Source organism: Levilactobacillus fujinensis (genome assembly GCF_003946335.1).
Taxonomy (GTDB): domain Bacteria; phylum Bacillota; class Bacilli; order Lactobacillales; family Lactobacillaceae; genus Levilactobacillus; species Levilactobacillus fujinensis.
The window spans coordinates 57,672-115,342 of the sequence record NZ_RHNX01000001.1; the positions used below are offsets into that span (position 1 = coordinate 57,672).

Annotated in this window: 50 protein-coding genes (2 of these 50 cut by a window edge); 20 read left to right on the forward strand and 30 right to left on the reverse strand. The window is 47.4% G+C overall.

Annotated features, from left to right (window positions below):
* Positions 1-299 carry the 3' portion of a tyrosine-protein phosphatase gene (locus EKM89_RS00250; protein ID WP_125685152.1) on the forward strand. It extends 496 nt beyond the left edge of the window, so only the last 299 of its 795 coding nucleotides appear in the window; its start codon lies beyond the left edge, outside the window; it ends in the stop codon at positions 297-299.
* A 69-nt stretch (positions 300-368) separates the two neighbouring features.
* Positions 369-1,301 (forward strand): alpha/beta hydrolase, encoded by a 933-nt coding sequence (locus tag EKM89_RS00255; protein WP_125685153.1) that lies wholly within the window; start codon positions 369-371, stop codon positions 1,299-1,301.
* A gap of 1,015 nt (positions 1,302-2,316) precedes the next feature.
* Here the strand turns inward: EKM89_RS00255 and EKM89_RS00260 are convergent.
* The gene (locus EKM89_RS00260) at positions 2,317-3,726 is read right to left on the reverse strand and encodes a hypothetical protein (RefSeq protein ID WP_125685154.1); all 1,410 of its coding nucleotides are present in this window, start codon (positions 3,724-3,726) and stop codon (positions 2,317-2,319) included.
* Positions 3,727-4,098: 372 nt separating this feature from the next.
* The gene (purB, locus tag EKM89_RS00265; protein ID WP_125685155.1) at positions 4,099-5,394 is read right to left on the reverse strand and encodes an adenylosuccinate lyase; all 1,296 of its coding nucleotides are present in this window, start codon (positions 5,392-5,394) and stop codon (positions 4,099-4,101) included.
* A gap of 273 nt (positions 5,395-5,667) precedes the next feature.
* On the opposite strand from purB, the gene EKM89_RS00270 reads away from it, so the two are divergent.
* Positions 5,668-6,954, forward strand: a complete 1,287-nt coding sequence (locus EKM89_RS00270) for an adenylosuccinate synthase (protein WP_125685156.1) — start codon at positions 5,668-5,670, stop codon at positions 6,952-6,954.
* A gap of 22 nt (positions 6,955-6,976) precedes the next feature.
* Positions 6,977-7,963: a GMP reductase gene (locus EKM89_RS00275; protein WP_125685157.1), complete on the forward strand. Its 987-nt coding sequence runs from the start codon at positions 6,977-6,979 to the stop codon at positions 7,961-7,963.
* A gap of 500 nt (positions 7,964-8,463) precedes the next feature.
* On the opposite strand, the gene EKM89_RS00280 is transcribed toward EKM89_RS00275, so the two are convergent.
* The 5 genes from EKM89_RS00280 to EKM89_RS00300 all read right to left on the reverse strand — a co-directional run bounded on the left by EKM89_RS00280 (position 8,464) and on the right by EKM89_RS00300 (position 13,656).
* Positions 8,464-9,231 carry a CPBP family intramembrane glutamic endopeptidase gene (locus EKM89_RS00280; RefSeq protein ID WP_125685158.1) on the reverse strand — a complete coding sequence of 256 codons (768 nt, stop codon included), beginning with the start codon at positions 9,229-9,231 and terminating at the stop codon, positions 8,464-8,466.
* A 219-nt stretch (positions 9,232-9,450) separates the two neighbouring features.
* Positions 9,451-9,885 (reverse strand): universal stress protein, encoded by a 435-nt coding sequence (locus tag EKM89_RS00285; RefSeq protein ID WP_125685159.1) that lies wholly within the window; start codon positions 9,883-9,885, stop codon positions 9,451-9,453.
* A gap of 1 nt (position 9,886) precedes the next feature.
* Positions 9,887-11,470 carry an Nramp family divalent metal transporter gene (locus EKM89_RS00290; RefSeq protein ID WP_125685160.1) on the reverse strand — a complete coding sequence of 528 codons (1,584 nt, stop codon included), beginning with the start codon at positions 11,468-11,470 and terminating at the stop codon, positions 9,887-9,889.
* 167 nt (positions 11,471-11,637) lie between these two features.
* On the reverse strand, positions 11,638-12,069 hold the full coding sequence (locus tag EKM89_RS00295; protein ID WP_125685161.1) for a universal stress protein: 432 nt from the start codon (positions 12,067-12,069) through the stop codon (positions 11,638-11,640).
* Between the two features lie 3 nt (positions 12,070-12,072).
* The gene (locus tag EKM89_RS00300) at positions 12,073-13,656 is read right to left on the reverse strand and encodes an Nramp family divalent metal transporter (RefSeq protein WP_125685162.1); all 1,584 of its coding nucleotides are present in this window, start codon (positions 13,654-13,656) and stop codon (positions 12,073-12,075) included.
* A 404-nt stretch (positions 13,657-14,060) separates the two neighbouring features.
* Between EKM89_RS00300 and EKM89_RS00305 the strand changes: the two genes are divergently transcribed.
* On the forward strand, positions 14,061-14,759 hold the full coding sequence (locus tag EKM89_RS00305) for a metal-dependent transcriptional regulator (protein ID WP_125685163.1): 699 nt from the start codon (positions 14,061-14,063) through the stop codon (positions 14,757-14,759).
* A gap of 455 nt (positions 14,760-15,214) precedes the next feature.
* On the opposite strand, the gene nhaC is transcribed toward EKM89_RS00305, so the two are convergent.
* Both nhaC and EKM89_RS00315 read right to left on the reverse strand, forming a co-directional pair.
* Complete coding sequence (gene nhaC / locus EKM89_RS00310) at positions 15,215-16,654, reverse strand: Na+/H+ antiporter NhaC (protein ID WP_125685164.1); 1,440 nt, start codon at positions 16,652-16,654, stop codon at positions 15,215-15,217.
* Between the two features lie 446 nt (positions 16,655-17,100).
* Positions 17,101-17,637, reverse strand: coding sequence for a GNAT family N-acetyltransferase (locus tag EKM89_RS00315; RefSeq protein WP_125685165.1), 537 nt, complete (start codon positions 17,635-17,637; stop codon positions 17,101-17,103).
* 525 nt (positions 17,638-18,162) lie between these two features.
* On the opposite strand from EKM89_RS00315, the gene EKM89_RS00320 reads away from it, so the two are divergent.
* On the forward strand, positions 18,163-18,552 hold the full coding sequence (locus tag EKM89_RS00320; RefSeq protein ID WP_125685166.1) for a hypothetical protein: 390 nt from the start codon (positions 18,163-18,165) through the stop codon (positions 18,550-18,552).
* Between the two features lies 1 nt (position 18,553).
* Here EKM89_RS00320 and EKM89_RS00325 read toward each other — a convergent pair whose 3' ends face one another.
* Positions 18,554-19,420 (reverse strand): aldo/keto reductase, encoded by an 867-nt coding sequence (locus tag EKM89_RS00325; RefSeq protein WP_125685167.1) that lies wholly within the window; start codon positions 19,418-19,420, stop codon positions 18,554-18,556.
* Positions 19,421-19,627: 207 nt separating this feature from the next.
* Here EKM89_RS00325 and EKM89_RS00330 point away from each other — a divergent pair, with 207 nt between their 5' ends.
* Positions 19,628-20,239 carry a hypothetical protein gene (locus EKM89_RS00330; RefSeq protein ID WP_125685168.1) on the forward strand — a complete coding sequence of 204 codons (612 nt, stop codon included), beginning with the start codon at positions 19,628-19,630 and terminating at the stop codon, positions 20,237-20,239.
* Positions 20,240-20,486: 247 nt separating this feature from the next.
* Here EKM89_RS00330 and EKM89_RS00335 read toward each other — a convergent pair whose 3' ends face one another.
* Positions 20,487-21,254: a potassium channel family protein gene (locus EKM89_RS00335; RefSeq protein ID WP_125685169.1), complete on the reverse strand. Its 768-nt coding sequence runs from the start codon at positions 21,252-21,254 to the stop codon at positions 20,487-20,489.
* 925 nt (positions 21,255-22,179) lie between these two features.
* Positions 22,180-23,334, reverse strand: coding sequence for an ArgE/DapE family deacylase (locus EKM89_RS00340; RefSeq protein ID WP_125685256.1), 1,155 nt, complete (start codon positions 23,332-23,334; stop codon positions 22,180-22,182).
* 247 nt (positions 23,335-23,581) lie between these two features.
* Here EKM89_RS00340 and EKM89_RS00345 point away from each other — a divergent pair, with 247 nt between their 5' ends.
* The 3 genes from EKM89_RS00345 (at position 23,582) to EKM89_RS00355 (ending at position 25,927) form a co-directional block, all read left to right on the forward strand.
* A complete protein-coding gene (locus EKM89_RS00345; protein ID WP_125685170.1) occupies positions 23,582-24,091 on the forward strand; it encodes a YbhB/YbcL family Raf kinase inhibitor-like protein in 510 nt (169 codons plus the stop codon).
* Between the two features lie 26 nt (positions 24,092-24,117).
* Complete coding sequence (locus EKM89_RS00350; RefSeq protein WP_164510457.1) at positions 24,118-24,636, forward strand: universal stress protein; 519 nt, start codon at positions 24,118-24,120, stop codon at positions 24,634-24,636.
* Between the two features lie 469 nt (positions 24,637-25,105).
* Entirely contained in the window at positions 25,106-25,927 is an 822-nt protein-coding gene (locus tag EKM89_RS00355; RefSeq protein WP_125685172.1) for a DUF2785 domain-containing protein, read from the forward strand.
* Positions 25,928-25,984: 57 nt separating this feature from the next.
* Here the strand turns inward: EKM89_RS00355 and EKM89_RS00360 are convergent, their stop codons facing one another.
* The 3 genes from EKM89_RS00360 to EKM89_RS00370 all read right to left on the reverse strand — a co-directional run bounded on the left by EKM89_RS00360 (position 25,985) and on the right by EKM89_RS00370 (position 28,733).
* Complete coding sequence (locus EKM89_RS00360) at positions 25,985-26,359, reverse strand: iron chaperone (RefSeq protein WP_318530987.1); 375 nt, start codon at positions 26,357-26,359, stop codon at positions 25,985-25,987.
* Positions 26,360-26,634: 275 nt separating this feature from the next.
* A complete protein-coding gene (locus tag EKM89_RS00365; protein WP_125685173.1) occupies positions 26,635-27,570 on the reverse strand; it encodes a hypothetical protein in 936 nt (311 codons plus the stop codon).
* Between the two features lie 383 nt (positions 27,571-27,953).
* The gene (locus tag EKM89_RS00370) at positions 27,954-28,733 is read right to left on the reverse strand and encodes a (S)-acetoin forming diacetyl reductase (protein WP_125685174.1); all 780 of its coding nucleotides are present in this window, start codon (positions 28,731-28,733) and stop codon (positions 27,954-27,956) included.
* 257 nt (positions 28,734-28,990) lie between these two features.
* On the opposite strand from EKM89_RS00370, the gene EKM89_RS00375 reads away from it, so the two are divergent.
* Positions 28,991-29,797, forward strand: a complete 807-nt coding sequence (locus EKM89_RS00375) for an aldo/keto reductase (RefSeq protein ID WP_125685175.1) — start codon at positions 28,991-28,993, stop codon at positions 29,795-29,797.
* Between the two features lie 332 nt (positions 29,798-30,129).
* On the opposite strand, the gene EKM89_RS00380 is transcribed toward EKM89_RS00375, so the two are convergent.
* From EKM89_RS00380 to arsC, 8 genes are all read right to left on the reverse strand, one after another.
* A complete protein-coding gene (locus EKM89_RS00380; protein WP_125685176.1) occupies positions 30,130-31,509 on the reverse strand; it encodes a sugar porter family MFS transporter in 1,380 nt (459 codons plus the stop codon).
* Positions 31,510-31,946: 437 nt separating this feature from the next.
* Positions 31,947-33,746: an oleate hydratase gene (locus tag EKM89_RS00385; RefSeq protein WP_125685177.1), complete on the reverse strand. Its 1,800-nt coding sequence runs from the start codon at positions 33,744-33,746 to the stop codon at positions 31,947-31,949.
* Positions 33,747-33,941: 195 nt separating this feature from the next.
* The gene (locus EKM89_RS00390) at positions 33,942-34,496 is read right to left on the reverse strand and encodes a TetR/AcrR family transcriptional regulator (RefSeq protein ID WP_125685178.1); all 555 of its coding nucleotides are present in this window, start codon (positions 34,494-34,496) and stop codon (positions 33,942-33,944) included.
* Between the two features lie 116 nt (positions 34,497-34,612).
* Positions 34,613-34,888: a hypothetical protein gene (locus tag EKM89_RS00395; RefSeq protein WP_125685179.1), complete on the reverse strand. Its 276-nt coding sequence runs from the start codon at positions 34,886-34,888 to the stop codon at positions 34,613-34,615.
* 538 nt (positions 34,889-35,426) lie between these two features.
* Positions 35,427-36,935, reverse strand: coding sequence for a xylulokinase (gene xylB / locus EKM89_RS00400; RefSeq protein ID WP_125685180.1), 1,509 nt, complete (start codon positions 36,933-36,935; stop codon positions 35,427-35,429).
* 99 nt (positions 36,936-37,034) lie between these two features.
* The gene (xylA, locus tag EKM89_RS00405) at positions 37,035-38,384 is read right to left on the reverse strand and encodes a xylose isomerase (protein WP_125685181.1); all 1,350 of its coding nucleotides are present in this window, start codon (positions 38,382-38,384) and stop codon (positions 37,035-37,037) included.
* A 245-nt stretch (positions 38,385-38,629) separates the two neighbouring features.
* On the reverse strand, positions 38,630-39,820 hold the full coding sequence (locus tag EKM89_RS00410; RefSeq protein WP_125685182.1) for an ROK family protein: 1,191 nt from the start codon (positions 39,818-39,820) through the stop codon (positions 38,630-38,632).
* 318 nt (positions 39,821-40,138) lie between these two features.
* Positions 40,139-40,561 (reverse strand): arsenate reductase (thioredoxin), encoded by a 423-nt coding sequence (arsC, locus tag EKM89_RS00415; protein ID WP_125685183.1) that lies wholly within the window; start codon positions 40,559-40,561, stop codon positions 40,139-40,141.
* A 307-nt stretch (positions 40,562-40,868) separates the two neighbouring features.
* Between arsC and EKM89_RS00420 the strand changes: the two genes are divergently transcribed.
* Entirely contained in the window at positions 40,869-41,420 is a 552-nt protein-coding gene (locus tag EKM89_RS00420; RefSeq protein ID WP_164510458.1) for a DUF805 domain-containing protein, read from the forward strand.
* Here EKM89_RS00420 and brnQ read toward each other — a convergent pair.
* The 4 genes from brnQ to EKM89_RS00440 form a co-directional block, all read right to left on the reverse strand.
* Complete coding sequence (gene brnQ / locus EKM89_RS00425) at positions 41,417-42,805, reverse strand: branched-chain amino acid transport system II carrier protein (protein ID WP_125685185.1); 1,389 nt, start codon at positions 42,803-42,805, stop codon at positions 41,417-41,419. The genes EKM89_RS00420 and brnQ overlap by 4 nt on opposite strands.
* 579 nt (positions 42,806-43,384) lie before the next feature.
* On the reverse strand, positions 43,385-44,707 hold the full coding sequence (locus EKM89_RS00430; protein WP_125685258.1) for a replication-associated recombination protein A: 1,323 nt from the start codon (positions 44,705-44,707) through the stop codon (positions 43,385-43,387).
* A gap of 82 nt (positions 44,708-44,789) precedes the next feature.
* Positions 44,790-46,511 carry a DUF2075 domain-containing protein gene (locus EKM89_RS00435; RefSeq protein WP_125685186.1) on the reverse strand — a complete coding sequence of 574 codons (1,722 nt, stop codon included), beginning with the start codon at positions 46,509-46,511 and terminating at the stop codon, positions 44,790-44,792.
* A gap of 12 nt (positions 46,512-46,523) precedes the next feature.
* Complete coding sequence (locus EKM89_RS00440) at positions 46,524-46,844, reverse strand: nucleotide pyrophosphohydrolase (protein WP_125685187.1); 321 nt, start codon at positions 46,842-46,844, stop codon at positions 46,524-46,526.
* Positions 46,845-47,091: 247 nt separating this feature from the next.
* Between EKM89_RS00440 and EKM89_RS00445 the strand changes: the two genes are divergently transcribed.
* The 3 genes from EKM89_RS00445 (at position 47,092) to EKM89_RS00455 (ending at position 49,727) form a co-directional block, all read left to right on the forward strand.
* Positions 47,092-47,487, forward strand: a complete 396-nt coding sequence (locus tag EKM89_RS00445; protein ID WP_125685188.1) for a type II toxin-antitoxin system HicB family antitoxin — start codon at positions 47,092-47,094, stop codon at positions 47,485-47,487.
* A 34-nt stretch (positions 47,488-47,521) separates the two neighbouring features.
* On the forward strand, positions 47,522-48,607 hold the full coding sequence (locus EKM89_RS00450; RefSeq protein WP_225421774.1) for a family 20 glycosylhydrolase: 1,086 nt from the start codon (positions 47,522-47,524) through the stop codon (positions 48,605-48,607).
* A gap of 316 nt (positions 48,608-48,923) precedes the next feature.
* On the forward strand, positions 48,924-49,727 hold the full coding sequence (locus EKM89_RS00455) for a hypothetical protein (RefSeq protein WP_125685189.1): 804 nt from the start codon (positions 48,924-48,926) through the stop codon (positions 49,725-49,727).
* Positions 49,728-49,797: 70 nt separating this feature from the next.
* Here the strand turns inward: EKM89_RS00455 and EKM89_RS00460 are convergent, their stop codons facing one another.
* Both EKM89_RS00460 and EKM89_RS00465 read right to left on the reverse strand, forming a co-directional pair.
* Positions 49,798-50,106, reverse strand: coding sequence for an AtuA-related protein (locus tag EKM89_RS00460; RefSeq protein ID WP_125685190.1), 309 nt, complete (start codon positions 50,104-50,106; stop codon positions 49,798-49,800).
* Positions 50,107-50,108: 2 nt separating this feature from the next.
* A complete protein-coding gene (locus tag EKM89_RS00465) occupies positions 50,109-51,455 on the reverse strand; it encodes an acyclic terpene utilization AtuA family protein (RefSeq protein ID WP_125685191.1) in 1,347 nt (448 codons plus the stop codon).
* Between the two features lie 205 nt (positions 51,456-51,660).
* On the opposite strand from EKM89_RS00465, the gene EKM89_RS00470 reads away from it, so the two are divergent.
* The 3 genes from EKM89_RS00470 to EKM89_RS00480 all read left to right on the forward strand — a co-directional run bounded on the left by EKM89_RS00470 (position 51,661) and on the right by EKM89_RS00480 (position 54,988).
* Positions 51,661-52,542, forward strand: a complete 882-nt coding sequence (locus EKM89_RS00470; RefSeq protein ID WP_125685192.1) for a LysR family transcriptional regulator — start codon at positions 51,661-51,663, stop codon at positions 52,540-52,542.
* 218 nt (positions 52,543-52,760) lie between these two features.
* Positions 52,761-54,008: an MFS transporter gene (locus tag EKM89_RS00475; RefSeq protein ID WP_125685193.1), complete on the forward strand. Its 1,248-nt coding sequence runs from the start codon at positions 52,761-52,763 to the stop codon at positions 54,006-54,008.
* 29 nt (positions 54,009-54,037) lie between these two features.
* The gene (locus EKM89_RS00480; protein WP_125685194.1) at positions 54,038-54,988 is read left to right on the forward strand and encodes a 3-hydroxyacyl-CoA dehydrogenase family protein; all 951 of its coding nucleotides are present in this window, start codon (positions 54,038-54,040) and stop codon (positions 54,986-54,988) included.
* Positions 54,989-55,092: 104 nt separating this feature from the next.
* Here the strand turns inward: EKM89_RS00480 and EKM89_RS00485 are convergent, their stop codons facing one another.
* A complete protein-coding gene (locus tag EKM89_RS00485) occupies positions 55,093-55,980 on the reverse strand; it encodes a LysR family transcriptional regulator (RefSeq protein ID WP_125685195.1) in 888 nt (295 codons plus the stop codon).
* A gap of 156 nt (positions 55,981-56,136) precedes the next feature.
* Between EKM89_RS00485 and EKM89_RS00490 the strand changes: the two genes are divergently transcribed.
* Both EKM89_RS00490 and EKM89_RS00495 read left to right on the forward strand, forming a co-directional pair.
* The gene (locus EKM89_RS00490) at positions 56,137-56,619 is read left to right on the forward strand and encodes a GNAT family N-acetyltransferase (protein ID WP_125685196.1); all 483 of its coding nucleotides are present in this window, start codon (positions 56,137-56,139) and stop codon (positions 56,617-56,619) included.
* Between the two features lie 401 nt (positions 56,620-57,020).
* Positions 57,021-57,671: the 5' portion of an N-acyl homoserine lactonase family protein gene (locus EKM89_RS00495; protein ID WP_125685197.1), read on the forward strand. Its footprint extends 171 nt past the window's final position; the window shows 651 of its 822 coding nt (coding positions 1-651); its start codon is at positions 57,021-57,023; its stop codon lies beyond the right edge, outside the window.

Sequence of the window (57,671 nt, forward strand, 5' to 3'; positions counted from 1 at the left end):
CCTTCTTTGCGCTGAGTGCACTGGATGTTGACCCCCAAGTCATTCGCAAGGACTACTTGTTAACCAACGAGACGACAGCCGATCACGTTAACCAGATCAGCGAGGCTGCTCGTCAACAAGGTCACGGCGAAGCCTTCGTCACTAATTTACGGGCATTGTACTCCGTGAGTGACGACTACTTTAATGCTGCTACCAAATTGATCAACACACAGTTTGGTGGCGCGCAAGATTATTTGCACGATGTTTTGGGCTTATCGCATAGCGACTTAAATAACTTTAGACAGCTCTATTTAGACTAACACCCCTTGCCAGGATAACCGTTTTAGCGGGTAGCCTGGTTTTTCTAACCCACGAAAGGACCTGATGAGATGAAAAAGAAAACTCTGACTTGGACGCTACCCCTACTAGGAATTGCCGCAACGTCGTTAGTCGCCAGCGAGCACCTGTTCAATTTTGCCTTTAAACGGGTCAACTACGTTCCGGAAACTTCCGCGGATAAACAAAAATACGCCGACGCCTATTACGCCTACGTCGACTGGTATCAAAAAATTAGTAAGGAAAAATGGTATTTACACGAACACGACCCCAAAAATCGCATGGTTGCGGAGTACATCCCTGCTGAGACGCCGAGCAAGAAAACCGTCATTATTTCTCACGGCTATAAGGGCAACGGCGAGACGATGGCGAACTTTGCCCAAATGTATCACCGACTAGGATTCAACGTCCTGCTACCCGACGACCGCGGTCACGGCGAAAGTGCCGGCAAGTATATCAGCTTTGGCTGGCTCGACCGTCTAGACTACCTCCAGTGGATTCAACAGGTCATTGACCGCTCTGGTGCCGACATTAAAATTTTGATGTTTGGTGTCAGCATGGGCGGCGCCACCATGGAGATGCTCTCCGGTGAAAGCCTGCCCTCACAGGTGAAGGCGATTATTGCCGACTGTGGCTACTCCAGCATTGAAGCCGAACTGACCTATCTGTTAAAACGTCAATTTCATTTGCCAAAATATCCAATCGAACCGCTGGTCAGCACCATTTCTAAACGGCGACTCGGCTACTACCTCGGCGATGTGACCGCCACGGAACAACTCAAGAAAAACAAGCGGCCGATTCTCTTCATTCACGGGGAAAAGGACGTGTACGTTCCGGTTGGCATGGCTTACGAAAACTATGCGGCAACCCACGCACCGAAACAACTCTGGATCGTAAAGAATGCCTCTCACGCCGAGAGCTTCTGGATGAATCCAGCACGGTATCAGGCGCATGTGACGGAGTTTTTGCAGACCTACTTTGATTAGACCGTTTTTTACTTGAAGCCTAATTTCTATGCGCTAAAGGCCCGGTTTTTGCCGGGCCTTTTGGCTGTACTGTACTTACCATCCTAATCAGTCTGCATCATGTGGTTGTCATGAATCCCCGTACAGCAAGGCTTTTCCATTATTTACACCTGTGTACGCACAACCTTAATTTAGCCTGAAATCCCACGAATCTTCACACATTTAGATTTCCTTTAATAATTTATCGCAAAGTCATCACAACTTTAGCCCTTTTCTGGTCACAATATCCGGGTATAGTAATAATCATAGTAATTAGCCAATAACTGTTACTAATCAAATTCTATATCCAATCCCTTTTAGATTCTCTCCCCCTAAGAGAATCATTCCTAGTTAGGTTCCCTCAAGCCTAACTACTCCTCTAACAATGAATTCACACCCCCTATGTGAATCCACTCCTCATGATAAAAATCGCGCCGCTCTCCTCCCCGAGAGTCGCGCGATTTTTTTGTTCGCTGTTAATGTACATTCTTTAACCTAATTTGATCGCGCACGCGCCCCAAGGCTCGGCGTTGGAAAATTATACGTTCCTAGTAACGCAACCCCCGCGACGCAGAAAAGCGTGAGCTAGCCTGCATCTGAACTTGGCGGCCTTCAGGCGAGCCGGAAGCCCGTTCTTTGGCTGGAGGCGTTCCCCGCAGCAAGCGGAATTACTGGCAGCCGGAGTGCGACTGTTTCAACTCGTTTAGCGGTGACAACTCCTACTGTTGTAAGAGCAACATGAACATTTTAACTTTCAGCCTTCAGCTTTTAACCTTACTCATCAGTTCTAAGCGGAACCGGTTGCCTTTTGGTGCATTGTTCGACCATATAAAATTGAATACCAAAAAAGCCTGGGGGTGTCCCAGACTTTTCACATCTACGAATTACGCTGAAAAATGTTCCAGCAGGTAATCTGTTCAGTGTAACGGTGTTAACTAGCTAAACACTTACTGCTACATGCTTTAACACATATTCTGCTTCGGTCACGTGCACCAACCTATTTTGCAATCAGTTTACCGCCACCACTCAAGGTATAAGTCTTGCCATTGAGCCACTTGTTCGCGCTACTACTCTTATCATAGTACACATTGTGGCCATTAGATTTAATATTCGTTAAGCCACTCTTGGTGCTGATCAGTGACGTCACGTACGAATTTTTAGTCACGTGCCACGTGTTGTTGCCCTTAAGGGTGACCGTGGTTTTTCCAGCCGTATCAGCACTGTTAATGGCCCCGGTAAAGACGCTACCAGAAGTCAAATTAAGCTTTAGCGTGCTTCCTTTGGCAATGAGAATGTTCCCTTTCATCGTTTGATTTTTTGCAGTGAACGTCAGCTTGCCGCCATTACTGCCACTGGTTCCCCAACGGTCACTGGCTAGCCGAATCAAGGTCGTCGAGGCATTACTTAACTTCACGTTGTTCAGATTGATCTTCGCTGTCGTATTGGTGACATAGAAAAGCGCTCCCGTATGGTTAGTTGTGCCCTTAGAACCGCTCTTCACCGTCGATGTCAGGCTCCCATTCGTCATGGAGAAGACCGAGGTCCCAACTTCAGAATCACCAGACATACTCTGATAGAGCATGACCCCGTTATTCTTTTTCCCGGTTAGCTGACTATTCTTGATCGTGATACTGTTCGACCCTTCAATATCGGCCGCCTCCGCACCAGTAGCGGTTCCCGTCACATTCTGTACGGCAATTGCGCCCGTTGAGTAGATGACCGGCGAGCCATCCCCCGCTGTCTTCAGTGTCCCCTTGTTCAGACTAACCGTGCCACCACCCCGATCCGTAGCTAGTGCTGCGGAGTGGCTGCCCTTGGTCGTGATGTTGGTATTTGTGGCCATGATTTTGCCTTTATAAGTCGCATCAAGTCCACGTGACGAGCTCTTGGTCGTATTGATTTGACTGTTCTTAATCGTCACCTTGGCATTCTTCCCAGTTGCAAAGATACCGTTGGCACCAGTGGCCGCCGTCTGTTCGGTCAGGTTGGCAATTGTCGCCTGCCCACCCTTAGTTACTAGTAAACCGGCATTTTGACCGAAGAAATTACTGTTATCGGTGCTAGTCGTATTGCCAGTCTTGGTCACCTGACTGCCGGTGAGTGTGAGCTTACCACCATTTTTAACGTAGACAGCTGAGCGATTAGCCGTGCTAGCCTTAATCGTTTTGGTACTTAATTTTTGGGTGCTAGAAATCGTCTTTTGTCCTGACAACTTAGCACTACTACTGCTTGTCTGGCCGGGGGCACTGGTGCCGCTGGGTTTGGCACCACTCGGCTTCGTTTTGGCCATCGCCTGAGTCGGTGGTGTCGATTGACTGGCATTCAGTAGTTGTGGTGCCGCAATCAGGCCGCCCACAACGGCGGTTCCTGCTAACGCGATGGTGATGGTTCGTTTGGTTTTTGTCATTAGAAAGTCCTCCCTTACTTAATCAACAAGCTGTTGCTTACTCTGGTTATACCCCGTGAACCTTAAGCTGCAGTTTAGATTGGAAAAAGCTTAACAAACTTTCAAAAATCGTTAGTTTTGCTGGGTAATACCTCTAGCTCGGAGTGAGGCGCGGTAGAAAGGGCGATTAGCTGGCGAGCCTTAAGCGTGATAGCCAAATGGTTCTGAACTTCAATTGTTGCGTTATCAATTTTAAATGGCGTCAGCTGTTCTTATCGTCTGTTTTAGCAATATAAGTTTGGAGATACAAAAAGGCGTCTGGTTTTTATTACCCCAGACACCTCCGAACTCACTTGTCGAAATCTTCGACACATTCGCTTTTTATGGCCTATTTTAAATCAATCCCAGGCGTTTAAAGATAAAGTCTACTCGTCGCAAATGATAATGATAGTCGAATGCATCCGCAATCTGGTCTGGCGTGAGTCGACTGGTGATTTCAGGATTAGCTTCCACCAGTGGTCTGAATTGCGTCTGTTGATCCCAAGCTTGGGCCGTCAATGGTTGGACCAAGTCGTAGGCATCTTCACGACTCAGGCCCGCTTCAATCAGCTTCAACAGGAGCCGTTGGCTATAGATCAACCCATAAGTCCGGTTCATGTTGGTCTTCATCGTCTCTGGGAATACGTCAAGATTCGTCAAGATCCGATTGATGCGGTGCAGCATGTAATCCAACAACGTCGTATCCTCCGGCAAAATCATCCGTTCGGCCGACGAATGGGAAATGTCACGTTCATGCCACAAGCTGACGTCTTCGTATGCCGTCACCATGGTTCCTCGCAACACGCGGGCTAAACCAGTCACGTTTTCCGAACCAATCGGATTACGCTTGTGTGGCATTGCCGATGAGCCCTTTTGCCCAGGATTGAAATGTTCCTCGACTTCATGAATCTCAGAACGCTGCAATCCGCGAATCTCGGTAGCAATATTTTCGACACTAGTTGCAACTAGGGCCAACGTCGCAATGTAGTCGGCGTGTAGATCTCGTGGCAACACTTGTGTGGCGATTGGTTGCGCGCTAATCTCCAATTGGTCACAGACGAAGGCTTCGACCTCAGGTGGCACGTTAGCAAACGTGCCCACGGCCCCACTAATTTTTCCCGTTTCCACTTCGGCAGCGGCCCGGTCAAAGCGGACGAGATTCCGTTGCATTTCCGCATAGAAGCGCGCAATTTTCAGCCCAAAAGTCGTTGGCTCGGCTTGAACGCCATGCGTCCGACCAATCATAACCGTGTCCTTATATTGGCGGGCCATCTTCTTTAACGTCGCAATCAAGGTTTCCAAATCGGCCCGTAAAACCGCATTAGCCTGCTTCAACCGGTAGCCCTGTGCCGTATCCACAACATCAGTACTGGTAACGCCAAAGTGAATCCATTTTCGTTCAGCACCTAACGATTCGGAAACGTTCCGCGTGAAGGCAACCATATCATGGTGGGTAACGGCTTCAATTTCGGCGATACGGTCCACATCAAAGGTAGCATTGGCACGAATCTTGGCAGCATCTTCGGCGGGAACCTCTCCTAGTTTGGCCCAAGCCTCATCAATAGCGATTTCCACAGCTAACCAGGATTGATATTGATTCTCTAATGACCAAATCTGGCCCATTTCCGGTCGGGTATAGCGTTCTAACATGGCGATTTCCTCCTTGAAAGTCAGTAAAACACGAACATTATTTTAATATTTCGGTATTGCTTCGGTATTTATCATAACATAGATTATCCTATTTTTACTAGAGATTTCCGCGACATCACGGGATTTATTCGTTGTGGGGCGACATTAAAAAGAACAATAATTAAGACAATTTAAAAAATAGTTCGCTTTTTAGTTGATTTCTATTCACGAACTTGATACAATTATTCTTGCTGGGTGTTCGGCCTAGTAAAAAATAACGATGAGGTGTTTGCGATGTCATCAACAGTAGTAGTTGGTAGTCAATGGGGCGATGAAGGTAAAGGAAAGATCACGGATTTTCTAAGTGAGAAGGCTGATGTCATTGCCCGCTACCAAGGTGGTGACAACGCTGGCCACACCATTGTCTTCAATGGTCAAACGTTTAAATTGCGGCTGATTCCGTCCGGTATTTTTTACGCCGACAAGCTGAGTGTGATTGGTAACGGGGTCGTTGTGAACCCTAAGTCCTTAATTGAAGAGCTGACTTACCTCCACGACAACGGCGTTTCCACGGATAACTTACGGATTTCCGACCGGGCCCACGTGATTCTGCCCTACCACATTCTGTTAGACCAGGCCCAAGAAAAGGCCAAGGAAAACAAGATTGGCACCACGAACAAGGGTATCGGACCCGCCTACATGGATAAAGCCGAGCGGATCGGGATTCGAATCGCTGATTTGCTTGACCACGACATTTTTGCCGATAAGCTCCGTCAAAACTTAATCGAAAAGAACAACGTTTTAACTAAACTGTATAATGTAGAACCACTCGATTTCGACACCATTTTTAATGAATACTACGCGTTAGGTCAACAGATCAAAGGTCACGTCACAGATACCTCCGTTGTGATCAACGATGCTATTGATGCCGGTAAAAACGTCCTGTTCGAAGGTGCGCAAGGGGTTATGCTCGATATCGACCACGGAACTTACCCGTTTGTAACGTCTTCTAACCCCGTTGCCGGTGGCGTCACCATCGGTGCTGGCGTTGGGCCAACCAAGATCGACCACGTCGTTGGTGTCTGCAAGGCTTACACATCACGTGTTGGCGATGGTCCATTTCCAACTGAACTCTTTGACGAAATCGGTGACACGATTCGCGAAACCGGCCATGAATACGGCACGGTAACCAAGCGTCCCCGCCGGATCGGTTGGTTCGACAGCGTCGTTCTCCGTCATGCTAAACGCGTTTCTGGCCTGACAAGCCTATCACTGAATTGTTTAGACGTGCTCACTGGTCTAAAGACCGTTAAAATTTGCAAGGCTTACGAACTAAACGGTGCGACCATCTATCACTACCCTGCTAGTTTGGTGGACTTAGATGCTTGCCAACCCGTTTACGAAGAACTGCCAGGTTGGACGGAAGACATTACACATTGTCATTCCGTTGAAGAATTACCCGTTAATGCTCAGAACTATGTGAAACGTTTAGCCGAACTGGTTGGTGTGGAAATCGCCACACTTTCCGTCGGCCCCGACCGCGAACAGACGAACATTTTACACGACGTCTGGAACGCCTAACCTTAATAAGGAGTGACTGCCCATGCATCCTGCCGAAGTATTTGACTACGAAGATATTCAACTGGTTCCTAACAAATGTGTGATTGAAAGCCGGAGCGAAGCCGATACCAGTGTGCAATTCGGTCCTCACCGCTTCAAAATTCCCGTGGTTCCCGCCAATATGGAAACCGTCATCAACGAACCGTTAGCCATTTGGCTCGCAAAACGCGACTACTTTTATGTGATGCACCGTTTCCAGCCCGAAGAACGCCGGGGATTCATCGAACGGATGCACGAGAAGTCACTCTTTGCTTCCATTAGTGTTGGCGTTAAGGCTGACGAACACGCCTTCATCGACGAACTTGCTGCCGCCAACCTGGTTCCCGAATACATCACTATCGATATTGCCCACGGCCATAGCGAAGCCGTCATTCGTATGATTCAACAGATCAAGGAAAAATTGCCGGCTAGCTTCGTCATTGCTGGTAACGTTGGCACGCCCGAGGCCGTTCGCGAACTGGAAAATGCCGGTGCGGACGCCACCAAGGTCGGCATCGGCCCGGGTAAAGCCTGTATCACCAAGCTCAAGACTGGTTTCGGGACCGGCGGCTGGCAACTCGCTGCCGTTCGGCTCTGTGCCAAGGCGGCCCGGAAACCGATCATCGCTGACGGTGGGATTCGCTACAATGGCGACATTGCCAAGTCAATCCGCTTCGGCGCAACCATGGTCATGATCGGCTCCATGTTAGCTGGCCACGAACAGTCCCCTGGTAGTCTGTTGACCATCGACGGGCGGACCTTCAAGCAGTACTGGGGTTCTGCATCCGAAAAGCAGAAAGGCGCCTATCGTAACGTTGAGGGCAAGCAGATGCTGGTCCCTTACCGCGGTGACATTGCCAATACGCTGAACGCCATGGAAGAAGACTTACAGTCCTCCATTTCGTACGCGGGCGGCCGCAATCTCATGGATATTCGCACGGTGGATTACGTCATCGTGAAGAGTTCCATTATGAACGGCGATAGCTATTAGAAATTAAAAATCACGCAACGACTTTCCGATTGGAGAGTCATTGCGTGATTTTTAATTCAGCCTCTGAAGGTTGAAAGTCCCAAAACACACATTATGATTGTTGTCACAACGATACTGGATCTAAAATTAGGCAACGTTGTCAAACCATCGCCTTACCGGCCGGCAGATATGGGCTGAATCGGTGCGAACACGCGCCTGAGCCCATATCTGCCGACCTCTCGGCTGACGTAGTTGGTCTGAGGCAACATGGATCATGCGGCTAGGAACGCTGCTGAATTATGCTTAAACTTTAGCAGCCAATTGGGATTCAGTGATTGGAATTGACACGCAGAATCAAAGCCGGAGGCAGCCAGGGATGTAGCTAGCCGTGTCGACGATGTTAGTCGGCGTCTTTTCCAGCCTACATCGTGGGACGACCTGGAAGCCCGTTCTTTGGCTGGAGGCGTTCCCCCACAGCAAGCGGAATCCCTGGCGGCCGGAGTGCGGCTGTTTTCACTAATCTAATTTTTAAACCGCGCCACAACTTCAGCACGCTTCGATTGCCGCAACAAAATTAGCGCCACCGTGCCATAAATAACCAACGGAATCAGTCCACTCCAAGCTGGTATATTTTGCTTGGGCATGAGCCCACCCCGTACTAACGCCTGGGTATCTAACACGAAATGAAACAAAATCGGCCAAATCAGACTTCCTGAACGCAAATAAGTGGCGCTCTGCAAGAGGCCCAAGCCGAATGTCATCAAAACCTGGGCAATGGTCATGGAAACCGACTGATGCGATAAATTAATTAAATGGCTTGCCGCAAACAATGCGCTACTAAGTAAAACGGCTAACCACACGGCATTCCCCCTACCGACTCGCTGGAGAAACCCGACCAAAATCACACCGCGAAAGAGAGATTCCTCAAAAATAGCCACCAACAGTGCCATCGCAGTCATCACGGCCACGTGATTCACACTTTTCCCATGTGCCAGCTGTGTTTCCAAAATTGACAAGAAAAAGACCACCAAAAATAGCGAAAATCCATTGACTCTGACTTGCGCGCCAAACGACTGGTTCGTTCGTAACTGAATGCGTACCTTCAGCCAATAATGGTTTAATAACCAAAGCACCAACAGCACCGTAATCTCTTCTAAGAGCACTGATACGTTGATTGACAATCCAAATTTTTCAAATAGCATCCCCGCGCCATTCATCACAGCCAAGACTACAAGCCATACGACCACCAAGTAATAAGCTGGCTGTTGCTTTCCCCTACTAAAATCCACTAAAACTCCCCCTTCGTGTGTTCGACATGAATTTAGTATACCGCTAAATTACCCGTCGCCGCGCTAGTTTACGGGTCAAAGGTTCTTTGCGGCTCACAATAACCAACAAAAAACGAAAAAGCCGGCCAATCACTCAGCCGACTTTTCCGTTTTTTTCACATGACATACAGGTCACTCTATATAGTAACAAACTTTTCGACTTCTGGCTTCTTTTCAGCCTCACCGAACGACTAGTACTGAGATGGGGGCGTACTTGGCCATGTAGGCGGCTTGGCTGCCAAAGTGACGACTGACACCCTTTTTCGCGAGCGACCCCACTACCAACAGATCTGGATGAACCTCTGGAATGACATCCTTCACGATGGTTTCCCCGGGTTCACCCTCGGTCACGATTGTCCGCACGTGTTCGACACCTGCTGCTTGCGCCTTTTCCTGATACGTTTGGACGTGGGCAGCCAAATCATCGTATTCGCCGTGCACAAAATCCGTGTTCATCACCTGATAGACGTTCATCACCGCATTTTCCAAAACGGAAACAATGATTAGCTCGGCATCATCGCGCTTGGCTTGGGCAATTGCGTAGTCAAACGCCAGCAATGCATCCGTCGAATCATCAACGCCGACCAGAATTCGTTTAAATGTCGTGGCCGTCATTTTAGCGACCCCCTTCCGTTGTATCCGCTGCCTTGGCCTCGGCTGCCCGAGCAATTGCCAATCGCTTGTTGCCACGATGTAACTCAACAATCGTCCACGTCAGCAAGGCTAAGACTGCAAAAATCAAGAAGTAAGCAATATCGTTGGCTAAAGCTAATTTTGCTCCGGTCACATTGCTTCCGAAGAAATCTTGAACCTGGCCTGGCATCCCCTCAAGGTTCAAACCAGTCAACGCAATCACGGAGAACCAGCCTAATATCTTGAGCCACCAGGAGTTCTTGAACCGTTCGCCCATTTCCAGCTTGCTGTCGGTCATCATCAACAGCGGCAGCATCGAGAATGGTAGGGCAAACGCCAGAAAGACTTGCGAGTTATTCATCAAATCATTCAAGGCCACGTGTTCGTCAATGGCACTCTTGCCGCTGGTCAACATGACGCAGACCAGAACGGGAATGACGGACAGTACCCGGGTAACTAAACGTCGTAACCACAATGGCATCCGCAGGTGAACGAAACCTTCCATGACGACCTGCCCGGACAACGTCCCGGTGATCGTGGAATTCTGGCCTGAAGCCAATAAAGCGACGGCGAACAAAGTAGATAAGACACCCGTTCGCGCCACACTGCTCAACAGACCATTGCTCATCGTCGACGTATCAGATAAGGCTTGGAACAGCCCAAAGAACGATGGATCCTTGACGGCGCCAGTCTTGAAGACGGCAACCCCCATAATCAGCAGCAAGGCATTGACGAAGAAGGCAAACGTCAATTGGATGTTGGAGTCCAGGCCCGCAAACTTAACTGTCCGGGCCACGTCTTCCTCATCGTTGTGGTCAATTGACCGTGTCTGTGCGATTGCCGAGTGAAGATACAGGTTATGTGGCATCACGGTCGCCCCAATGATTCCCAGCGCACCATTTAACGGTGTCATCCCCGCAACGCTAGTCCCCGTCGAGAAGGTCTTGCCCGTAGGAATCAAGCCCCTGAACACGCCACCCCAATCGGGATTGGACAGTGCGACTTGGTAAACGAAGACGAACAGAATCACCATGATGAGGCAAACGACAATCGCTTCAATCTTCCGGAACCCAACTTTGGTGAGTAATAAGAGCAGTAACACATCAAAAACCGTGATGAACACCGCAATAACTAACGGAATGTGGAATAGAAGATACAGCGCAATTGCCGCCCCAATGACTTCGGCAATATCGGTTGCCATGATGGCCAGTTCGGTCAACAGCCAGAGCACAATTCCCAATGACTTACTGGTCCGCGCACGAATCGCTTGGGCTAGATCCATCTGACTCACGATGCCAAGTTTAGCTGCCATGTATTGCAATAACATCGCAATCAAACTTGACATCAAGATGACAGACATCAACAGGTACTGGAAGTTTTGACCACCGGTGATTGACGTTGACCAGTTGCCGGGATCCATATACCCCACTGCGACCAACGCACCAGGCCCTGAGTATGCGAATAACGTCCGCCAGAATCCAATATTCTTGGGAACCTTCACTGTCCCGTTGATTTCTTCCAACGACCGACCGTTGGCATATTCAATCAACTTATGCTTCTTTACCATGTTGCTCCCCTCCCTTTAGGACTAGGCCAAGTGTACGGCAAAATCAGCGTTAGTGGCACTTTTTTTAATCATCCCTAAAAATAAATATGTAAGCGTTAACTTAAACCCAGCAAAAAAGCCGGCCGTGTCGCGTTAACGACACTTCCGGCTTGGGAAAGTTTACTTGACTATCTGACGACCATGACGGAAATTGGTGCGTACTTCGCCATGTAGGCCGCTTGACTCCCGAAGTAGCGACTGACGCCCTTCTTAGCAATCGATCCAATCACTAACAAATCCGGCTGCACGTGAGGAATCACACTCTTAACAATGGTCTCCCCCGGTTCGCCTTCTGCAATGACCATCCGGACACTGGCAACGCCAGCATCTTCAGCCTGTTGCTGATAACGTTGGACGTGTTCCTTTAGCTCATCACGTTCCCCGTGGACGTAATCGCTATCCAACGCCTGATAGACGTTCATGTCATCGTGTTCCAACACGGAAACAATGATCAATTCCGCCGTATCCCGTTTGGCTTGATGAATGGCATAGTCAAATGCCAACAATGCATCGGCCGAGTCATCGACCCCCACTAGAATTCGTTTGAAAGTTTTAGCCATGGTCTACGCCTCCTTGGCAGGTTCGTCTTTACCGGCTGCTAATGCTGCGGCAACGCGTTTACTCCCGCGCCGCAACTCGAGAATCGTCCAAGCCAACAGGGCTAGGATGGCAGCATCTAGGATGTAGGCAATCACGTTTGCAGTTGCCGTTTGGCTAGCCGTAATCGCACTACCATAGAACCCTTGAATGGAAGCGGGCATGTTGATCAGGTTTAGATAAGTCAAGGCTAAAACGGAAAACCAGCCCAATACCTTGATCCACAAACTGTTCTTAAACCGTTTCCCCATTTCTAGCTTACTATCCGTCATCATCAACAACGGCAGCATTGAAAATGGCAAAGCAAACGCTAGAAAGACTTGTGAGTTGTTCATCAAATCATTCAAAGCCTCATGCTCATCCAACGCACTCTTACCACTGGTCAACATGACACAGATCAATACTGGAATCACAGAGATCAATCGGGTGACTAACCGCCGTAACCAGAGTGGCATCCGCATGTGGACAAATCCTTCCATGATAACTTGACCCGTTAAGGTCCCGGTAATCGTCGAATTTTGCCCAGAAGCTAACAGGGCGACCGCGAACAGTGTTGAGAGTACCCCGGTTCGAGCCACACCGGCCAGCACACCATTGCTCATGGTGCTGGTATCGGATAAGGCTTGGAACAACCCAAAGAACGATGGGTCTTTGACGGAACCACTCTTGAAGACGGCAACCCCCATGATCAACAGCAAAGCATTCACGAAGAATGCTAAGGTCAGTTGAATGTTGGAGTCCCAGCTGGTGAATCTTACTGTTCGCGCCACATCTTCTTCATCGTTGTGGTCAATTTCCCGCGTCTGCGAAATTGCTGAATGCAGGTACAGGTTATGGGGCATGACCGTCGCCCCAATGATTCCTAAGGCCCCACTAATTGGCGTTTGACCACCGATTTTTGGTGTGGAAGCCACTGTCTTCATGTTGGGGACTAACCCGCCGAAGACACCGCCCCAATCGGGATTGGACAAGGCCACTTCGTAAGCAAAGACCACCAAGATGACCAGAATCAGACAAACCACGATGGCTTCGATCTTCCGGAAACCAATCTTGGTCAGCAACAAGAGTAGCAGGACATCAAGCACCGTAATGAATACGGCAATGATTAATGGAATATGGAACAATAAGTACAGCGCAATTGCCGCCCCAATAACTTCGGCAATATCCGTCGCCATAATAGCAAATTCGGTTAAGATCCATAATACGATGCCTAGTGACTTGCTGGTTCGGGCACGAATTGCCTGAGCTAAGTCCATTTGGCTCACGATACCAAGTTTAGCTGCCATGTATTGCAGTAACATCGCAATCAAACTTGAAATCAAGATAATCGACATCAATAAGTATTGGAAATTTTGACCACCAGTAATCGACGTTGACCAGTTACCTGGATCCATGTATCCCACTGCGACTAATGCACCAGGCCCGGAATACATGAACAATGTTTTCCAGAACCCTTTCCCCTTCGGTACTTTAACGGTACCGTTAATCTCTTCGAGCGAACGCCCATTGGCATATTCAATGAGTTTATGTTTCTTCGGTGTATCACTCAAAATCAAGACCCCCTTCTGTTTCCTACAAACCCAATTGTACCCCAAAATTTGATTAGTTCAATATCTTTTTTAGGGTAGCTTAACTTTATAATCTAAATTAGTTAATTAATTATTACTTGCTGTATGCGGTTTCATTACCAGCAAATCAAGCTATACTTTTATTGTTATCGGCGTGATCAACCGGCTGAAATTTATTTTATTATTTTAAAAAAACGCCTATAATCAGGCGTTCTCCCCCTAATTTAACCGCTATTTTCAAATACTAGCTGATAAAAGTTTGCAACCTTTCCCATAGTCAGTTAGAATTTTAGTCGTTGAATATTATTTTTAGGGGACCATAAATTTTAACGACTTTTCTAGCTACTTCATCACCAGTGGCTAGATTCATCTGGGGAGTGAGTCACATGTTAAATCATCAGAATTCTTATCTTAAAATCATTGCCGAGTGTAGCTTTGCTCGGCCCCGCGTCAGCAATAAACAAATTATTCATTTCGCCAACGTTTCACCAGCCACCGTCACCGAAACGACCCGCATCTTGCAGAAAAAGGGACTCGTGGATCGCCACCGTTATACCGGCGTGACCCTCACCGCATTAGGGGAACGCCTCGCATGCCAACTCCTCTACAACTACCGGCTCTGTGAAGTCTTCATGGCCGAGCACCTACGACTCCCTTTAAACGCAGTTCCTGCTCAGGCCTGGGCCGTCGCCGCAAGCCTAACATCCGAAACAGCAATTGCCTTAAACGACTATCTAGATCATCCGCAGCAAAGCCCATTTGGTGGTACCCTCGATACCACACAAATGATGGCTGACACTGACGTCACACGACTAAGCGACGTTACTGAACCTGCCACCATCACATTGACCAGCTATCTGGAAACGCCGGGCCTTATCGACTATCTTCAACACCTCCAGTTACCCCTCGGAGTCACCCTAAGCGTCCGCAAACGCGATTCGGCCCTGAACCTCATCTACCTAGAAACGGCCCAGCAGCGTGAAATTACGGTCAATTTAAACGCCGCCGACTATATCTACACGGCGCCGGCAGAAACGCCTATCACCGAGTCCCTGATTACCAACCAAACCATCGGTGAAAACTAAGCTTGTGGAGATGGTATTTTCAGGGCTTCAAATTGAAGATTGCACCGTTTCCCAGCCCCTATCCGTCGGCTGGTAAGGTAAAAATCTTAGCTCTCAGCATCGTTGTTACAACCGTCATAAGTGGCGTTTGGCAATTTTCACCCTGCCTTTGAGAGCGCACAAAAAGCGTCAATGAACGTTCGTACCTGCCTAGCCCACACTAGTCGGCTGGCACAACGTTCATTGACGCTTTTACTTCTGTTCAATTCAGAAATTACGGCTAAGAATTTTAATCGTTAGCCACACTCAGTTCCGACAATGCCAGACCATACCAGTAGGATTATTGAACAGATACTACCAGAAAGTTGGTGACTTGGCCTCAACCCCAGTTAGCGGCGGAAGTCGCAGATGCACCAGCCGCGATACTGCCATTAGGCGGCACTCAAGCACGGCCACCTTGACAAATATATCTATCATTAACGACCGTTAGCCGCCATAGTAGCGGAAGTGGCACTGTCATCATTCGTGGATGGCAACCGCTTCAAGCCAACACCCGTGAACCCACTGAGAATGGAGAAGACTGGTGAGAAGAGGCTAAAGAAACAGAATGGCAGGTAAGCCAGCGTGGAAACGCCCAGCGTGTTGGCGGCGAAGACCGCAGCAACACCCCAAGGAACCAAGTAGTTGATGACGGTCCCACCATCTTCAAGGACCCGACTTAAGGCCAAGTTGTCAAGACCCTTGTCGTTAAAGGTTTGTTTGAAGGCTTTCCCAGGCAGGATAACGGAGAGGTATTGTTCCCCGACAAAGATGTTGACGCCGATTCCGGAAAGAATGGCTGCGGTGACCAGGGACCCACTCCCTTTAAGCCGCTTAGCCAACGGCACCATGGCTGTTTGGATAATGTTAAATTTCATCAACAGGCCACCCAACGTTAACGTCAGGATGATCAGAGAAACCGTGGCCATCATGGCACTGATGCCACCCCGACTCAGTAAGGCATCAACACTGCCGTTACCGGTCTTAGAAACGAACCCAGATTCAATCATCGTTGCCACACTGCTTAATGACGTTGAAGGCTTTTCGATGAAGAGCATGACAATTCCTAAACCAACGTTTAACAGCAACGTTTCAATGGCTGGAATCTTCCGCCAAGCACAGACGAACATCACGATAATTGGTAAGGCGGCCCACCAGGTAATGGAGAAGTTAGCATTTAACGTCGCAACCGTCGTGTTGATTTTCCCCATGGCATTGGCATCGGAAGACCCCGTACCAAGGATGAAGTAAAGGACAAGTGAGACCACGAAGGCTGGAATCGTCGACCACATTAAGTTTTTAATATGCGCAAATAATTCAGATTCAGCAATGGCAGAAGCCAGGTTAGTCGAGTCGGACAGTGGTGATGTCTTGTCCCCGAAAATGGCGCCGGAGATGATGGCCCCCGCAACTAAGGCTGGGTTAAAGCCCATCGTGGTTCCCATCCCGAACAAGGCGATCCCAATCGTGGAAATGATGGTAAACGCACTCCCGATGGAGGTTCCGACAATGGCACAGACCAGGAAGACGGATGGCACGAACCATTGGGCTGAGATTAAATGAAAACCAAAGACCATCATGGACGGGATGATCCCAGCGGCGATCCAAACACTGATCAACGCCCCAATTAGCAGGAAGATAAAGATGGGAATGATCCCCGTCTTGATGCCGTCGATAATCCCGTCATGAATTGTATCCCAATCGGCCCCACGAACCTTGGCCCACAGGATGACCAATGCAATGACCAACAGAACTGGTGTAGTCGGGGATAACCCGAACTTGATGACCCCAGTTCCCATGATGACTAACATTAACAGTAAGACAATAATTGCTTCGCCAAATTTAACTGGCTTGACCGCTTTCTCTTCATTTTTCATTTGAATCGCTCCTCTTTTATGCCAAAATTTATGTAGAAAAAAATCGTCCCCGTTGCATGTTCTGCAACAGGGACGATTTGATTTTAAACCGTGGTACCACCCAGCTTGAGCCACTGGTTCTAGACCCAGTCACTCCACTCACTAGAAGGTAACGGCTCTAGTTATTCTCCGCCTGGCGTACCAGGACGTTCCACTGTATTTCGACGTAATCACCCTGATCGGTTCGCAGCAACCACCGACTTTCTGACACACAGATGACACGCTACTTGGTAATGGAATTTAGCGTTCGTTATTCGATTGACATTGATAATAGCACGATGAGAAAACACCGTCAACCTCTAATTTAATTTTTATTATTGAGCCGTTCTGCCAGCATTTCCGTAAAATCACCGGCGTACCGGCTTTGACAGCCACTGTCGACCAGATATGATTAACAATCAAAAAAATTAATTGGCATGAAACGCGCTGGGATATTCAATCATCCCACCAACGTTGGCTAAGGCCCCAGGCGTCAACGGTTTGATCAGGCTACTGCCCATTGGAATCGGCAAGCTGTTATGAATGGCAAAATCCTCGGCCATGACGTATCCCCGCGCGCCGTAAAAGTTCATGTCGCCAACGACACTGATAGCAGAAAAGCCAGCTAACCGTGCGCGCGTCTCTAACTCACTCAGCAGTTCACTCCCCACACCTTTGCCTTGCCAGTCTGGTGCAACGGCCAAGGGTGCTAAGGCTAAAATCGTACTCGTGTGGCGATTGCCACGAATCGTGACCGGCGATAATAGCCCATAACCCACGACTTCAGCCTCCGTGTGTTTCGTAACAACTTCCAAACTAGGTTGATAATCGTAAGTTTTACGAAGCTCATGAATCAAGGGGACCTCGTCGCCACGACTCTCTTCGACGGGCGCAAAGGCTGCCGTTATTAGCGTGTCAACTTGGTAATAATCTGGTCGTTGAACCGTTTCAAAACTTAAACTCACTTCATTACCTCTCATTTCTCAAAAACGTTAACCGTCTTGACCTTCATGGACCGTCGGAACGGTCGCTGCTACTGGCACATGATTCGCTGGTTGTCTACTTAGACGACCAGCTATTAGCCGTCATTTAAATGATGATAGCTAACCATTTGACGAACAATCTTTATACTATCGATATTCACAACCGTTAAGGCTGACTTTGATCCTGACATAACACTGATATCAGTGTTATGTCAGGCCTAGTCGCTCACTGGTAACTGTAATAATAGCAACCACAACTATCAGCAAGCCGCAGGTGTGAGACCGTTTTAATGGTTGTTATGGTCGCGCACTAATCAGATCCGGATTGCGGCCAGCCCACACTAATTTAACAGTGTTGACTCTTTTCTATACTGAATACTGTGTTATTATACACGACTGAAATAAGATTGCGAGAAATTACTAGACCATTTTAAGAAATCGCTTGAAATTACCCCACCCGACCCCGTACACTAGTAACAACCTTACTACAGAATCGAGGGACTTCATTTGACGCATAAACAGCGTTGGGCCGCTATTTCAATTGCGATTTACGCGGCCTTTGTCATCGCCGCCGTTTGGATTGGCTTCTTAGATCCCGGTCAGATTGGACTAGAGTGGACCATCTTCTGGTACTTTGCTATGGCGGGACTGTGCTACTACTTTTACTTTAAGAACGTGAGCTACCGTGAAGTGGTCTATTACGCAAAACAACTAGACCTTCATAAGGAAGACCTAGTTGCTTTAATACCACATTTAAAGGAGACCCAGGATGTTCCTGACCCGGATCGACCAATTTTTTTAAGTCCCTTTGCAAAAGTGCCGATTTCAGTGGTCAATCAGCTGACTGACCAACTGGAACCCCGCGCGAAGGCACAACATATTGCGCCTTACCGCTAGCCTACTTCTTACGGCTAGTGTAACTCTGAGATTGCTTTAACCAGGCTTCATCGTCTGGGTTAGGACCCACACGTTTGCCGGCGTCGAGGGCTGCAATGGCCTTCATTTCGTCTTCGTCCAGGCCAAAGGCAAAGATGTCGCGGTTTTGTTGAACCCGTGCTTCGTGAATCGACTTAGGAATCACGATCTCTGCGCGTTGAACGTGCCACCGTAAGATAATTTGGGCGGCACTAACGTCATGTGCCGCTGCTAATTCACTGATGACGGGGTCGCTGATGGCATTGTTATTCCCACCACCAAGTGGACTCCAAGCTTCATGCAGGATACCTTTGCTTTCCAAGTAGGCGTGCATCTCGTCTTGCTGCAGATACGGGTGCGTTTCGATTTGGTCCACAACGGGCTTAACCGTGCCGTGTGCCAAGACATCGTCCATCTGCTTTTGGTTGAAGTTGGAGACACCGATGTTCTTGATCTTACCTTCCTTGTACAGGTCTTCCATCGCCCGCCAGCTTTCTAGATAACCAGGTGCTGGCCAGTGGATCAGGTACATGTCGAGGTAGTCAAAACCGAGCTTGTCTAAAGTTTCTTGGAAGGCTGCCTTGGTTTCGTCATAGCCCCGCACAGCGTTCCAAAGCTTGGAGGTCACGAAGATGTCCTCACGCTTAACGTTGCTTTCGCGGATGGCCTCACCGACCCATTGTTCATTGCCATAATATGCAGCAGTGTCAATGTGGCGGTAACCCGCAGCTAACGCCCATTTAATAGAATTCTTTGTGTCTTCAGCGTTATCGACTTGAAACACACCGAGACCTAACTGGGGAATCCGGTTGCCATTGTTTAATGGTAAATCGGGAATATCATTGTGCACTATAAAAACCACCTTTCAAACTTTGTTTCACTCTCTATCATACAATATCCAAATGAATTTCGCGGTGCAAATGATTGAAAAATGGTCGAAATCAGTGTTAAAATTTTCTTCTACTAGCGTTTTGCGGTACTATGAAGAGTGTGGTAGTTTGTCGTCTTGGCGGCAAACTTGTTTTTTCACACCGTTCTAGACATGGAGGTTTTTCAGTTGAACAACCAAGAACCAAAATCACGCGTACAACGGTATAACTTTAATCAGGGTGATCAACCCACTCGCCGCCAGCAAAAAAAGCCGCGGCGGTGGTGGCCGTGGATCATGACCTTATTAACGCTGGCCATCGCTATCTTGCTGGTCTTAGCCATTACGCATCACAACGATTCCGCTTCAAACACTACCGCCTCATCGAGTACCAGCGCTTCCGTTGTCGCGAAATCATCGTCGACCTCGGAACAAGCTGCTTACGATAGTTTTAAACAAAAGGTTAGTCAGTATAACAACAACGGCATCACCGTCACGCAAAAACAAAAGCTACAAAATATCATTAACGATGAATCTAACGACGCCGTACAGGACCGCGAACAGAAATTGCTAGATAAGACCCAAACGAAAAAGAGTGCCGTCTCCAGCAGTAGCTCATCCGCCGAAAGTACGAGCAACGCGTCAGATAGCACGTTTGCCAGCACCCACACCTTCTCGTCGGTCAACGACGCTCAGAACTGGGCACAAGCTTCCAAACAACAATGGTTGGCTGCAGGCTACACGACCTACACCATCACTTCGGACGGTCAGGGCAACTACACCCTGCAGTTCGTTCGGTAACCCTTATACGCTAACGAATGGCCTTTTGGCTGTTCGTTAGCTTTTTTTTCGAGTATTAACCATGAGCTAAACATTAGCACTCATCTGGAATTCAACGTCTGAAAATTAACGGGCACAATCTGAGCCGGAGTGCGGCTGTTTTCGCCAATTTGGCAACGATACTCATTACTGTCGTAAGAAAAATGCGAATAATTTATGGAGTCAACATTTAGTTGGCTAAATCTATCCATCTTAATTTCCAGTTACACTACAGTTTTGGCGATTTCTTATCCAACCGTTCAACTTGCTCCTGTAACTGATCAACTTTGCCCGTTAACGTGTCGATTTTCGCTAAGAGTTCGCGGACGTTGGCTTGTTCCTGTGTATCTTGCGTGGTGACCGCTTTTTCTGTGTGATTGGTAATAAAACCCGTAATGGTACTGGTCAGCAACCCAATAAAACCAATTCCGCCAAACATTAGGACGCTGGCGATAATTTTACCAAAGGCGGTATGCGGCGTCTCGTCCCCGTACCCCACCGTTGTTGCCGTGGTGACCGCCCACCACAAAGAGTTGGCGAGGCTTTGTTTTTCAGTTAGGGAGAACAGAAACGCGCTGAACACGATAATGGCCACACTGATTGAAAAGAGATAGATGAACCCTGTTTGGTAAATGAATCGGTGGTAGGCCTTAGTCCATTTACCATCTAATCCTAACCGCCAAAAGAGATGGTGGAACCGAATCAGTCGCGCTAATCGCGCCAGCCGGAAGAAGGCAAAGACTGGATGAAGTGGGATGATACCCAGCAAATCAAAGGCCGACTGAATCAAAAATGTTTTCCGGTCCTTCGTGATGATCAACCGCACAAAATAGTCCATGGCAAATACGACGAGTAATCCGTTTGAGATCGCCATTTCTAGCGAGTGACTGCCCCATTGCAAGAGCATTAAAATCACGTTCAGAACCGATCCCAATGTCAATAATGTGACACCCCAATGGTAACCGACTAATGTGCGTGGTACTCGCTCGTTTCTCATGTTTCTTGTCCCCCCAATATCAACCCTTGAAATCATGCCCGTCAATCAAGCACTTATTTATACAATATAATCAAATTCAAGAATATTACCAGAAATATCTGCGAATTTTAGCCTTTAGTAAGATTTGTCGGTTAAAGCTCTAACCACACCAAAAAAGAATAGGACAAAAGGCGATTAACTGGCGAGCATTAAGGCTGATAACCGAATAATCCCGGACTTAGATTATTTGGTTATCAGTTTTAAGCGGAATCAACTGCCTTATGTCCCACGTTTCGGCACCATAGTGGCGTAAATAAAAGTTGCTCCTTTCAGAATTATTAGATTCTGAAAGGAGCAACTTTTTGCGTTATGTCCCACTCTCTTCTGTTACTAAAATTCTTATGCTAACCAACATTATTGTGATTAAACCCGGGAAATTCTATAGCTTTACCCCTCGACCGAATTCTCGTCTCATAATCTGAAATCACCAAAATTAGTAAAACTAACCTGGCAAACGCCAACTACATTCAAGTTGAACCCAATGCAACTGGAGAGATCACCATAGGTCAGTGGAATCCCTGACCGCCTTCAGTTCCGATTGTGCTCGTCCATTTCAAACGTTAAATTCCAACCGAGTGCTGCATTTAGCGTAAATCAATAATGTCTCTATAAGGCATTATCCACGTTATCTTAGAACACCCACGTCAGCCGAGAGGTCGGCAGATATGGGCTCAGGCGCGTCGTTCTACTTAGTCAGTGGTGGGGTCCACTGGCTTAGTAGAAAACCAAGCTTGGAGACTCGGCATTTTCGAGGCTTCAAGTTGTGTTCGCACCGATCCAGCCCATATCTGCTGGCCGGTAAGGCGATGACTGGACTACGCTGCCTAGTTTTAACCGCAGTATTGCTGTTACAACAGTCATACTAGGTGTTGTAGAACTTTCAACTTTAAGCCTTAACTAATTGCGCAAAGAAAGCTGGCACCAAAGCCTCATAAACCTCGATGGCCTTCAAATATTCCTGAATAGAGACGTATTCATCGACTTGATGCGACGTGTTGCTACCGGGACCAATTTCAATGCTGGTGAAGTCGGCTTTGGCCCGCAGAAATTCGGCGCCGTCGTTCGCACCACCGGAGCCCACGACTTTTGTATCGTGACCGCAGATTTTGTCACTGATTTGCTTAGCCAATTGGACCAATGGCGCATTTGGATCGCCCGGAATGGCCTCCTCCGGATAGCTGTATGACAACTCCAAATCGACAGTTGGTTCCTGATTCAATTTGGCAATCAGGGCTTCCAATTCGTCGTAAATGACTTGGTTGGGGTAAGCTGGAATCGTCCGCATGTTAGCCATCAATTCGGCGTGAGCGGGTATCGAATTGATCTGCTCCCCACCGGAAATCAGATCGACATTATGTAGCAAGCCGCCCAATACGGGATCGGTCTTGGTATACTGAGCCATGATTGGCCCAACCGCGTTATAAAATTTCATCAAGTTCGTAATCGCGTTGATGCCTTTTTCGGGGCTGGCACTGTGACTCCCCTTACCTGTCGACACGACCTTGTAATCAATGACGCCCCGCGCGGTGTAGACCACGTTGTCGAGGCCACTCGGTTCGGCAATGACAAGACCGGCGAGTTCATCGGCGTACCCGGCATCGGTCAACGTGGCCGCGCCGTATTCACCGGTCTCCTCGCCAACCGTCGCCAATAACCGAACGCTCCCCTTTAACGGCGTTCCTTGTTCGAGAAATTCCAGCATCGTGATGACAATGGCCGCCAAGCCACTCTTCATGTCCGACGCGCCCCGACCAAAGAGCTGATCACCGACGATCTCCCCACCAAATGGGTCGTGGCTCCACGCACCGTGTTCGCCAGGGTCAACAACGTCCATGTGCCCAGACAGGCCAATTTGTGGTCCCTTGCCAATCGTCACAACTAGATTGTCGCGGTTCTCAGCAAACGGAACTTTTTCGATCTTAGCCTGGGGGTAAGGCGCAAACAGGCTCGCAATGTAGTCGGCAACGGCGGTTTCGTTATCATTGACCGATGGAATCTGAATAATGTGCTGTAAAATCTCAATTTTGGTTTGGGGCGTCATGGACGTCATCCTTTCTCTAATCACTTTCTAATGTTATTAGCATACGCCCTTTTAACCAAAAAGCAACTGTTAATTGCAATTATATTAGATAATATTTAGTATATCGTATTTTTATACATTTTAAATGAATATTCGTGAGTGAAGAGACTCCTGCGGTATAATGAAGAGTGAACCACCTGACAAATCCGGGTCGACCAGCAATCACGGCCGACACCTGTTAGCGTGATTAATTTGAGGAGGGATTTTTATGCGAATCTTTGTGCCATCCGAAAACGGCTATTTAGCCGACGAATTCAGCAAGTACGCCACTGGTGACGATGTTTACGGCGGTCAGCCCGTTAAATCATTTCCCATCAGTTTATCCAAAATTCCCAAGAAGACGCAGACATTAGCACTCAATTTGATTGACTTTGATGCCGTACCTGTCAGCGGATTTCCGTGGATTCACTGGGTCGCCGCCAACTTCCCTGGGACGACCAGAGAGATTACCACCGATGTTTCCCGGACCAACGCCATTCCTCACGTTCACGGCCGCAACAGTAATGCTGGCTCCCTCATTGGGAACACGGACCCCGCCGTTTTTCAAAATTACACTGGGCCATTTCCACCCAATGAGGACCATGATTACAGTCTGACCGTTTACGCGTTGAACACCAAGCTCGACTTGGCCGACGGTTTCTGGTTGAATGACCTGCTTCATCAAATCAACGGGCACGTCTTAGATACCGCCACAATCACTTTGCGTGGTCGCGTTTAGGATGTCCGCCATTAAGAAGGGGTATTATGGAACAGAACTATAAACAGATTCTGGTGCCCGTCGACGGCTCCGTCCAAGCAGAACTGGCATTGAAAAAGGCCGTGACGGTCGCACAACAGAATCACGCACACATCGACTTGCTAAATGTGTTGCGTATTAATCATTATGGGTTTTACGCTAGCGGCTCCATGCCGGGTAGTGTGATTCACGACCTCGCACAGGACGCAACGGCCTACTTAACGTCGCTGATTGAAACGACTAAGGCGGCCACGGGCTTTGCTGATATGGACATTCACGTCCGATTTGGCAATCCCAAGACCGTCATTGCCCACGAATTCGTCCGCGACCACAAGAACGACCTGATTATGTTGGGGGCCACTGGCCTCAGCGCCGTTGCGCGAATGGTCGAAGGTTCAGTCACCTCTTACGTGAGTCGAATGTCGGCCATCGATGTCTTCGTGGTTCGAACCAACGAAGACGGCAAACCGCTTGACACTAAGCAGGCTGCTGAACAAAATCAAGAACAACCGAACCTTTCTAAGTAGCGAGCGTGGGGCTAAAATTAGGCAACGTTGCCCATCCATCGCCTTACCGGCCGGCAGATATGGACTGGATCGGTGCGAACACGCCTGAGCCCATATCTGCCGACCTCTCGGCTGACGTAGTTGGTTTGAGGCAACATGGATCATGCCGTTAGGAACGTTATTGAATTATGCTTAAATCTTAGTAGCCACTTGGGATTCAGTGATTGGAATTGACCTGCACAATCAGAGCCGGAGTGCGGCTGTTTTCACTAATTTAGCCGTAATAATTCCTACTGTCGCAAGAGTAACGCAAACATTTTGGCTTTCAACCTTCAGTTATCAGTTTTAAACGGAGTCAGCTGCCTTTTGGCCCACGTTTCAGCAATGTAAATTCGGAGATACCAAATGAGCCTGGGGGTTTATCCCAGGCTCATTTTTTCCGCCAATCATCTAATCGGCGTATACTATAGAAAAACTGGAGGTGCTTGAAGTGGCAGATTTTCCAACTGAATTACAACAACTGGCCAAGGCACCCGCCCTAAGCTTTACGGACGACCAGGTCCAGCTGTTATTGGCTCACGTGGGCGATTTAGATCCTACGATTCGCGACGACACGGTCTACACCCTCTTTGCACGGGGCTTGGATGAAGATGCGTTCACTCACTTGCAGTGTCAGGCCATCGCCAATAACTTGATGACCAAACGAGGACTCTTCACTGCCATCGATCAGCCGACCAACGACGCCGTCTTTCAGCGCACATTTTCGGCACTTTTGACGGCGGCTGTTCTGGATAGTGATGCCCAACAGCCCTGGCTGCCAGCCGAGGACCGCGACCAATTTTTCAACGATGCCTTGACCTACCTCATCCGTGAACGTGACCAACGGGGTTGGGTGCCAGACAAGGGGTGGGCCCATGGTGTCGCTCATGGTAGCGACTTGCTGGGATATGCCTGGCAGCATCCCCAGTTTCCCTTGAGCCAAACGCCGGCAGCACTGGTGACCCTTGCAACGGTCTTTTCCCGCCAGACAGCTCCTTTTCAATTCGATGAGGAACCTCGCCTAGCCATGCCACTGATTCAAGCCAAACGAGTGGACCATCTAACCACCCAGCAGCTCAATGACTGGCTAACCGCTACCGATCAACGTTTATGGCGCAACTTTTCGTTCGACCGTGAGCCTGCTGCGCGGTTGCACAACTGGTTAAGCTTCCTGCACCACCTCTACTTCTTGCTTCCGGGAGAAGCCACCACCCAGCAATTGATTACAACGCTAAGTCATCACTACTATCAGGTAAATGGCTATGTAAACTAAAAAGGTGTCACCATGATCTGATTTTTTTCAGATTATGGTGACCCCTTTGCTTTCGCTTTATTTGCGCCAAAACGTCGTTATTTCGGCCTTATCCGCGATGTTAAATGAAATGATCTGCTGCAATAGATCATAGTCCACGTCCTGAGTCCATTTGATCCGACCAAATTTCTTCCCTGGATTATACTTGGCGACCTGAATGGCATCAGCGAACTGTGCCATTGCCTGGTCTTCGGGAGCAAACGCCATATGCGCCTTGGCCACGCTAAACCCAATAATGAACGTTCCGTGGTCAGTAAACATCGGTTGATTCCACGCATAACGCTGTTCGAGCTGAGGAAAGGTCGTCTGGACCCAATTCAACACGGTACGCACACGCGCTTGGTGTTCCGCGTCGTCAATCTTTGCTAAGTAATCTTCAAATTCTGCAATCATAGATTCACCCCTAAACAGTTCAGTCATGGTCCATCGGCATCTCAAATTATTCTTATTGTAGCATGTTTTCTGGTTATGGGATTATAGAATCCTGTCATGCTCACGTTTAGTTTGCCGCACCCCAGCTATCAGAAAAATCAGCCGCTGCAGGGGACACTTCGGCCCAGCAGAACACCAACCTTCGCACTCACTTTGAAGCCCCGAAGACGACCACGCGGAATCCCAAGGTTCATCACCGACCAAAACGATATTACCGACAGGGTCTCAGCTCACGCTTACCACTGATTGACCACGTGATCGTCTTGCCAATAATACTCGACGGAAAACGCCAGGTAGAAATTCTTCGACTGCGGATCATTGACCGCACCTTCTTGCAATCTAGCGCCGGGATCGACCGTGACACCGAACCCAATGTCACGGGCATTATGCGTCTTCGCCATGTATTGCAAGGCCGTCGCAACCTTCGCCGTCAGCCCATCTATCAGGTAGTTACCACCTTGATCATTCACTGGCAGTGTCTGCATCCAGCCCAAGTCCATATCCTCAATGGCATTCAAACTCCCATCACCGATGAGATGCTTGTTCCCCTTGATACCAAACTTAGCGGGTTGCCATACCTTAGAACGGTCAGGTGTCAGCCCATTGATGCCATCATCGGCATACGTCATGTACTGCGCGAATGCCATCATTTTCTGGTTAAACGTATACTGACTCGCCAATCGTTGGGCCACGGCTGTTTGAACCTGTTTGGCCGTCATCTTCTGTAACGCAATATTTTGCTGCGTCTTTAAGGTTTGGTCGCGAGACATTTTGGCACTCACGACAGCCGGCGTCTGGGTGGTCGTTGTTGGTTTCAAGTAGCCACGCCAAATCCACCCCTTATGCGTCCCCGCAGCATTTTGCACATGGTAATAAATGGCCGATGTCCCCTTGGCCTTACGATACAATTTTTCATGGGCGTCGGTAAACCAGATTTCGCCTGGTTCCTCATAACCCATAGCATACAGTAAGCCCAGATGTTTCGAGTAGCGGCCACCCTGGGCGCGTGTAAACGCGTGTTGCCCCATACTCTTCCGCCAAACCAACCGCACGGACTGTGACCGGGCAGGTGAAGAATACATCACACTAACGGCCTTGGCTGATGTACCGGATAAAAAGAACATGCCGCCAGCGACTCCGAGGACACTGGCGAACTGAAGTAAACGTTTCATAGAATCCCTCCTCTGTTTCAGAGTAGCACTCTCACTTAACCAGTTCTGGCTAAAACTGATAATGGAGAGATTGATTGTTCCCGGAACCTGTTCAGCAACTCTTTTTCACACATAATCAGAGCCGGAGGCGTCCCTAGCCATATCAACAATGTTAGTTGGCGTTCTTCTTGGCTGACATCGCAGGACGACCTGAGAGCCACATACTCGGTTTTCAGGCGAGGCGGAAGCCCTAGCAGCCGGCGTGCACCCTTTTCACCTAATTTAGTGGTAACCCGCCTTACTGTCGCAAGCGTAACGTACCTAATTTGGTTTTCAAGCCATTTTAAAAGGGACGCCGTGACCACTACGACGTCCCCGATGGTTCTCTTCAATTCGACATGTTGCTAGTGGAACTGCATCCCACCATCAACTTCCAGTGTCTGTCCGGTAATGTAGTTGGAGTCTGGACCTGCCAAGAAGGCAACCCCGGCCGCAACGTCCTCTGGTTCGGACAGCCGACCCAGAGTAATGTCCTTCGCAAATGTCTGCATGCCCCATTCGTCGTCCTTGCCGGCATTTTGACCAACCTTGTGGGCGATGTCAAACATCATTGGGGTCTTTACAATACCTGGTGCGTAAGCGTTAGCCGTGATCCCTTCAGCAGCTAAGTCCCGCGCGACGACTTGGGTAATTCCCCGAATGGCAAACTTGGTGCCACTGTACAGGGCTAAGTTCGGATTCCCGACAACGCCGGCTTGAGAAGTTGCGTTAATAATCTTCCCACCATGGCCGAGTTCCTTCAATTTGGCATGCGCTGCTTGGATGCCCCACAGGGTTCCGGCAACGTTGACGTGGTACACTAAATCAAACTGTTCTGGGGTAATCGTGTCAATCGGCGTCGTGGGGCCAAGGCCGGCATTGTTGACGATAACGTCAAACCCACCGAGCTTGTCCGCAGTCGTGTTAACTGCAGCGAACACACTGTCACGGTCGGCAACGTCGACTTTAACAGCAACCGCCTTGCCACCATCAGCTTCGATAGCAGCAACGACTTTGTTGGCATTTTCCAAGTTCAAATCAGCAACTGATACTGCAAAACCATCATTGGCTAAACGTTTGGAAATGGCTTCTCCAATTCCTTGTCCGCCGCCAGTAACCATTGCTACTTTACCATTTGATGCCATGTGCCATTCACTCCTTCAGAATAAGTAGATTTCCAGGTACACCCACATTCTACCGGAAACAACGGGGTAATGAAAGCGATTGCGTGTGGAATATTTTTACCGTCTTAGTTGTTCAATTGAACTAATTAGTAAAAACGTTGCTACCCAAGCATCACGTTCATCGCAACGGTTAAGTGTCAACCATGAAACTATTGGCAGAGTAGTGTATCATGGACATAAGTGTTCGGAAACAAAATATTTTAAAGTGAGGTAACAACATGGAAACGACACAATTAAGCAACGGTGTGACCATCCCGATGCTGGGATTTGGGACTTATTTAATCGACAGTAAGGATGTCCCAGCAGCTATCAAAACGGCTCTAGACGCTGGCTATCGGCATTTAGACTGCGCCCACATCTACGGTAACGAACCAGCAGTTGGAACGGCCATCAAAGCCGCTGGCATTGACCGTGCTGACTTATTTATCACGTCTAAGCTTTGGAACGCTGATCAAGGGTATGATAAGACCCTAGCCGCTTTTGACCAAACTTTATCTGACTTACAGTTGGATTACCTAGATCTTTACCTAATTCATTGGCCAAACGAAAAGAACTTCGACCTGACGTTGGACACTTGGCGCGCCTTTGAGACCCTGTATCAACAAAAGAAGGTTCGGGCCATTGGTGTCTCTAACTTCTCCAAAGAACAACTCGAACAAGTCTTTGCGATGGCCAAGGTGAAACCTATGGTCAACCAAATCGAACGGCACCCCTACAAGGTACAAGCCGATTTAGGCAAGTTCGACACGGACAATGGTCTGGTCAACGAAGGCTATTCCCCAATCGGCCATGGCCACTTAATCCTCGAAGATCCGGTCATCACCAAGCTGGCCCAAAAATATGGCAAGTCACCCGCTCAAGTTGTCTTACGGTGGCAAATTGACACGGGCTTTGTGGTCTTCCCTAAGTCCTCAAAACCAGCACGGGTTAAGGAAAACTTCGAGATCTCTGGGTTTAACTTAACTGCCGCTGAAATTGAAGAAATTAACGGTTTGGATCAAGATAAGCATTTAAACTACGACTAAAGCATCAGTTTTAAGCGGGGTCAGTTGCCCTTTTGTCCCACGTTTCAGCACTGTAAATTCGGAGATACCAAAGGAGTCTGGTTTTTTTCGGGGCTGCTGAAAAGTCAGAAATTCAAGATTTTTAAAAATGAATTCCCAGAATATGTAGTCAAATAACCAGCAAAGCGGGAGAGCCTATCCGCTTTGCTGGTTATTTTTAAAGTTTGAGTGGGGTATTTTTAAATGGCAATTTATTTTTTCAGCAGCCCTGTTTTTCCCCAAACGCTTTTGAGTTCAGAGCCCAAAAAGGCCAGGACATTTATCCCGGCCTCCAAAATATCATATGATTAATTTTACTTTTGCGCGGTACTCAGACCAGGAACATCTTCTTCGCCGGCCTTTTCACGTAAGGTTGCTTCAATGTCTTCCAGCGACCGGTTCCGCGTTTCGAAGACCATCTTGTGAACGAACCAGATGGAGAGGAAACACAGCACACCGTAACCGATGAACAAACTCCCAGTACCGAAGAAATCCAGTAACGACGGGAACGTCAGGGAAACGATCATGTTCGCCGTCCAGTTGATCACACTGGCAAAGGAATTTCCCAAGCCCCGAATGTTCAACGGGAAGACTTCACCGATCATGACCCACATCACGGGGCCCCAAGTTGCGGAGAAGAACGCGATGTAGACGGTCAAAGCAATGACGGAAATAATCGCAGCTGTCTGTGACCCGCCAGAGAACTTCATGCCCATGCTCATCACGAACAAAGAAATACCCATCCCAACGGAACCAATAATCAACATCTTTTTCCGGTCGATCTTATCCATGATGGTCACGGCAACGGCGGTCACAATCACGTTGAATATCCCAATCCCAATGTGCGCTAACAACGCCGCTGAGACACCGAAACCAACGTCGGTAAAGATGGTTGGGGCATAGTACAACACGGTGTTACAGCCCATGACCTGTTGGAAGATGGCTAAGCCAACCCCGATAGTCAATGAAGGCCGAACCATTTTGCTAAAGAGTTCTGGCCAGCCGCCACTAACGACACCGGCTTGTTCCTTAATTTGACGAATCTCACGGTTAACGATCGTACTATTATGGCCGTTCATGGTATCAAGGACTTCACGGGCTTCATCAACACGCCCGGACTTGACCAAGAATCGTGGACTCTCTGGCAGGATCAACCCACCAAAAAAGAGCAGCGCGGCTGGAATAGTAGCGAAGCCTAACATCCAACGCCAACCGGTATATAGGCCGGAGAAACTGTAATTGGTGATATAAGCCAACAAGATTCCGGACATGACCATCAGTTGAAATAAACTGGCAACGGTTCCCCGTTTGTCAGCGGGTGCCAACTCAGCGAGGTACGTTGGAATCAACGCTGAAGCGGCCCCCACAGCCATTCCTAGAATCACCCGGAAGATGATCAATGACCAGAATTCCGGTGAGAATGCGGACCCTAACGCCCCAATCAAGAAGATAACGGCGGAGAGTAAAAGCAACTTACGCCGGCCATACCGGTCAGATGACGGTCCAATAATGGCAGCTCCTAGAATCGCACCTAACAGAACGGAGCTGACGACCCAGCCCTGTTGCCAAGCGCCTAAGTGCATTTGTTTTTGAATGAAGAGAATTGCGCCGGAGATAACCCCGGTATCGTAACCAAAGAGCAACCCGCCGAGGGCGCCAAAAAAGTAAATGAATCCGGTCGAAACTTTATGCATCGTTACTGACTTCCTTTGACGGTAAATCACCGTAGAATTTTTTGTAAGTTGGTATTCTACATGCAGTTAGTTGATTGCTTCAACCAACCATGTGATTACTATAGCACAATTCGACGAATTCTGAAAGCGTTTCCTATACTTTAACAATAGATTGTAACATTTCGCCTAATTCTCATGATTCGTGATTTTGTGTGAAAGCACACATGAATAATCATGAGTCTTAATTGTTATTTGGCGTAAATAAAAGGCTGCCATCACTTGTGAAAGGCCTGTCTGTTTATGCACTTAATGACCTCAAACCAGCCCTCTTTATACTAAGCTTGCTGCTCTGCCAATGACTGTTGCAAAGCCGCTTGATGGGGCTGCACACAAAAAGGCTACCATAACGGCAGCCTTTTCGTGAACACCACACAGGATCTACAGGGGTAAAGGGTCGATTATTTGCTGTGTGGCGCCTTGGGATGGAGCACCGCGGTCTTTTGGGGGATTGTCTGGTCACGGCCAAGATACATCTGGTAGTACGGCGGTACGGCGTTGACTACCTTCAGGAGCTTCTCCGTCAGAGCGGGCAACTCTGCCGGATCAACCTGTGGCAAGTCGGCTATCGTCACATCGCCATGGATGCCCTGGAACCGCTTGAGCCGTTCCAAGAGGTACCGGATGTCGTAACGCGAGGGGTTGACTTCCAGTGGCTTCTTGTCGAAGTTCAGCAGTTGATAAACGGCTTCTAACCCGGTCCGTACGGAAGTTTCTACCGTGAAGACCACGTCATCGTCGATTTCCACAAATTGCCCTAACAGGCCCAGGTTGGTGCACCCAGCCGGCACGCCCAGCGGACGGTCGCCAGCCTTCCGTGGCATGAACTGACTGGTACAGTACGGCATCATGGCCGTCGACATGTAGGTGTGGGCGAGAACTTCATCCTTGATGTCGAGCATTCCCAGATGATAGAGCAGTTCCGTCAGGATTTCATCTCCGGTACAGTCCCACATCCGTTTCTTAATGTAGTTCCCTTCATTTTCACCATACAGGCCATAACCCCAGCCGACTTCTTCGTCATCCGCTTGGTATGGGAAGAATGGCTTGTGGTGAATTTCAAAGGACATGTCCCAGTTGGAATCCTTGAACGTCATCAGGCCACCGGTACCAGCCGGACTGCCAGACATCTCTTCGATCCGCTTGAAGAATTCGGGGTAATCCTTAACCGTTGGGAAAAATGAGATCCACTTGGTCTTGTCGATTTGACCCAGGAACTTCTCGGGATGCCCGAATTTGGCGTCCTTCTTTGCTAAATTCTGCCAAATGGTGAAGGTTCCCATATCCTCAGTATCACGGTTCGTCGGTGCCACGGTATGGTTATCGCCGAAGGTACTGTTTTCACTGATAGACCCCGTCGTGACGAATACCAAGTCCTGCCGGTTCACATGTACGTTGGCGGCACTACCGTCGCGGGTCGCAATAATTTCATTGACCGTGTTATTGGCATCGGAAAAGCCAAGGTCGGTCACGTTAAAGTTATTTTCAAAGTGGACACCCTGGTCGATCAACCAACGTTCGATTGGTAAGATGATGGCGTCGTATTCGTTGTACTTCGTGTGAACGAAGCCCTCTAAGTATTCGTGCCGGGAAATAAAGGTGAACCGTTGCCAGTACCGGCGACATTCGATAGCACTGTGATAGTGCTTGAAGGCCAATTGGCTGTGGAAGCAAGTCCAGAAGTTGGTACGGAAAAATTCAGGATCGAAGAATTCATCCAACCGTTTGTCGGCCAACTCCTCTTCCGTCGAGTTCACGATCAGTTGCATAGCCGCTGCGTATTTTGGTTTTAATTTGTAATCGTGATAGTGGCTGTCAATCTCGCCTTGGTTAATGATGACCCGCGCTTCACTGTGAATAGGTTCGTCACGGTTGAAGTCAACCACGTCATCCAACACCGTTCGACCCGGATTCTCCAATGATGGGATCTTACTGCAAAGGTACCACAGACATTCCATGTAAGGTTCCAGCTCACGTTCAGCCCGACACAGGTAACCTTGACTGTCCTTGGTCCCGTCCATCGAGCCACCCATAACGGGCTTCTTCTCAAAAATGGTAATGTTACGCGCTGGCATCTGCGCGTCATCGATCAGAAATGCTGCTGTTGCCAATCCAGCAATCCCACCACCAACAATATTTGCACGTCGATCGTCAATCCCAGCCGGTTTTAGCGGCCGATACATCGTTTGATAGATATTCATGGAGATGACCTTCTTCGTTTTGGATTTCTTGCTTGTCTCCACGATACGGCCAGAAGAAAGCGGAAACAATTGACAGAAAAAGCGAGTTGTCAAAATTTTGACAGCTCGCTGGAAGTGTAAAATTCAATTCGATCACATCCGCCATTTGGTAAATTATCGATGACCTCGCAGATCGGCAGCTGGCGGGCTAATCGCCTACTCCGCGTACTTATGTAACGCCTTTTTAAAATCCCCCTGAATCAACACGCCGGTCTGTTCAACGATATCACGAGGATCCTCTTTGAGCCCATCCTTGACCCATTCGAAGATCAATGCAATGAACGCCAGACTGTAAAAATGCGCAATGAAATCCTTGTGTTTCTGCGCCACCTGCATACCCACTGCTTGGCGCTCAACGACGGCTAATATGTATTGATAGAGCACTGTATAGATGTATTTCTCCAGCAAATCACGGTACGCCGACTGATAGGTGTTCTCTACCAGGTAGCGGTTGGCCTTGATGGTCATCATCACGTTGCAGAAGCCGTGCTGCCAATTGTCATAATCTGCGACGTTCTTGAGTGACTCAGCCGTTGCCTCCTTGGCCGTCCACTCGACCAGTTCATAGATGTCACTGAAATGATTATAAAAGGTCTGCCGTGTTAGATCACAGGCATCAACGATTGATTTGATCGTAATCTTATCGACCGGCGTTCGTTGCAACTGGGTTACCAGCGCCGCCGAAAGCTGTTGCTTGGTATTCTTTCCCATAGGTCATCGCCCCTCACAAGGCCAGTATATAATGATTGGCCGATAGGAACAATGGCCGTCAGTTATTGCTAATAACCGCTACCCATCAGTACGCAAAAAAGCCATCGCAGTCCACCTTACAACCGCAATATTGCGATGGCGCCCTTCTGGTAAGACTTGACAACCTTGGTCAAACAAACATTTTCATACCGGCGGATCATCGTCTTTGCACGAACTTGTTTGACCGGTTTGGACGCCGTCTTTAACTGACTATGACTGACTGACTGCGAATTAGACGGTTCCTCCAGACTATCCGCAAACGCCTCAACCGCAGTACTCACTTCTACAGCATAACCGTTAACACCACGCTGCGAGACATCTAGGTGCCAAGTCAGGCCAATACCCATTGTCATCACTAGAACCAACAAACCTTTATACCATTTATTTGAAATTATTTTTCTCCTCCATTAACTGCATCTTATCATTAGTTTTTTCTATATATTAACTATAACATTAAAACGATGTTTAGACATGCCACACATTTAAGTGTGTGGATAGTTTGTCGTTCATACTCGTTCAGGCTGCCGGCTCATATTATAGAAGAGATACTTCACTATTTGAATCTATTTATTTCTAAATGTTTTCTAAAGACATCTATTTCAAGCGCTTTCATTATCAGCAAGTCTCACCGTAAGCACGTTACGAACCTTGTAAAGACAGCTAACTTTTCTGAATAGCAGAATTATCTGTCAGGTCATTTACTACGCCTTGAATAAGCTATCTATATCGCCATTTATACGTAAGCACCTAATAACTAAGCTAGGCGACGAAGAATCTCATCACCTAGTCAGTGCCCTACATTATTTACCATAAATCATTGATTTAACAATATTCTTATTGACAAGACGTAGAAAAAGGCCTCCGCCAGATAGCGAAGACCCTTTCTAACGCCTATAGTTCTTCCTTACGGTAGTCCAACAGTTGTTCACTGATGGCCTTAGTCTGCTTGTAGACTTGCTTGTAGATAGCATGCATCTTTTCATACTTCTTCACGTTCTCTGGGTTTGGTTCGTAAGCCTTGCCAAAGTGAACGAAAGTCTGTGCACAGTCCTGTAAGGAATCGAACCAACCTAGACCGGTAGCCGCAATCATTGCAGCCCCCATGCCAGGCCCCTGCTCGTTCTTCAGACTGACAACTTTACGGTTAAAGATGTCGGCTTGGATCTGCAACCAGAGTGGACTCTTGGCGCCCCCACCGATAGAAACGACCGTGTCAAAGTCACCACCGTTTTCCTCGTAGATATCAAAGAGATCTCTAAACGAGAAGACGATGCCTTCCAGAACAGCACGGACGAAATCATAACGTTGATGAGTTCCGTCGACCCCAGTAAAGCTCCCCCGGATATTGGCATCCGCGTAAGGTGCCCGTTCACCGACAATGTACGGCGTGTACAGGAGGCCATTAGCCCCAACTGTTGACTTCGCCGCACTCGCAACGAAATCGGTGAAATCCTCTGCGGGAGCGAAGGTCTTCTTGAACCAGCTGAGGGAGTACCCAGCGGCCAAAGTGACCCCCATGGAGTAATATTTATCAGGAATCGCGTGGTCTTCAAATTGAAGTACCCCGTGATAGTTAACGTCAGCATTGTCTTCATATTTCAAGACAACCCCAGACGTCCCGATACTTGACAGAACCATGTTCGGGTGGAGAATCCCCGCCCCAACTGCACCAGCCGCGTTATCAGCGGCGCCACCAAAGACCTTGGTGGCGGTGGTCAAACCAGAAAATTCTGCGTAGGCCGGCGTAACCGTTCCAGCAAAATCAACGGACTTGATCAATGGTGGGCACATACTCATTGGAATATCGAACGTATCACAAATTTTCTTGCTCCATTCGCCCTTGGCAACGTCGAGTAAGACGGTCCCAGTTGCATCGGAGTAGTCCATTGCGAGGTTACCCGTCATTCGGTAACGTACGTAGTCTTTAGGCAAGACAAAGTACTTGGCTTTGGCCCAGATATCGGGTTCGTTTTCCTTGACCCACAACAGCTTGGTCAGCGTAAAGCCTTCCAGTGGTTGGTTCCGGGTAATGTCGACGAACTCGTCACCGAGCTTGGCTTCAATTTCTTCACGTTGTGGCGTGCTCCGAGTATCATTCCAGAGAATCGATGGGCGCAAGACCTTCTTGTTCTCATCCAGCAGAACTAACCCGTGCATTTGCCCAGAAAAGCTCAAGCCCTCGATTTCTTCAGCCGCTAAATGGTCGGTCAAAATCAACCGGACAATCGCGACCGTCGTCCCGGAAACCCAGTCTTCAGGATTTTGCTCGTTGTAGCCGGGCTGCTTTTGAATTAAATCATAGTCAAAACTTTCTTGGGCGACGATCTGGCCGCTGTGATCTAGCGCTGAAACTTTAACGGCACTAGTCCCCAGGTCAACGCCGAGTACATACTTCCCCATCGGTCATTCCTCCTAGTTTATATCGCGTCATAAAAATGGCGGGCGGACACACGGTCCGTCCGTCATTCTATTGTCAGTTATTTTTCGTAGTGTAAAGGATTACTTGCTCAACGTTTCTACGATGTAGTGGTTGATGGTATCCTTAACTTCTTCCAAGTGGTCGGAGTGGGTAGCAGCAATCAATTCAGATTGTGGCTTGTCGATAGCGTAGTTTTCAAGGGACTTTAAGTCAGCCTTGCCGCTTTCGATGTCAGCACCAACACCGGATTCGTATGAGCTGTAACGGTCAGCCTTTAAGTTGTCCAAGAAGCCATCTGCCTTCATAGCAGCAGCAACACGCAGGCCGGCAGCAAAGCTGTCCATACCAACAATGTGGCCTAAGAAGAGGTCTTCTGGGGCAAATGATGAACGACGAGGCTTAGCATCGAAGTTCAACCCACCGCGAGGTCCGATGCTGCCATTTTCAACAACTTCGTACATTGCAGCAGTGGTTTCGTACAAGTTAGATGGGTATTCATCAATATCCCAGCCGATCAACTTGTCACCTTGGTTGGCATCCAATGAACCTAACAAGCCAGCTTCACGAGCAACACGGATTTCGTGTTGGTAAGTATGGCCAGCCAAGTTAGCATGGTTCCCTTCCAAGTTCAACTTGAAGTCTTTGTCCAAGTCGTATTCCTTCATGAACGCAATAGTAGTTGCGGCATCGAAGTCGTATTGGTGCGTCGTTGGTTCCTTTGGCTTTGGTTCGAGCAACATTTGTGCGTCGAAGCCAATTTCGTTAGCGTAGTCCTTAGCCATATGGAATAACTTAGCAGCATGTTCTTGTTCTTGCTTCATGTTGGTGTTCCAGAGTGATTCGTAACCTTCACGGCCGCCCCAGAAGACATAGTTTTCAGAACCAACACGCTTACCAATTTCCAAACTGTGCTTCAATTGAGCAGCACTGTAGGCAAAGATATCAGCGTATGGAGAAGTCCCAGCACCTTCGACGAAACGAGGGTTCGTGAACATGTTCGATGTGTTCCACAAAACCTTCATGCCAGAAGTCTTTTGGTATTCAACAATCTTGGCAACAACCTTGTCCAGGTTGGCGTTAGTTTCACGTAACGTATCGCCTTCTGGTGCCAAGTCGCGGTCATGGAAGCAAAGGTAATCTACACCTAATTTGTTGTAGAATTCGAATGCAGCGTCAACCTTGGCTAAGGCTAAGTCCATAGGATCAGTGTACTTGTCGTAAGGACGTTGGGCAGTCCCGTCACCGAATGGGTCAACTAAACGTTGATCGAACGTGTGCCAGTAAGCTACGGCGAAACGTAACCAATCTTTCATTTTCTTTCCGGCAATAACTTCTTCCGGATTGTAGTATTGGAATCCTAAACCAGATTTCTTATCTTGATGGCCGACATATTGAATCTTGTCGATACCTTTCCAGTATTCTTCAGTCATAATTTTATAATACCCTCCTAGTTAGTTCGTTGCGACAACCAACTTACAAATACTAGTATACAATCTTTTAAATTGAATGCAAGCGTTTTCGCCAAAAAAGTTTAAAAAAATCAGGCCAAACATCATTTCGAGTCAAATCGACAAAAAGCCGGTTCTTTCCTGCACTGTTTCTACTATATTAATGACCTCTGGTAGTGGCCCATCAAAAAAGCCCAGGAAAGATCTCCCGGGCTGCATCATTTCGTTTATTTTTCTGTGTCGAGTGGTCGGTCAAAGTTCAACTCGTAGCCTTCAAGGCCCAACACTTGATGGCTGATCAGGGAACAGCCACCTAAGACCGTTGCTAAGCGTGCGTTAGTGGTCAACTCAATGCCTAACTCAGCATCTGCCAATTGGTGGTAGACCCGTCGAATATCAGTCAAAAGATCCGGTAGTTCTTCTACTAAAGGTGAGTTAATGAAGAACGCGTCAGGGTCAAGCGTCCGCATGGTGTTGTAGATCAACCCAGCAATCGCCGTACTGAAGGTCTGTAACGCCTTAACGGTCTCCGGATCCTTAGCCTGTGCTAACCGAACGATATCCTCGCGGTCCAACGAATCAACACCCTTGGCTTGTTCGACCTGTCGAATCACGGCGTCCTCGGAACTGATGTCTTCGGCGTGAATCGCATGGGATTTGCCATTACCATCAATTTCGATACTGGCAATGGTCCGGCCAATTTCACCGGCGTCCCCGTGTTCACCCCGGAACAGATCCCGGTGGAGAATGACCCCGGCACCGATTCCACGGTGAATACTAATGGTGACAGTACTGTTGAGCTGCCGAGCACCGTTAAAATCCCGTTCGTAAATGGCAGACAAATTCGCTTCATTTTCCAAAACGACCGGAACATCATAAGTCGACGTGAAGAGGTTTTCGAGGTCGACCCCGTCCATGTCGATGAACGGTGAGGTCTGGACCTTATTATGCAAAACGATCCCGTGAATGGAAAAACAAATTCCTAATAGGCCATTACTCGTCTTATCTTCTGCCTGAATTTGCGCGATATATTGCTTGATACGATCAATCATGTCATGGATCGATCGGCCCTTTGTTTCGATGCGGTCGTACTTCCACACGTGACCGTTCAATAGTGTCACCAGCGCATGTAGATGCCGATACCCCAAATCAAACGTTAAGGTGTAGCCGTAGTTACGGTTGATTTCAACCAACGTCGGTTTGCGCCCACCCGCTGTCGAAGCCTCCCCCAGGCCTAATTCTGTCAAGTAACCGGCGGCCATCAGCGTATTGTAGAGCGATGAGACCGTGGACTTATTCAGGTGAAGCTGGTGAGAAATTTCAATTCGCGAGGTGGGATGGTTGTTAAAAATCTGCTGCAGCACAAACTTCAGGTTCTGATCGTGTAACTGATTCCGATTCATACTTTGACGAACCATCCAATCCCTCCTTAATAGGTTGCTAATTTTACTGCCGATTTGATCGATTCAGGAAACACTAAAATCCCCAACTAACCTCAGTTCAATAATTCTTTGACTTAATCAAGCTTTGTAACCGGTACCAAAACTAACTTCATGGTTTAGTGAACCAACTAACCTAAGTATTACTCACGTTTTGTGAAAATACAACTGTTTTTCGATAATTATTTCAATTAACCATTTATTTAACCGGACGACTTAGTTAATGATTAAAAGAAACCACCCCGCAAGTAACGCAGAGTGGCTCCTGATTAACGTCAATTTAGGAACGATCTAACCCTAGACCAAGGATTGAATATCCGTAATCAACGTGGTGACGCGACTCTTGATTTCATCACGCGACTGACGAAAGGTCGTCATAATTTGTTCAGGCGTCCCAGTCGCCTGTGCGGGATCGGTCAGTGGCCAATGAATCCGGGTGACGGCCGGTGGTGTGACCGGACATTTATCACGGGCATCGCCACATAGCGTGATCACAATATCACTTGCATTGAGGTAATCACCATCGATCAGCTTTGATTCTTGTTGTGAAATGTCGATACCGACCTCGTCCATAACTTGAACAGCCAGCGGATTCAAACCGTGCCGTTCAACACCAGCACTAGCAATTGTCCAATCCTTCGGTGCCAAATCGCGGGCAAACCCTTCTGCCATCTGACTGCGACATGAGTTACCGGTACATAGAAAATAAAGTTGCGTCATTTGTCTAACCTCCAAAGTAAAGTGACCGTGAAACGCTAAATTTCAGGGTAAATATTGGGTGCTGCTGACTTTCACCTATTATAACGATATTCATTACAGAATGCCGCTGTTAATGCCCAATTCGTCGAAAAGAATTGGACTAATGCTAAATTCATAACTGATAATCAAATATTAACCACACAATAGCGGATTTACCACAACAGCTAAATAAGTCTCGCGATTTTCCTTCAGTAAGGATATCATGGGACTACTAGCTTAACAACCATTTTTAATGGCCGTCACTGGAACTATCCGGGGAGTGAATTATATGGAAAACTATCGATCAACCTGTATCAAATGCGGTAAACCGATTCCATTGGGCGCCAACTTTTGTCAATATTGCAGCGCCGCTCAGAGCTTTGAATCCCGCTCAACCGTGACGATGCCTTTAGAACCGCTCGATCACCCTTACAACGAAACCATCCAGCCGAATCTCATCTCATCAACCGGCCTCTTTTTTAAAAACCTGACGAACACTTCTAAGCGTCTTGGCCGCGCAGACTACTGGTGGAGTGTGGGGGGTGTCAGCCTAATCGGTCTCTTTATCGGTATTTTTGGGCTCTTCACCCTGGGACATCTTCCCGACTGGACCCAACTATCAAGCTATTCTATCGCGACCTGGGCAGTTTTAGTCCCACCTGTTCTGTTAATCCTAACTTTGATTTTGGGGCTTATTACTGCTGAAATTCGTCGCCTTCATGATTCGGGTCGTAGCGGTAAAACCTGGCTACTCAATCTGCTCATCCCATTTGGCGGAATCTTGCTTGCGGTAATTTTGTGCGAGCCCTCCAAACAGCGACATAACCCCTATATTCCTTAAGAGCGATCATTATCCGCCACTGTCGTTTGTTCACTAGCCATCCGGAGTTTTCCGAGCACCAATCCCAGGGTAAAGCCCACAAGTGTTGGCACTAACCAGCCAAGACCAAGACTGGCAAAGGGAATCACCTGATGGTATAACGCCAGTGCCGCGTGAACCGGTGCCAATTGCGTGACGACTTGTGGTGCGCTATTTAACATGTCCAAAACCGCTGGAATCCCGGTAAAGGCAATCGTCATTTTATAGACAATGCCGGCGTATGGCCGTTTGGCAACAGTCAGAGCGGATAAAATCAGCGCTAAGGAAAGCGGATAAAGCAGCATCAGCACGGGTAAGGACCAAGCAATGATCGTGTCTAAACCAGCGTTAGCGACTAGAAAAGAAATAAACGTCGTCGTCCGTAGCCAAGCTAGGTAGCTGATTTTGGGAAAGAGTTTGTGGAAGTCTTGGGCAAACGAGGTGACTAATCCCAATGCCGTGGTAAAGACCCCCAGCGTAACCAAGACACCCAAGAAGAGCGTGCCGAAATTACTAAAGTAGTGACCGACAATGGCTGACAGGGCGACCGCGCCGTTATCTGACAGCTTCATCTGACTGCGGCTAAAGGCACCAAGCAACACCAGTCCAAAGTAGATCAGGATTTCCAAGACAATGCTCAGCGTCCCGGCCCTTGCCGTTAATCTTGTCAATTCGCGGTCATGGTAGCCCAGTCCCCGTACAGCGTGAACAAAGGTCACACTCAATGCGAGTAATGCAACAGCATCGACGGTGTTGTACCCCTCAAGGAAACCACTGATGGTCGCATTGGTTTGGTAGGCCGTGGTTGCCACATGATTCAGACTCCCCATGGGATTGAAAAATGCCACCACGAAGATAACTACCAACATGGCCAGGAAGAACGCGTTAAGGTACTTACCCACGATCTTGATCAAGTTGTTTTGGTGCGTCGCCAGCAGGTACGCTGCACCGAAGAACAATCCAGTAAAGAGCAACATACCTACGGTCGAAAAACGCTGTGGTAAGAATGGCTGCACGGCCATTTCGTAAGCCGTAGCGGCGGTCCGCGGCGTCCCAAAGAACGGGCCAATCGTCAAATGAACTAAGATCAAGAAGAGTGCCGCATAACGTCGGCCCACCGGCTTGGCCAGGTCAAATAGCCCATCGCTCTTGGTGATAACAACGGCGAGAATCGCGAGTAAGGGAAACAGTGAACCAGAGATAGCAAAGCCTAAGGCGGCCGTGAACCAGTGACTCCCAGCCAATTGTCCTAAATGAACGGGGAAAATCAGGTTGCCAGAACCAAAAAACATGCCAAAAATTAATGAGCTCACCACGAGTAATTGTCCCAAATTTTGGTGCGATTTGCCGGCTACAGTTTTATCCATTTTGATTCCTCCACAACTTTTTATTTTTACCCAGAACGTCAAAAAGAGCCCCTTCCCATACGGGAAAAGGGCTCTACAAGTAGAACGGTACCACCTTTTTGTGACGTAACACGCCACACTCATCACGGACTAACATCCGCTAGCCAGATAATGGTGGCCACCACGATAACCTACATATCGGTACCGAACTCGGAAATGATTTTCACACACGCTAGACGGCCACTTTCCACTTACCGTGACTCACTACGCATCGCGACGTATGCTACTTTTTTCCTCAACGTTTTAAAAGTATTGTCATGATTATAGGCGTCGCTCTGTGAAAAATCAATGGATAATTTAATTGTTTTCTCATTATCGGTAAATGCCATATTTGATGTGGATCGATGACTTAGTTGACTTGTTATTAGAATTATAGCCGCTTTTTTAATAAATAGCGGGTCTGAAGCCACCACTAATTTAAAAATAGTCGTTTTTTCGATTAATAGGCCATCAAGATTGTCTACTAATCAAAAAATCGGCTATTTTTCAATAAACAGTTCAGCTTTACGGTACATAATCCAAAACTGTACTGATTTTGGATCAGTCTTTCGTCTCATGCTCTTTTCGCCACTTCTTCACATAATCTAAGCGCTTCTTAAACAAGTCCTCGCGCCCCTGATTGGTAGGCTGATAATACTCATGACCTACGAGTGAATCCGGCAACGTCTGCATGGTCGTCAACTTATCCTTGGTATCGTGCGCGTATTGATAGTCCTTACCATAATCCAGGTCTTTCATCAGTTTAGTCGGTGCGTTACGAATCTGCAGTGGCACCGGCTCGTCACGCGTTTTCTGGACGTCCTTCTTCGCCGCTAAACGGGCCTTATAAATGGCATTGGACTTCGGTGCCAAAGCTAAATAGGTTACGGCTTCCGTTAAATGAACGTCACACTCCGGCATCCCCAAAAACTGGCAGGCCTGAAAGACATTCACGGCAACGTTGAGGGCGTTGGTATCGGCTAAGCCAATATCTTCGCTAGCAAACCGCACGAGCCGCCGCGCAATGTACAACGGGTCTTCACCACCCTCTAACATTCGTGACAACCAATAGATGGCAGCGTCCGGGTCACTGTTCCGCATTGATTTATGGAGCGCAGAAATGATGTTGTAATGCTCCTCACCGGATTTATCATAGAGCACAAATTTCTTCGTAATCAACTGCTTCAGGTCGTTCATATCGACCGTCACTTGATCACCCTGCTTGTCGCCATTGAGCACAGCCATCTCCAGCGTGTTCAAGGCGGTGCGGGCATCCCCATTGGCAAATTCTGCGATGGCTCGTAGCTCGTCATCACCAATTTTAACGTTGCCTTTAAACCCCTCCGAACTGGCTAGCGCATTGGTCAGAAGTTGTTCAATGTCGGTCGTCTCCAACGATTTTAACACGAATACTTTACACCGCGAGAGTAGCGCCGAATTGATTTCAAACGAAGGGTTCTCAGTAGTCGCCCCAATCAAAACGATACTTCCCCGTTCGACGTACGGCAGGAAAGCATCCTGTTGTGCCTTATTGAAGCGGTGGATTTCATCGACGAACACGATGGTCTTCTCACCGACCGCTAAGTCGTTACCCGCCTGTTTCATAATCTTCTTAATTTGACTGATACTACTGTCGACCGCACTGAACCGCAGAAACTTGGCCTGCGTTTGCCGAGCAATGATTTCGGCCAATGTCGTCTTCCCCACACCGGGTGGCCCCCAGAAAATCATCGACGAGACTTGGTCATTTTCAATCAACTCACGGAGAATCTTGCCGGGACCCAACAGGTGTGTCTGTCCGACGAATTCCGCTAACGTCCGTGGCCGCACCCGACTGGCTAGCGGCGTATTCTGTTGGTTCGCAAATAACGATTCCTGCTCCACGAGGATCACCGTCCTTTTACCTTTAATGATAAGCTTGCCAGACAGAAAAGGCCAATGCTGGTAATCTGCATTGACCACTTTTCTAGCGACTTGCGTGTTGTAACGCGGACCGTAATTCATTGTCAACTGCGTAAATATAGAGTCCATTCACGCCTCGTGTCAACAAAACATTCAACTCATTTGGTAAGAGTTCATCGTCAACGTGTTGTTTCGTTCCGTCCGGCATGGTCCGATTACGTGTCGCATTGGTGTTCTCACTGGCCGTTGGGTCAAAAATAATTTTACCCTCACGATATTTGACCGAGGGACCGATAATAACCCCGCTGTAATTCAGATCAAATCCTTGAATCGTGTACGTTGACCCAACTTCGCCTAAAGTTTGATGTTGCTCAGCCCAAGCTAAATGCTTCGCCTGTCCCCGTTGATCAGTGGCTAGAGGCAATTGAAGATTCCATGGCAATGAAAAATCACCTACTGTGACCTTATCTAGGTGGTCATCTTTAAGCTTAAAGGGCCAATCAAACGTTGCCAAAACTCGGGATAAACCATGCGATTCATCCTGTGCTCGCGCAACAATGGCCTGATACATCGTCTGGGGATCATCAAAAATCCGTAGATCATACTGATCGTCCAGAGGAATCTTATCCACTACTCGCCGGTCAATCAAGCTATGTAGCCAGGTAGTCGTCGCTTCACTAGCATTCATGCGCAACTGTTGTTTGAACTTAATTAGATTACCCCGTTGCGCCGCTTTATTCTCCAGTTTCTGAATCTCACTGGCCGTTAAATAACCTTCCGTTTTCAACATCTGCTTAGCATCAAATACCGCTACAGTCAGCTTCGCCCGTGCCATGATGTCCTGTAACTGATTTTGTCCGCGGTAGGATTGTTTCCCTTGTGTCCACAGCAAGTGGGCTTCATCAACCAGCACGACATCGACCGGTTCCCTTGGGTCGTGGTGATTGATAAAGGTTGTGGGCTTACTGACATTAGCGACCTTCATTCCCAGCTTTTCCGCAATGTTCTGATACACCTTGACCTGTTCATCGTGGTTGACCAGTAAGTAGATATTCGCTGTCTTAAAATCGGTATAGTTTAAGTCTTCTCCCAGCTGCCAAAGTTGATAGAACAGGGTGCTTAACAAGACCGTTTTCCCGGAACCGGCTTCCCCTTCAACTAAGATTAGTTGTTGCTTTTCTTGTGCTCGGAAAACGGCTTTGATACGCCGAAGAATTAGGTCGCGCGCATTGTCCTGCTCGCGCGTCAGCTCATGAAAGGGTGAGGCCTTGAACAGCGCGGAGTCGCGGACAACTGATTCGATTGGGAATAAATTGGGGTCAAACTGGTGTAGTTTACGCCAAATAGCAGAGAAAATCGCATCCTTTTCATCGACGGTGTAGTACTTATTCTGCTGATTTTCACGCCGGTTATTTAGCTTCTTAACACTTTCCACTCCGGACATATAGAGCATCATGCTGTTTTCAATATCCAGCGTTAATGACTTATTGAAGTGAGGATGACCAATTACTAGAAGCTGAGAATCCGCGCTATTCGCCAGATACTGCCAGTCTTGGCGGTCATGCACATCATCATCCAAGTGCTGGCGGGTTCGTTGTTCAATATCATTGGTTTCACCAACATACACCTGATACGCACGTGGTTTTTCTTGGTCGTAAACAATATAAACCGTTGGATACTCTAAAAGAAGTTCAACATGCTCGCCCTTAACCCTTTCCTTTATATCAGCCAGTCCTTGGTGACTAAAACCGACCTCTTCAATGACTGGCTTAGGTGATTTTGCCATCTCAAAGGCCCCCTAGTCCTGATCAAACTGCCAATGACGATGCACATTGATTTCGTGTTTCTGCTGAACCAATTCATTTGGTGTTACACCGAGCTGGTCACACATGTAATAAAGGTACGTCAAAGCATCAGCCATTTCCAATTTAAGATTGGTCGTTTGCTTAGCTGAGAGGTTCTTCCGGTTATCTTGCCACAGAAAAATTTCATTAACTTCTGCAACTTCAACTGACAATGCTCGGGCTAACGCTGGCAGCGTATGGTATTTTCCCCATCCCCGTTGGTCCCGAAAATCTCGTAGTTCCTGCATCACTTGCGAATAATCTAAATCAGCCATCGTCTCACTCCTCCATTTCGTCCTAATTGCTTTAAATTATACCATTTAGTCCAATTGATTGGCCGACAAAGTTCGTCCTCAAGGACTTTCAGATGCTGGACACATTACCGTTTGTTTAATCAATTAAATAACTATTAGACCAAGCGGATTATCCTGTCATCGCACCCGATTAGTCCTATGATTATGACGATAATTCACGTAGTATGAAGATAGTATTTCCGTTTGAAAAACTAGGAGGTTATTGCTGATGAAATATCTTTATCCAGCTCTCTTCACTCGTGAGTTAACCGGTCAAATCAATGTCACTTTTCCTGATTTACCACGCGTCTACGTCTCTGGTCAAGATATCGCTGACGCCCTTAGTTTGGCCCAGAATTCACTAACCGATTACCTATCATCTGTAAATGACATTCAGGACACGTTGCCACTGCCAACTGACCCGTTTTTAATTCCTCACAATGACAATCAGTTAGTTGTTCTAATTACCGCTAATTCTAAGGCCTCCCATCATCTTGTAGCCAATCAGCAGGTCCAGATAACCGTGACCATTCCCAAGTACCTGGACGATCAGGCTATTACTGAACATATTGACCTCTCATCTGTTTTAACAGCAGCATTAAAAACTAAACTCAACGTTCACTAAAATCAGCAACTTGTCACTTTTGGAGGAATCCACCTTGTCAAAAAAGAAGCGCTCATTGCTAATCCGTCTCATTTTATGCCTCAGTTGCATCCTATTCTTACAAGTACCATTAACGGTAAATGCTGCTGTTCAGTCCTCACAACTAAATCACCACCAGGGCCTCCTCATTGACCTCGGTCGACATCCCTTATCCGAGAGCGACCTCCAACAAGTTATCCAGGCAGCGGCTGACCAAAAGTTCAATGACGTTGTCTTGCACCTTAGCGACAATGAGCATCTGAGCTTTCAGTCAACCTATCTGGGTAATTCAGCCTCAACCACGGTTCTCTCCAAACGAAGCTTGCGCCGCCTAGTCACCTTTGCCAACACTAAAAATATTCAGTTGGTACCGGACGTTGACGTTCCTTCACACGCCGGAGCCATCCTACGACAGTTAAAACGTAAGCATCCCCAAACCTACCGTACCGTGAAACTCGACAAACAAACCCTTGACTACACCAAAAAGCAATCCGTGGCTGTAGTTAACAAAATTTACCATGAACTAGACACTATTTTCCAACATCAACCTTCACATGATTTTATTTTGGGTGCTGATGAGGTCCCTGGCAGTGCCGCTGCACATAAGGCACTTACTCGCTTCATCAATCAAATCAACCGTGCTCAAAACAAACGTGGCTTTACTACAGCCATTTGGAATGATTCCCTGTACAAACACGAATTGCCCAAACTTGATAGTAACGTTGTCATCAATTACTGGTCGCAATCCGGCAATCATTCGGAAACTAAAGAATTAGCAACCCGACGTGTACAGCGAGTTTCCATCTCCAATTTAGTCGCCGCCAACCGTAAAATTGTTAACGCAAACAGCTATGCCACTTACTATCAACTAAAGTATCTGGATAACACCAATGATAACCAATACTTTATTGACTATCTGCGCAATCAATATCAGTCTAATCTATTCAATGAAATCGATGCACTGGGTCAAAATCAAAATCGAACTTTAGAATCTAGCGTGACGACAGATGGTACCTTAATTAGCCTGTGGGGCCACGACTCGGCAAACATCTCGATTCAGCAGATCACAGCCTTTATTCGTCAAATTGAAATTTATAACTAATTTTTGGCTACTTCACCACATTCAAAACCAATTCCCACTCTTTAGCAGGCCCAAAAAGTGCCCCCGCAATGACGTCTTCGTATTCATCCGAATTCATTTATTCACTACCATAAGGCATAACTGCCTGCAGACTTTACTCAGCAACTCGCCAGTCCCAACCCATTATTTACGCTTTACTACTGAATATCTATTTAACTAATCTCGAAAGTAACTTCATCCGCAATTGCCCCGCTAATTCCGCATATCGTTCCCACCCATTCCTCCCTTTGCGTTATAATACTTACAAGTCGCACATCTATTCGGGGAGGCAACAAAATTGCTAAAATTTCACATTAAAAGCATCCTGGGTCTACTGGCAATCACCACCCTTGGGGTAACCGCACTGCCAATGACTGCCAACGCATCAGGTTCTTATTTGAGTATGGGCCAATATCACTATGTTCGTACCAAAAAGGACATGTACGTTGGTATCTATCAAAAACACGGCAACACTTACAAACCGCTCTTAAAGAAAAAGGGCTCACTGCTACGCGTTGCCGGCATCACCCAGAAGTCGAGCAACGGTCCCATTATGGCTTCCTTTACGTCAGGGGCCGTTCACTACAATCGTCTCAAACAGCTAAAGTTCACTGATAACTCAACGATTCCCTTAACCAAGGCCAATTTCAAAAAGGTGACTTTACAGGCGCCGATTCGGGGAAGTGTCTTACGCGCTGGCTCTGGCTTTAAGATGGACAGTCACGGTAACTTTGGTAATGGATCAGCCTTCTACTTAACCTTAGATAATTACCTGCAATACTATAGCAAATCGGCCATGGTCAAGTACGATGCGGGCGGCACCATGGTCATCGATGGCGGTCATCAAATAGATAATTTTAAGCCGACCGCCTCAGCCAAGATGACAAAAACCACGGTTAAGGGGAACACCACCACGGTACAATACAGCACCCCCATTAAAGGCATTCCTGGTAAAAAGCTTAGCGCCCATAAATACCAGATTAAGATTACCGACCTCAAGACCAAGGGCAACAAATCGTTTGGGGAAAGCTATGGTAGTAGTTGGGATAACTACACCATTAATAGCAAGCCTTACTTCTCGGGCATGATCTATGATTATTAAATAAATGCAGCCGTTTAAACCATGTAAAACAAAAGACGCCCGTAAAAGGCGTCTTTTATTTTACATAACTTTACTTATCCGGAATCGCCATCTCAAGTAGCGCACTACTATAAGATTTCCCGTGTCGATCAATATTTAAGGAATGGGTCACCCCACCACCCAGTGCATTTTCAATCACAAAGTTCAGTGCGGGTACCTTAAAGAATTCGTAACGGGTAACCTTGATTGGTCCCAATGGCGCAAACCACTTCGCCACCGCTTCATCGGTTACATACTTTTTAATTAAGGCAAAGTCCGCTTCCTTATAAGGAATGAGTGAGATAGTTGACGTATTCCCCTTGTCACCAGTCCGCGAGTGCGCAATATCATATAATTTCATGATCACTTAACCTCCTCATAGTCAACGTGCGTCCGAATATCATTCTCTGGAACCGTGATAGAAGCAATCGCAACGATCTTTTGCGTAATCGTCCGTACGCCACCACCGGCCGAGGGACCATTGGTATACAGTGATTTCACTTCACGAACAACTTCTTTAGCGGCCGCCAAACTACTCGTTCTAGCCGCAATCCGGGCACGAATTTCACTGACATGTTCTGGTACCGGTAATACGCCATGATAGAGGCTATCGGCGCCAATATAATCCTCTTTAAATGCATCCACCGGAACCTTTAAGAGCTGCAGTCGCTTACGGACGATCTCAGTAGCCAGTTTAGCCTTGTTAAAGGCATTGTGACCACCATAGTTAATCCCACCTTCAGTGATATAGCCATCTTCATAGCCAACACTGACCTTTAAATCGCCCGTCTTAGCTCTCCCAGTGGCGCCCATCACGTGAATACCATCACCATCCTTTGCCGGTTCAACCTGCACGTTTGAAAAGTCAGCAATAACGTCTGGCGTGTAGTACTTAGTTGGATCTTGGATCTCGTAAATCAATTGTTCCTTAACTGTATCCGTACTCAGTAGTCCCCCGGTATCAGGGAGTTTATGTAACGTGATGTCGCCCTCGTCCGTAACGTCAGCAAATGGGAAACCTAAGTTCCAAAGGTTTTCGACATCCTTATAGCCTGGATCGGCAAAATAACCTCCAGACACCTGACCGGCACATTCCAGCAAGTGTCCCAGTAGTGTTCCCTTACCTAACTTATCGTAATCCGCAAAGTCCCAGCCAAATTCATGAATCAGTGGCGCCATAAAGAGTGATGGGTCAGCTACCCGTCCCGTAACCACAATATCTGCGCCTTGGTTCAAGGCTTCAACAATCGCTCTAGCACCTAAATAAGCATTAGCGGAAATGACCTTCCGATTGAGCGATGAGAGTGGTTGATGATCCTCCATCATCTTATTTGCACCGTAATTACTCGTCTGATCAGTAATATCATCGCCTGATACGGTCGCAATCTTCAAATGATGGATACCATACGCTGCAGCCATTTCTACGATTTTTTTGGTCGCCGCCACAGGATTAGCCGCACCCATGTTAGTAATCACTTTAGTTGGATGTGCCTTAATCGCCGGCAAGATTTTCTTAAACCGATATTCTAACAAATCATTATACCCAGCATTGGGATCAGCTAGCTTTTGATTTTGAGCAATGGCAATCGTTCTTTCTGCCAGACACTCAAAACAAATATAATCGAGGTTCCCGCGATTAATTAGGTCAATAGCAGGTTCAATTCTGTCATCAGCATAACCAGCACCTGAACCGATACGAATCTTTTTCATTGTTGTGACCTCCTATTCAGTTTCTGGCGTAAGTATAGGACCTGAATTAAACCAATATCAAGGTCACTCAGACTACGGAAAATGAAAATTCGTTTGAAAATTGGCGAGGCCGTTTGTGAATGTTATCCCAATGGGCTACGAGGAAATTTTACTTATTACTATAATTCATATATCATTTGAAATATAGATATATGGAGGTGGTTTGATGAACATCACGCAGCTCACCTATTTCGTTGAAGTGGTGGCATCTGATTTCAATATTAGCGTGGCAGCAGAAAAAATACACGTCTCTCAATCGACCATGAGTAAATCCATTCTCACCTTTGAAGATGAGGAAAACGTCCGGCTCTTCGTCCGCCACGGAAAAAAGCTAGTCAGTTTAACTGCAGCTGGTCGCAAATTTTACCGCGATGCAAAACGGGTGATCCGCGACTATGACAACATGTTGACCAACGTTCATCACCAGACGGCGTGGGCCGGAAAGGTAAGGGTTGGTATCGCCCCAGCCGTACTTGTTGCTTACTTTTCAAATATTTTACCGCAATTTCGGTTGACCCATCCCGACATCAACATCACAGTATCAGATGTCGGCGGCGAAAAACTACAACAAGACTTACTCCTTGAAAAAATCGACTTAGCCTATCCTGTTGCCCCCATCAAGTATGATTCTCTAGATCAAAAAAGTTTGATTCTTGATTGTGGCGCTGCTGTTTTCAATCCTAAACTGGTTAACGTTCCTGATTCCCTAACCATTTCAGAACTACTCAAATTCAAATTAGTTCTTCTCAACCAATCCTTCACCATCCGTGATCAGCTCGATTCCTTACTGAGCTATGAAAAAGAAACCCCGGACATCTTAATGACATCCTCTTCCGAGAGTTTTCTGCTAAACGCCTGTCGAACTTCTCCACTAGTCACCGTGCTTCCTCGAAGCATCTTACGTGGCTATCAAACGAATGATTTGAAGATCATTCCCCTCGAACAGTTAAGCTGGGAGCTGCTATCAACCATACTAAAGAAAAATGAAGATCCTCTAATCGCTAAAGTGCGGGACTACTTTGACTCAGCAATTTCTAAAATGGGCTAATATATTTTTTAACGATAACACTTATGAACAAATATCATATACACTTACTCTATAAATAGCGCTGTACCTGGTTCGCCACTAGAAATGTAATTTTACGATACTTCCTTTACAACTTGATTACAGTTTCACATGTTGTTTACATCGGTTTCACCAGTTATTATGCAGTCAGCAAGAATGTAACCGCTTTTTTATTGTGAATGATTGGGAGATGACAAATTATGCGTAAAATGCACTATGGTTGGTGGATTTTTATCAGTACTTGTGTGATTTCATTAGTCGGATTTGGGATGGTTGTTGACACCATCGGTTTATTTTTCGAACCCGTTAGTGCTTCATTTCACATTAGTCGGGCTGGTGTATCCCTCATGGTCACATTTCAGAATATCGCCTGTGCGATCACGCTTCTATTCGCCGGAAAGATCATGGAAAAAATCAACATTCGTTTATTACTAACGACCTGCTTTACCGTTATTGGCTTAGGATTTATTAGCTTAGCGTTCGCCCAAAGCGTCGTTCAATTCTACATTGTCTGGACCATTATTGGCATCATGCAACCATTTGCGCTAACGCTTTCCATCCCCGTACTTCTGGGGAACTGGTTCCAAAAATACTTAGGAACCGTGATGGGAATCGCGCTGGGCCTGTCAGCGATAGGGGGTACGCTCTTCAATCCAATCGTCAGTGCGACAATTACTAACTTAGGTTGGCGTTCCGGCTGGATTCTTGAAGGTTTGATTACCTTAATTGCAATCTTACCATTCACCATCTTTGTCGTTCGCTACAAACCAACTGGCACGACGAAACCAGTTGGTTACGAAGAAAACAGTGCAGAAAACGCTGAAAATGTCTCCTGGCAGGGATTGTCATTCAAGCAAGCCTTACATACCCCCATGTTTTACCTGATTACTTTTGCCATGATTGCCCTGCAATGGGTTGCTGGCCTAGTTCAACACGTTTCGCCATACATCGTCAGCATCAACTTACCGTTGAATGTTGGCGCTACCGTCGTTTCTGGCATTATGTTGGGGGCCGCTGCCGGAAAAGTAAGTATTGGGTGGTTCTTAGACCACTTCAACAATCAAATGGTCATCATCCTCTATGCCATCTTTGGTATCACGGGCTGGTTAAGCCTGATGGTCTTTAGAGCACCCGGCATGCTAATTGGCTCTGGCTTCGTTCTAGGTCTAGGCCAAGGCATTATGCTAGTTTCCCTGCCTTACTTTATCCGAAAACAATTTGGTCCTAAAAATTACAACAATATTCTTTCGATCATTTCAATGTTTGGTAACTTTGCGACTGCGATTGCCGTCTCCGTTGACGGGAAAATTTTCGACATTACTGGCTCCTATAATTTGCCATTAATGACTAACGGTGCCCTTTACGTCTTGGGTGGTGGTGCCGTCGTCATTTCCATCATTCTTTCCTATAGAGCAGTTACTGCAAGAAACAAGCTCAAAGAAGTCTAACTTAAAATTCATTTTGGAGGTAATCAGCTATGGAACTCAAACAAATCAAGACAATTGGTAACATTGGATCAGGGACTATGGGCCACGCAACCGCTTTGCAATTCGCCATGCACGGTTATCGCGTTAACCTACTCGACACCTCGGATGACGTGCTAGCTATGGGGATGGCCGCGATCAAACACGACTTAGAAACATTCAAAGCCGCTGGCATGCTCAATGAGGCCCCCGCGACGATTCTCGACCGAATTCATCCCACGACTGATTATCAAATTGCCTTAGGTGACGCTCAGTTTGTCATTGAATCTATTGTTGAAAAGTTAGAAATCAAACAACAAGTTTGGCAACAGGCAGAAAGCGTCGTCAATGAAGGAACCATCCTTGCCACCAATACATCCGGTCTGAGCCCTACCGCTATTCAAGGGGTGCTCACTCATCCTGAGCGTTTCGTGGTCGCCCACTTCTGGAATCCAGCACAGTTGATGCCCTTAGTCGAAGTCGTTCCCGGTAAGGCTACCACGACTGCTACCGTCAATTTAACCGTTCAATTAATGAATCACGTTGGTAAGCATGCCGTGGGCTTGAAGAAGGAATCACTGGGTTTCGTCGGTAATCGCATTCAACTGGCTGTTCTACGCGAAGCTCTACACATTGTGGATGAAGGTATCGCCAGTCCAGAAGCCGTTGACGACATCGTGAAGTACAGTCTCGGCCGCCGGTGGAACTTAGTTGGTCCCATCGCCAGTGCTGACCTTGGCGGACTCGACGTCTTTAAAAATATCAGCACCTACCTCTACGCCGACCTCGGAAACGATACCGGTACTGACCCCACCCTCGCCAAGAAGGTCGCCGCCAATGACCTCGGCTATAAAACTGGCAAAGGCTTCTATGATTGGCAAGGGACGCGTGGTGCCGATATGGTCGCCCAACGGGACAAAGATTTGCTGAACCAGCTTAGAACGGATCAGCAGCAATCCGATTAACCATTCTCATTTGTTTAAAATGGATTCTACATTAAAACCGGCTTAATTCCGTCAGACCTAACCTCGGAATTAAGCCGGTTTTTATACGGCTGTCGTCTCTATAATTATGCGGTGAATGCGTCAACCAGAATTTGAACAAACTGATCAAGAATCTGTGACCGCCACTTATTCTGTCGTTGGATGTAGACGGCCGTTAACGTTTCGTTCGCAAAATTTGTCGGTATAATCTGTAATTGGCCAGCATCCACTTCCGACTGTACCACGAACTTAGGGAGGTAGGCGATGCCCAAATTACTCATCACACTTTGCTTAACAGCTTCCACGCTACCAATTTCCAAAAAATGTGGAAAAACAATATCCCGTTCAGCAATCGCTGCAGCGAACTTTTTTTGATAGATACTTTCTCTGTCGTCAGTGAGTAACGACACCCTCAGTCGTTGATGCGGCGTCTGCAAGTTCAACGCCTGAGTATCCAGTAATGGACTGGCCACTAACACCAACGGAAACTCACCTAGCCGTTGCACAACTAAATTTTTGGCGTAACCGCCCACATCATAATGAATTCCTAAATCAACCGTACCGCTTGAGACCTTTTTGGGGATGGTAAAACAGTTTGCCATCTGTAAGGAAAGCTGAACACCCGGCGTTTGATTGTGAAATCTCTTTAGAATTGGCTGCATGCGATATGTCAGCAGTGTATCCGGAATCGCGATGCGCAACTCTCCACTCAGCGCATCGGTTGGTTTACCATAATTTTTCATCGCCGTCACGGTGCCGAGGACACTATCAATTGCTGGTAAAATGCTCTTTCCAGCTTGTGTAAGTACCATTTTACGACCAACCTTTTCAAATAGTTGTATGGCAAGATCCCGTTCCAACTGCTGCATCTGAAATGTCACGGTCGACTGCGCATAATTTAATTTATCGGCGGCGGCTTGAAAACTACCGGTTTCAACAATTACACGGAACGTTTTGAATGCTTTAATATCCATGACGTTACGCCACTCCCATCTCACTCAGCCCAGAACAATCGAAAACATCGAATTATTATATTTAATGTTTCGATTAGACTGAATAATCATTTTCATTTAGTATATAGAGCGACGTCACGCTTGTCAATTTCATCTTACGAAAGAAGCTGCTAAACTATGCAAATTAAGAGTTACACGCCTAAGTACCGTAACCAAGTGATTGCCCTCATCCTCTATCTTCAGAATTTTGATAATAAAGTCAACCTATCACTTGAGGAACAACCCGACATGGCAAACATCACGACCCACTATCTAGAAAATCAAGGGGGCTTTTGGATTGCCGTCAATGACACGGACGACGTTGTCGGAACGATTGGTCTCCTTCAAGAAGATAGCCACTACGGCGTCCTCAAGAAATTCTTCGTCCACCAGGATTACCGGGGAGCTGCTCACGGCGTTTCGCATCAGCTATTTGCCACGCTGATTGCCGCAGCGACTCAAAATCATCTGCAACATATTCTTCTGGACACTCCGGCGGCTTGTCACCGAGCACACCACTTTTATCAGAAGAATGGCTTTATTGAAATTCCTAAATCTGCGGTACCCATTCACTACGATTATCCGGATCGTGAATCGTTATTTTTTATTAAAAATCTTTAGCGCATTCTCTGGCTTTCTATAGGCTGGACAACCTTAAGCCAACCAGGTCTTCTAGCTTGGCTTAGGGTTGTTTTACTGGACTTTAGTCGCTCTAAAATGCTTTTCGCTCCGAACACATGCCATGAGGGACGGGAAATCTTCGTAAGGGCTGGACAACCCCTTCCAGTTTTTAACAGACGTAACTTCCGTATTTAAGCATAGCAAGTCCATCCAAAGAAGAATTGATCTTTTTCTATATCGCTTTTGCTCAAGCAATGAACCTTAGAATTCACTCATCTCAAAATTACAATCATTTTCACACAAAGTGAATGATATCTAACACAATGTATTAAATTGTGCTTAATATTTCTGGCTACCTTTTGTAAACTAGCCACAATTACTTACAAAAGGAAGTCTTCAAAATGTCAGAAATTAAAATTCACGTCCTTCACACCGGTCTAGTTCAAGTAGATGCCGGCCTCCCATTTCACGATCGTTTTCGAAATCCACTAGCCTTTACTGGCCTCTTCCGCTCCCATGTCAATCAAATAACACTCCCAGTTTCTAGCTATCTGATTGAACATCCCAAGGGACTAGTTCTCATCGATACCGGCTGGAATGAAGCTGTTCGAACCAGTCAATGGCGCGAGCTAGGACTTCAAGTAAAAATTAATAAAGCTTATTTACCGGCGGGTTGGTCAATTCGTGAACAGCTGACAACCCTCGGCTATACACCTAGTGACATCGATTACTTAGTCCTGAGTCACTTACACAGCGATCACGCAAGCGGTCTCCCACTTGTCAAAGACGCACATCACATCTTGGTCAGCAAGCCTGAATGGCAGGCCGCACAACATGACCGCCTCCGCTACATCCCCAAAATGTGGCGTGACGTTACTCTCCAAACCTTTGCTTATCAACCCAGTGAGTTGGGGCCATTTCACCAATCATTTGATCTCTTCAACGATAATTCTATTCAGTTTGTTTACACACCAGGACATAGTCGTGGATTAGCTGCCACTTTGATTCATGGTGAGTCAGGCCACGAAGTCCTATTAGCTAGCGACACCGCC

What these genes read in the sequence shown, in the direction of transcription:
- EKM89_RS00255 (WP_125685153.1), top strand. Translation starts at nt 369, where the DNA reads ATGAAAAAGAAAACTCTGACTTGGACGCTACCCCTACTAGGAATTGCC.
- EKM89_RS00260 (WP_125685154.1), bottom strand. Translation starts at nt 3,726, where the DNA reads ATGACAAAAACCAAACGAACCATCACCATCGCGTTAGCAGGAACCGCC.
- purB (WP_125685155.1), bottom strand. Translation starts at nt 5,394, where the DNA reads ATGTTAGAACGCTATACCCGACCGGAAATGGGCCAGATTTGGTCATTA.
- EKM89_RS00270 (WP_125685156.1), top strand. Translation starts at nt 5,668, where the DNA reads ATGTCATCAACAGTAGTAGTTGGTAGTCAATGGGGCGATGAAGGTAAA.
- EKM89_RS00275 (WP_125685157.1), top strand. Translation starts at nt 6,977, where the DNA reads ATGCATCCTGCCGAAGTATTTGACTACGAAGATATTCAACTGGTTCCT.
- EKM89_RS00285 (WP_125685159.1), bottom strand. Translation starts at nt 9,885, where the DNA reads ATGACGGCCACGACATTTAAACGAATTCTGGTCGGCGTTGATGATTCG.
- EKM89_RS00290 (WP_125685160.1), bottom strand. Translation starts at nt 11,470, where the DNA reads ATGGTAAAGAAGCATAAGTTGATTGAATATGCCAACGGTCGGTCGTTG.
- EKM89_RS00295 (WP_125685161.1), bottom strand. Translation starts at nt 12,069, where the DNA reads ATGGCTAAAACTTTCAAACGAATTCTAGTGGGGGTCGATGACTCGGCC.
- EKM89_RS00305 (WP_125685163.1), top strand. Translation starts at nt 14,061, where the DNA reads ATGTTAAATCATCAGAATTCTTATCTTAAAATCATTGCCGAGTGTAGC.
- nhaC (WP_125685164.1), bottom strand. Translation starts at nt 16,654, where the DNA reads ATGAAAAATGAAGAGAAAGCGGTCAAGCCAGTTAAATTTGGCGAAGCA.
- EKM89_RS00335 (WP_125685169.1), bottom strand. Translation starts at nt 21,254, where the DNA reads ATGAGAAACGAGCGAGTACCACGCACATTAGTCGGTTACCATTGGGGT.
- EKM89_RS00340 (WP_125685256.1), bottom strand. Translation starts at nt 23,334, where the DNA reads ATGACGCCCCAAACCAAAATTGAGATTTTACAGCACATTATTCAGATT.
- EKM89_RS00345 (WP_125685170.1), top strand. Translation starts at nt 23,582, where the DNA reads ATGCGAATCTTTGTGCCATCCGAAAACGGCTATTTAGCCGACGAATTC.
- EKM89_RS00350 (WP_164510457.1), top strand. Translation starts at nt 24,118, where the DNA reads ATGGAACAGAACTATAAACAGATTCTGGTGCCCGTCGACGGCTCCGTC.
- EKM89_RS00360 (WP_318530987.1), bottom strand. Translation starts at nt 26,359, where the DNA reads ATGATTGCAGAATTTGAAGATTACTTAGCAAAGATTGACGACGCGGAA.
- EKM89_RS00365 (WP_125685173.1), bottom strand. Translation starts at nt 27,570, where the DNA reads ATGAAACGTTTACTTCAGTTCGCCAGTGTCCTCGGAGTCGCTGGCGGC.
- EKM89_RS00370 (WP_125685174.1), bottom strand. Translation starts at nt 28,733, where the DNA reads ATGGCATCAAATGGTAAAGTAGCAATGGTTACTGGCGGCGGACAAGGA.
- EKM89_RS00375 (WP_125685175.1), top strand. Translation starts at nt 28,991, where the DNA reads ATGGAAACGACACAATTAAGCAACGGTGTGACCATCCCGATGCTGGGA.
- EKM89_RS00380 (WP_125685176.1), bottom strand. Translation starts at nt 31,509, where the DNA reads ATGCATAAAGTTTCGACCGGATTCATTTACTTTTTTGGCGCCCTCGGC.
- EKM89_RS00385 (WP_125685177.1), bottom strand. Translation starts at nt 33,746, where the DNA reads ATGAATATCTATCAAACGATGTATCGGCCGCTAAAACCGGCTGGGATT.
- EKM89_RS00390 (WP_125685178.1), bottom strand. Translation starts at nt 34,496, where the DNA reads ATGGGAAAGAATACCAAGCAACAGCTTTCGGCGGCGCTGGTAACCCAG.
- EKM89_RS00395 (WP_125685179.1), bottom strand. Translation starts at nt 34,888, where the DNA reads ATGACAATGGGTATTGGCCTGACTTGGCACCTAGATGTCTCGCAGCGT.
- xylB (WP_125685180.1), bottom strand. Translation starts at nt 36,935, where the DNA reads ATGGGGAAGTATGTACTCGGCGTTGACCTGGGGACTAGTGCCGTTAAA.
- xylA (WP_125685181.1), bottom strand. Translation starts at nt 38,384, where the DNA reads ATGACTGAAGAATACTGGAAAGGTATCGACAAGATTCAATATGTCGGC.
- EKM89_RS00410 (WP_125685182.1), bottom strand. Translation starts at nt 39,820, where the DNA reads ATGGTTCGTCAAAGTATGAATCGGAATCAGTTACACGATCAGAACCTG.
- arsC (WP_125685183.1), bottom strand. Translation starts at nt 40,561, where the DNA reads ATGACGCAACTTTATTTTCTATGTACCGGTAACTCATGTCGCAGTCAG.
- EKM89_RS00420 (WP_164510458.1), top strand. Translation starts at nt 40,869, where the DNA reads ATGGAAAACTATCGATCAACCTGTATCAAATGCGGTAAACCGATTCCA.
- brnQ (WP_125685185.1), bottom strand. Translation starts at nt 42,805, where the DNA reads ATGGATAAAACTGTAGCCGGCAAATCGCACCAAAATTTGGGACAATTA.
- EKM89_RS00435 (WP_125685186.1), bottom strand. Translation starts at nt 46,511, where the DNA reads ATGGCAAAATCACCTAAGCCAGTCATTGAAGAGGTCGGTTTTAGTCAC.
- EKM89_RS00440 (WP_125685187.1), bottom strand. Translation starts at nt 46,844, where the DNA reads ATGGCTGATTTAGATTATTCGCAAGTGATGCAGGAACTACGAGATTTT.
- EKM89_RS00445 (WP_125685188.1), top strand. Translation starts at nt 47,092, where the DNA reads ATGAAATATCTTTATCCAGCTCTCTTCACTCGTGAGTTAACCGGTCAA.
- EKM89_RS00460 (WP_125685190.1), bottom strand. Translation starts at nt 50,106, where the DNA reads ATGAAATTATATGATATTGCGCACTCGCGGACTGGTGACAAGGGGAAT.
- EKM89_RS00465 (WP_125685191.1), bottom strand. Translation starts at nt 51,455, where the DNA reads ATGAAAAAGATTCGTATCGGTTCAGGTGCTGGTTATGCTGATGACAGA.
- EKM89_RS00470 (WP_125685192.1), top strand. Translation starts at nt 51,661, where the DNA reads ATGAACATCACGCAGCTCACCTATTTCGTTGAAGTGGTGGCATCTGAT.
- EKM89_RS00475 (WP_125685193.1), top strand. Translation starts at nt 52,761, where the DNA reads ATGCGTAAAATGCACTATGGTTGGTGGATTTTTATCAGTACTTGTGTG.
- EKM89_RS00480 (WP_125685194.1), top strand. Translation starts at nt 54,038, where the DNA reads ATGGAACTCAAACAAATCAAGACAATTGGTAACATTGGATCAGGGACT.
- EKM89_RS00485 (WP_125685195.1), bottom strand. Translation starts at nt 55,980, where the DNA reads ATGGATATTAAAGCATTCAAAACGTTCCGTGTAATTGTTGAAACCGGT.
- EKM89_RS00490 (WP_125685196.1), top strand. Translation starts at nt 56,137, where the DNA reads ATGCAAATTAAGAGTTACACGCCTAAGTACCGTAACCAAGTGATTGCC.